Annotated in this window: 50 protein-coding genes and 1 other RNA gene (2 of these 51 only partly in view); 21 read left to right on the forward strand and 30 right to left on the reverse strand. The window is 61.5% G+C overall.

Going from position 1 to position 56,950, the window contains the following annotated elements; translation table 11 throughout:
• From xdhC to xdhA, 3 genes are all read right to left on the reverse strand, one after another.
• A protein-coding gene (gene xdhC / locus CAG02_RS25375) for a xanthine dehydrogenase accessory protein XdhC (RefSeq protein WP_085711919.1) crosses the window boundary here: on the reverse strand, nucleotides 1-661 show its 5' portion. Its footprint begins 197 nt before the window's first position; 661 of the gene's 858 nt are visible here — the first part of the coding sequence; its start codon is at nucleotides 659-661; its stop codon lies beyond the left edge, outside the window.
• Nucleotides 662-777: 116 nt separating this feature from the next.
• Nucleotides 778-3,177 (reverse strand): xanthine dehydrogenase molybdopterin binding subunit, encoded by a 2,400-nt coding sequence (xdhB, locus tag CAG02_RS25380; protein ID WP_085711920.1) that lies wholly within the window; start codon nucleotides 3,175-3,177, stop codon nucleotides 778-780.
• Nucleotides 3,170-4,624, reverse strand: a complete 1,455-nt coding sequence (gene xdhA / locus CAG02_RS25385) for a xanthine dehydrogenase small subunit (protein ID WP_085711921.1) — start codon at nucleotides 4,622-4,624, stop codon at nucleotides 3,170-3,172. The genes xdhB and xdhA overlap by 8 nt, the downstream gene beginning before the upstream one ends.
• Nucleotides 4,625-4,890: 266 nt before the next feature.
• Here xdhA and CAG02_RS25390 point away from each other — a divergent pair, with 266 nt between their 5' ends.
• The 7 genes from CAG02_RS25390 (at nucleotide 4,891) to CAG02_RS25420 (ending at nucleotide 16,241) form a co-directional block, all read left to right on the forward strand.
• Complete coding sequence (locus CAG02_RS25390; protein WP_065259722.1) at nucleotides 4,891-5,550, forward strand: GntR family transcriptional regulator; 660 nt, start codon at nucleotides 4,891-4,893, stop codon at nucleotides 5,548-5,550.
• A 2-nt stretch (nucleotides 5,551-5,552) separates the two neighbouring features.
• On the forward strand, nucleotides 5,553-9,041 hold the full coding sequence (gene smc, locus CAG02_RS25395) for a chromosome segregation protein SMC (RefSeq protein ID WP_085711922.1): 3,489 nt from the start codon (nucleotides 5,553-5,555) through the stop codon (nucleotides 9,039-9,041).
• A gap of 258 nt (nucleotides 9,042-9,299) precedes the next feature.
• Nucleotides 9,300-10,166, forward strand: a complete 867-nt coding sequence (zipA, locus tag CAG02_RS25400; protein WP_085711923.1) for a cell division protein ZipA — start codon at nucleotides 9,300-9,302, stop codon at nucleotides 10,164-10,166.
• 87 nt (nucleotides 10,167-10,253) lie between these two features.
• The gene (gene ligA / locus CAG02_RS25405; protein WP_085711924.1) at nucleotides 10,254-12,611 is read left to right on the forward strand and encodes an NAD-dependent DNA ligase LigA; all 2,358 of its coding nucleotides are present in this window, start codon (nucleotides 10,254-10,256) and stop codon (nucleotides 12,609-12,611) included.
• A 68-nt stretch (nucleotides 12,612-12,679) separates the two neighbouring features.
• Nucleotides 12,680-13,846, forward strand: coding sequence for a putative zinc-binding metallopeptidase (locus CAG02_RS25410; RefSeq protein ID WP_085711925.1), 1,167 nt, complete (start codon nucleotides 12,680-12,682; stop codon nucleotides 13,844-13,846).
• A 111-nt stretch (nucleotides 13,847-13,957) separates the two neighbouring features.
• Nucleotides 13,958-14,054: signal recognition particle sRNA small type (gene ffs, locus CAG02_RS25415), an RNA gene on the forward strand.
• 231 nt (nucleotides 14,055-14,285) lie between these two features.
• A complete protein-coding gene (locus CAG02_RS25420; protein WP_085711926.1) occupies nucleotides 14,286-16,241 on the forward strand; it encodes a hypothetical protein in 1,956 nt (651 codons plus the stop codon).
• A 17-nt stretch (nucleotides 16,242-16,258) separates the two neighbouring features.
• Here CAG02_RS25420 and CAG02_RS25425 read toward each other — a convergent pair whose 3' ends face one another.
• Nucleotides 16,259-17,008 (reverse strand): ABC transporter substrate-binding protein, encoded by a 750-nt coding sequence (locus CAG02_RS25425; RefSeq protein WP_085711927.1) that lies wholly within the window; start codon nucleotides 17,006-17,008, stop codon nucleotides 16,259-16,261.
• A gap of 145 nt (nucleotides 17,009-17,153) precedes the next feature.
• Here CAG02_RS25425 and dnaX point away from each other — a divergent pair, with 145 nt between their 5' ends.
• The 5 genes from dnaX to CAG02_RS25450 all read left to right on the forward strand — a co-directional run bounded on the left by dnaX (nucleotide 17,154) and on the right by CAG02_RS25450 (nucleotide 22,710).
• The gene (gene dnaX / locus CAG02_RS25430; RefSeq protein WP_085711928.1) at nucleotides 17,154-19,232 is read left to right on the forward strand and encodes a DNA polymerase III subunit gamma/tau; all 2,079 of its coding nucleotides are present in this window, start codon (nucleotides 17,154-17,156) and stop codon (nucleotides 19,230-19,232) included.
• 67 nt (nucleotides 19,233-19,299) lie between these two features.
• Complete coding sequence (locus tag CAG02_RS25435) at nucleotides 19,300-19,638, forward strand: YbaB/EbfC family nucleoid-associated protein (protein ID WP_085711929.1); 339 nt, start codon at nucleotides 19,300-19,302, stop codon at nucleotides 19,636-19,638.
• Between the two features lie 148 nt (nucleotides 19,639-19,786).
• A complete protein-coding gene (locus CAG02_RS25440; protein WP_085711930.1) occupies nucleotides 19,787-20,821 on the forward strand; it encodes an NADP-dependent oxidoreductase in 1,035 nt (344 codons plus the stop codon).
• A gap of 66 nt (nucleotides 20,822-20,887) precedes the next feature.
• Entirely contained in the window at nucleotides 20,888-21,490 is a 603-nt protein-coding gene (recR, locus tag CAG02_RS25445) for a recombination mediator RecR (protein WP_085711931.1), read from the forward strand.
• Between the two features lie 71 nt (nucleotides 21,491-21,561).
• Nucleotides 21,562-22,710 (forward strand): acyl-CoA dehydrogenase family protein, encoded by a 1,149-nt coding sequence (locus CAG02_RS25450; RefSeq protein ID WP_085711932.1) that lies wholly within the window; start codon nucleotides 21,562-21,564, stop codon nucleotides 22,708-22,710.
• A 110-nt stretch (nucleotides 22,711-22,820) separates the two neighbouring features.
• Here the strand turns inward: CAG02_RS25450 and CAG02_RS25455 are convergent, their stop codons facing one another.
• Together CAG02_RS25455 and fnr are read right to left on the reverse strand one after the other, a co-directional pair.
• The gene (locus CAG02_RS25455; RefSeq protein WP_003223345.1) at nucleotides 22,821-23,369 is read right to left on the reverse strand and encodes an adenine phosphoribosyltransferase; all 549 of its coding nucleotides are present in this window, start codon (nucleotides 23,367-23,369) and stop codon (nucleotides 22,821-22,823) included.
• 78 nt (nucleotides 23,370-23,447) lie between these two features.
• Entirely contained in the window at nucleotides 23,448-24,182 is a 735-nt protein-coding gene (gene fnr, locus CAG02_RS25460; protein WP_085711933.1) for a fumarate/nitrate reduction transcriptional regulator Fnr, read from the reverse strand.
• 155 nt (nucleotides 24,183-24,337) lie between these two features.
• On the opposite strand from fnr, the gene CAG02_RS25465 reads away from it, so the two are divergent.
• A complete protein-coding gene (locus tag CAG02_RS25465; RefSeq protein ID WP_085711934.1) occupies nucleotides 24,338-24,820 on the forward strand; it encodes a hypothetical protein in 483 nt (160 codons plus the stop codon).
• On the opposite strand, the gene hemN is transcribed toward CAG02_RS25465, so the two are convergent.
• From hemN to ccoN (CAG02_RS25535), 15 genes are all read right to left on the reverse strand, one after another.
• Nucleotides 24,817-26,199, reverse strand: coding sequence for an oxygen-independent coproporphyrinogen III oxidase (hemN, locus tag CAG02_RS25470; protein WP_085711935.1), 1,383 nt, complete (start codon nucleotides 26,197-26,199; stop codon nucleotides 24,817-24,819). The genes CAG02_RS25465 and hemN overlap by 4 nt on opposite strands.
• A 196-nt stretch (nucleotides 26,200-26,395) precedes the next feature.
• Nucleotides 26,396-27,079 (reverse strand): sulfite exporter TauE/SafE family protein, encoded by a 684-nt coding sequence (locus CAG02_RS25475; RefSeq protein ID WP_085711936.1) that lies wholly within the window; start codon nucleotides 27,077-27,079, stop codon nucleotides 26,396-26,398.
• The gene (gene ccoS, locus CAG02_RS25480; protein ID WP_085711937.1) at nucleotides 27,072-27,284 is read right to left on the reverse strand and encodes a cbb3-type cytochrome oxidase assembly protein CcoS; all 213 of its coding nucleotides are present in this window, start codon (nucleotides 27,282-27,284) and stop codon (nucleotides 27,072-27,074) included. Before ccoS ends, CAG02_RS25475 begins: the two co-directional genes overlap by 8 nt.
• Before the next feature lie 22 nt (nucleotides 27,285-27,306).
• The gene (locus tag CAG02_RS25485) at nucleotides 27,307-29,757 is read right to left on the reverse strand and encodes a heavy metal translocating P-type ATPase (RefSeq protein WP_085711938.1); all 2,451 of its coding nucleotides are present in this window, start codon (nucleotides 29,755-29,757) and stop codon (nucleotides 27,307-27,309) included.
• Nucleotides 29,758-29,769: 12 nt separating this feature from the next.
• Nucleotides 29,770-30,309: a FixH family protein gene (locus CAG02_RS25490; RefSeq protein WP_085711939.1), complete on the reverse strand. Its 540-nt coding sequence runs from the start codon at nucleotides 30,307-30,309 to the stop codon at nucleotides 29,770-29,772.
• Between the two features lie 11 nt (nucleotides 30,310-30,320).
• Nucleotides 30,321-31,736 carry a cytochrome c oxidase accessory protein CcoG gene (gene ccoG, locus CAG02_RS25495; RefSeq protein ID WP_085711940.1) on the reverse strand — a complete coding sequence of 472 codons (1,416 nt, stop codon included), beginning with the start codon at nucleotides 31,734-31,736 and terminating at the stop codon, nucleotides 30,321-30,323.
• A gap of 239 nt (nucleotides 31,737-31,975) precedes the next feature.
• Complete coding sequence (locus CAG02_RS29875) at nucleotides 31,976-32,152, reverse strand: hypothetical protein (RefSeq protein ID WP_170931645.1); 177 nt, start codon at nucleotides 32,150-32,152, stop codon at nucleotides 31,976-31,978.
• A 188-nt stretch (nucleotides 32,153-32,340) separates the two neighbouring features.
• Nucleotides 32,341-33,324, reverse strand: coding sequence for a cytochrome-c oxidase, cbb3-type subunit III (gene ccoP / locus CAG02_RS25500; RefSeq protein ID WP_085711941.1), 984 nt, complete (start codon nucleotides 33,322-33,324; stop codon nucleotides 32,341-32,343).
• On the reverse strand, nucleotides 33,321-33,506 hold the full coding sequence (locus CAG02_RS25505) for a CcoQ/FixQ family Cbb3-type cytochrome c oxidase assembly chaperone (RefSeq protein ID WP_003175465.1): 186 nt from the start codon (nucleotides 33,504-33,506) through the stop codon (nucleotides 33,321-33,323). The genes ccoP (CAG02_RS25500) and CAG02_RS25505 overlap by 4 nt, the downstream gene beginning before the upstream one ends.
• 6 nt (nucleotides 33,507-33,512) lie before the next feature.
• Complete coding sequence (gene ccoO, locus CAG02_RS25510) at nucleotides 33,513-34,121, reverse strand: cytochrome-c oxidase, cbb3-type subunit II (protein WP_007905434.1); 609 nt, start codon at nucleotides 34,119-34,121, stop codon at nucleotides 33,513-33,515.
• Nucleotides 34,121-35,563: a cytochrome-c oxidase, cbb3-type subunit I gene (gene ccoN, locus CAG02_RS25515; RefSeq protein ID WP_085711942.1), complete on the reverse strand. Its 1,443-nt coding sequence runs from the start codon at nucleotides 35,561-35,563 to the stop codon at nucleotides 34,121-34,123. The genes ccoO (CAG02_RS25510) and ccoN (CAG02_RS25515) overlap by 1 nt, the downstream gene beginning before the upstream one ends.
• A 481-nt stretch (nucleotides 35,564-36,044) precedes the next feature.
• Entirely contained in the window at nucleotides 36,045-36,998 is a 954-nt protein-coding gene (gene ccoP, locus CAG02_RS25520; protein WP_085711943.1) for a cytochrome-c oxidase, cbb3-type subunit III, read from the reverse strand.
• Nucleotides 36,995-37,192 (reverse strand): cbb3-type cytochrome c oxidase subunit 3, encoded by a 198-nt coding sequence (locus tag CAG02_RS25525; RefSeq protein ID WP_085690240.1) that lies wholly within the window; start codon nucleotides 37,190-37,192, stop codon nucleotides 36,995-36,997. The genes ccoP (CAG02_RS25520) and CAG02_RS25525 overlap by 4 nt, the downstream gene beginning before the upstream one ends.
• 5 nt (nucleotides 37,193-37,197) lie before the next feature.
• Complete coding sequence (gene ccoO, locus CAG02_RS25530) at nucleotides 37,198-37,806, reverse strand: cytochrome-c oxidase, cbb3-type subunit II (protein WP_085700207.1); 609 nt, start codon at nucleotides 37,804-37,806, stop codon at nucleotides 37,198-37,200.
• Nucleotides 37,807-37,816: 10 nt separating this feature from the next.
• Complete coding sequence (gene ccoN, locus CAG02_RS25535; RefSeq protein ID WP_011333291.1) at nucleotides 37,817-39,241, reverse strand: cytochrome-c oxidase, cbb3-type subunit I; 1,425 nt, start codon at nucleotides 39,239-39,241, stop codon at nucleotides 37,817-37,819.
• Nucleotides 39,242-39,336: 95 nt separating this feature from the next.
• Here ccoN (CAG02_RS25535) and CAG02_RS25540 point away from each other — a divergent pair, with 95 nt between their 5' ends.
• From CAG02_RS25540 to CAG02_RS25550, 3 genes are all read left to right on the forward strand, one after another.
• A complete protein-coding gene (locus CAG02_RS25540) occupies nucleotides 39,337-40,017 on the forward strand; it encodes an alpha/beta family hydrolase (RefSeq protein ID WP_085711944.1) in 681 nt (226 codons plus the stop codon).
• A 1,063-nt stretch (nucleotides 40,018-41,080) separates the two neighbouring features.
• Entirely contained in the window at nucleotides 41,081-41,446 is a 366-nt protein-coding gene (locus tag CAG02_RS25545; RefSeq protein ID WP_085711945.1) for a DUF6124 family protein, read from the forward strand.
• A gap of 88 nt (nucleotides 41,447-41,534) precedes the next feature.
• Nucleotides 41,535-41,894: a DUF6124 family protein gene (locus tag CAG02_RS25550; RefSeq protein ID WP_085711946.1), complete on the forward strand. Its 360-nt coding sequence runs from the start codon at nucleotides 41,535-41,537 to the stop codon at nucleotides 41,892-41,894.
• Nucleotides 41,895-41,987: 93 nt separating this feature from the next.
• On the opposite strand, the gene CAG02_RS25555 is transcribed toward CAG02_RS25550, so the two are convergent.
• From CAG02_RS25555 to inhA, 5 genes are all read right to left on the reverse strand, one after another.
• On the reverse strand, nucleotides 41,988-42,407 hold the full coding sequence (locus CAG02_RS25555) for a type II toxin-antitoxin system YafO family toxin (protein WP_085711947.1): 420 nt from the start codon (nucleotides 42,405-42,407) through the stop codon (nucleotides 41,988-41,990).
• Between the two features lie 6 nt (nucleotides 42,408-42,413).
• Nucleotides 42,414-42,560, reverse strand: a complete 147-nt coding sequence (locus CAG02_RS29880; protein WP_165369536.1) for a hypothetical protein — start codon at nucleotides 42,558-42,560, stop codon at nucleotides 42,414-42,416.
• 208 nt (nucleotides 42,561-42,768) lie between these two features.
• Complete coding sequence (locus tag CAG02_RS25560) at nucleotides 42,769-44,334, reverse strand: PAS domain-containing methyl-accepting chemotaxis protein (protein WP_085711948.1); 1,566 nt, start codon at nucleotides 44,332-44,334, stop codon at nucleotides 42,769-42,771.
• Between the two features lie 102 nt (nucleotides 44,335-44,436).
• Nucleotides 44,437-45,228: a CPBP family intramembrane glutamic endopeptidase gene (locus CAG02_RS25565; RefSeq protein ID WP_085711949.1), complete on the reverse strand. Its 792-nt coding sequence runs from the start codon at nucleotides 45,226-45,228 to the stop codon at nucleotides 44,437-44,439.
• Between the two features lie 267 nt (nucleotides 45,229-45,495).
• Nucleotides 45,496-46,182, reverse strand: a complete 687-nt coding sequence (inhA, locus tag CAG02_RS25570) for an isonitrile hydratase (protein WP_085711950.1) — start codon at nucleotides 46,180-46,182, stop codon at nucleotides 45,496-45,498.
• Between the two features lie 90 nt (nucleotides 46,183-46,272).
• Between inhA and CAG02_RS25575 the strand changes: the two genes are divergently transcribed.
• Nucleotides 46,273-47,256 carry a GlxA family transcriptional regulator gene (locus CAG02_RS25575; protein ID WP_085711951.1) on the forward strand — a complete coding sequence of 328 codons (984 nt, stop codon included), beginning with the start codon at nucleotides 46,273-46,275 and terminating at the stop codon, nucleotides 47,254-47,256.
• Here CAG02_RS25575 and CAG02_RS25580 read toward each other — a convergent pair.
• The 4 genes from CAG02_RS25580 to CAG02_RS25595 form a co-directional block, all read right to left on the reverse strand.
• Nucleotides 47,225-48,124: an alpha/beta fold hydrolase gene (locus CAG02_RS25580; RefSeq protein WP_085711952.1), complete on the reverse strand. Its 900-nt coding sequence runs from the start codon at nucleotides 48,122-48,124 to the stop codon at nucleotides 47,225-47,227. The two genes, CAG02_RS25575 and CAG02_RS25580, sit on opposite strands and share 32 nt — an antisense overlap.
• A gap of 11 nt (nucleotides 48,125-48,135) precedes the next feature.
• On the reverse strand, nucleotides 48,136-48,525 hold the full coding sequence (locus tag CAG02_RS25585) for a hypothetical protein (protein WP_085711953.1): 390 nt from the start codon (nucleotides 48,523-48,525) through the stop codon (nucleotides 48,136-48,138).
• Between the two features lie 308 nt (nucleotides 48,526-48,833).
• Nucleotides 48,834-50,660: a glycoside hydrolase family 15 protein gene (locus tag CAG02_RS25590; RefSeq protein WP_085711954.1), complete on the reverse strand. Its 1,827-nt coding sequence runs from the start codon at nucleotides 50,658-50,660 to the stop codon at nucleotides 48,834-48,836.
• Nucleotides 50,653-51,453, reverse strand: a complete 801-nt coding sequence (locus CAG02_RS25595; RefSeq protein ID WP_085711955.1) for a glucose 1-dehydrogenase — start codon at nucleotides 51,451-51,453, stop codon at nucleotides 50,653-50,655. The genes CAG02_RS25590 and CAG02_RS25595 overlap by 8 nt, the downstream gene beginning before the upstream one ends.
• 208 nt (nucleotides 51,454-51,661) lie before the next feature.
• On the opposite strand from CAG02_RS25595, the gene CAG02_RS25600 reads away from it, so the two are divergent.
• From CAG02_RS25600 to CAG02_RS25615, 4 genes are all read left to right on the forward strand, one after another.
• A complete protein-coding gene (locus CAG02_RS25600; protein WP_085711956.1) occupies nucleotides 51,662-52,834 on the forward strand; it encodes an MFS transporter in 1,173 nt (390 codons plus the stop codon).
• Between the two features lie 72 nt (nucleotides 52,835-52,906).
• Nucleotides 52,907-53,647, forward strand: coding sequence for a thioesterase II family protein (locus CAG02_RS25605; protein ID WP_085711957.1), 741 nt, complete (start codon nucleotides 52,907-52,909; stop codon nucleotides 53,645-53,647).
• Nucleotides 53,648-53,686: 39 nt separating this feature from the next.
• Nucleotides 53,687-54,670, forward strand: a complete 984-nt coding sequence (locus CAG02_RS25610) for a TauD/TfdA family dioxygenase (RefSeq protein WP_085711958.1) — start codon at nucleotides 53,687-53,689, stop codon at nucleotides 54,668-54,670.
• Between the two features lie 187 nt (nucleotides 54,671-54,857).
• Nucleotides 54,858-56,950, forward strand: partial view of a non-ribosomal peptide synthetase gene (locus tag CAG02_RS25615; RefSeq protein WP_085711959.1) — the 5' portion only. Its footprint extends 1,309 nt past the window's final position; the window shows 2,093 of its 3,402 coding nt (coding positions 1-2,093); it begins with the start codon at nucleotides 54,858-54,860; its stop codon lies off the right edge, out of view.

The raw sequence follows: 56,950 nt of genomic DNA on the forward strand, positions 1-56,950 counted from the left end.
GCACGACACTGGCGTCGAAACCACGGTCACGCAGGCGATGTTCGAACTTGGCGCGTTTGGTCTTCGAACCGATCAGGCCGAACCAGGTGAAGTCGTTGCGCTTGAGGATCGCGGCGGTGAGTTCCAGATCCAGCTGATGGTTGTGGGTCATGACGATGCAGTAGCTGCCGGCGGGCAAGTCGTCGATTTCATCCACAGGCTCTTCGGCGACGATTTTACGCACGCCGTGAGGAATCTGTTCGGGAAATTCCTCTTCCCGGGAATCGATCCAGCGCACCCGGCAGGGCAGGCTGGCGAGCAGCGGCACCAAGGCGCGGCCCACATGACCGGCGCCGAACACGGCGATCTGCGCCTGCACCTGGCCCATCGGCTCGAACAGCAATACCGTGGCGCCGCCGCAGCACTGGCCGAGGCTGGCGCCGAGGCTGAAGCGCTCCAGATGAGTATCCTGCCTGCCGCTGGCGAGCATTTCGCGGGCGATCTGCATGGCTTTGTATTCCAGGTGCCCGCCACCGATGGTGTCGAACATCTGGCGGGCGCTGACGACCATCTTCGAGCCCGCATTGCGCGGCGTCGAGCCGAGCTCTTCGATGATCGTCACCAGAACGCAGGGCTCGCCCTGGTTCTGCAGGTCGGCGAGGGCGTCGATCCAGTTGTACATGTTCACCTCGACATCTTCGTTGTCTGTTCGGGCCTCTTCGCGAGCAAGCCCGCTCCCACAAGGGAATGCATTTCAAATGTGGGAGCGAGCCTGCTCGCGAAGGCCGCGCCTCGGTCCTAGAGCGGAGCCAACTCGGTTTCAGCCTCGACGGCCTTCACCGCTTTGAGCTGACGCATCTGCTCGCAACCCCACAACACCCGCTCCGGGGTCGCCGGCGCATCGATCTTCGGTTGATGCCTGTAGTCGCCAAGGCTGGCCACCGCATCCTTGATCGCGCACCACGCGGCGATGCCGAGCATGAACGGCGGCTCACCCACAGCCTTGGAGTGGAACACCGTGTCTTCCGGGTTTTTGCGGTTTTCCACCAGCTTCACCCGCAGGTCCAGCGGCATGTCCGCCACGGCCGGGATCTTGTAGCTGGCCGGGCCGTTGGTCATCAGCTTGCCCTTGTTGTTCCAGACCAGCTCTTCCATGGTCAGCCAGCCCATGCCCTGAACGAAACCACCCTCGACCTGACCGATGTCGATTGCCGGATTCAGCGAGGCGCCGACGTCGTGGAGGATGTCGGTACGCAGCATCTTGTACTCGCCGGTCAGGGTGTCGACGATCACTTCGCAGCACGCCGCGCCGAAGGCGAAGTAGTAGAACGGCCGGCCACGGGCCTGGCTGCGGTCGTAGTAGATTTTCGGGGTCTTGTAGAACCCGGTGCTCGACAGCGACACCTGATTGAAATACGCCAGCTGGATCAGCGCTTCGAAGGTCATGATGTGGTCGCGCACACGGACGTGGCCGTTGTGGAATTCCACGTCTTCTTCGCTGACCTTGTAATGCCGCGCAGCGAACTCGACGAGGCGCTGCTTGATGATCTCGGCGGCGTTCTGTGCAGCTTTGCCGTTGAGGTCGGCACCGCTGGACGCCGCCGTCGGCGAGGTGTTCGGCACCTTGTCGGTGTTGGTCGCGGTGATCTGCACGCGGTCCATTTCCACCTGGAACACTTCGGCCACGACCTGCGCGACTTTGGTGTTCAGACCCTGGCCCATCTCTGTGCCGCCGTGGTTCAGATGGATGCTGCCGTCGGTGTAGACGTGCACCAGCGCGCCGGCCTGGTTGAGGAAGCTGGCGGTAAAGGAAATGCCGAATTTCACCGGGGTCAGCGCCAGGCCTTTTTTCAGGATCGGGCTGTTGGCGTTGTAGCGACGGATCGCTTCGCGGCGCTCGGCATACTGGCTGCTTTCTTCCAGTTCGGCGGTCATTTCCTCGAGCATGTTGTGCTCGACGGTCTGGTAGTAATGGGTGACGTTGCGCTCGGTCTTGCCGTAGTAGTTGGCCTTGCGCACGGCCAGCGGATCGAGGTTCAGGTGACGGGCGATGGCGTCCATCACTTCCTCGATCGCGACCATCCCTTGGGGGCCGCCGAAGCCACGGTACGCGGTGTTCGACGCGGTGTTGGTCTTGCAGCGGTGACCATTGATGGTCGCATCGCCGAGGTAGTACGAGTTGTCCGAGTGGAACATTGCCCGGTCGACAATCGAGGCCGACAGGTCAGGCGAGCAGCCGCAGTTACCGGCCAGATCCATGGCGATCCCGTGCAGGCGGCCGGTGCTGTCGAAGCCGACGTCGTACTCGACGTAGAACGGGTGACGCTTGCCGGTCATCAGCATGTCTTCGACCCGTGGCAGGCGCATCTTGGTCGGCTGGCCGGTGAGGTGCGCGACTACGGCACACAGGCACGCCGGGCTGGCCGCCTGGGTTTCCTTGCCGCCGAAACCACCGCCCATGCGGCGCATGTCGACCACGATTTTGTTCATCGAAACGTCGAGGACTTCGGCCACCAGCTTCTGCACTTCGGTGGGGTTCTGGGTCGAGCAGTAGACGATCATGCCGCCGTCTTCGGTCGGCATCACCGAAGAGATCTGCGTCTCCAGATAGAAGTGTTCCTGACCGCCGATGTGCAGCGTGCCCTGAATACGGTGTTCAGCCGTGGCCAACGCATTGGCTGAATCGCCGCGCTGGTGGGTGTGGCTGTCGAGCACGAAGTGGCGTTTGCGCAGGGCTTCGACCACGTCGAGCACCGGTTCCAGATCTTCGTATTCGATGATCGCGGCCATGGCGGCCTTGCGTGCGGTTTCCAGATCCTTGGCGGCCACGGCCAGTACCGGTTGACCGACGAACTGCACGTCATCGATGGCCAGCAGCGGATCGCCCGGCAGCAGCGGGCCGATGTCTTTCAGGCCCGGCACGTCTTCGTGGGTAATGGCTATGCGCACGCCTTCGAAGGCATAGCAGGGCTTGGTGTCGATGCTGATGATTTTCGCGTGGGCGCGATCCGACAACCGTGCGTAAACGTGCAACTGATTGGGGAATTCCAGCCGGTCATCGATGTACTGCGCTTCACCGGACACATGCTTGGCGGCGCTGTCATGCTTGACGCTGCGGCCGACACCGGTGGTCAGGTCCCTGGCGAACAATTCAGCCAGTTCAGCTTGTGTTTTCTCTACGCCGTGATGGTTAGACATAAGCGGTCACCCGAGTCTCGATGTGCGGTGTTTGCAGTTCGATGAAGTATTTGCGCAGCAGGTTCTGCGCGCTGAGCAGGCGGTATTCCTTGCTGGCGCGGAAGTCCGAGAGCGGGGTGAAATCCTCGCCCAGCGCGGTGCAGGCACGTTCGACGACAGCATTGTTGAACGGCTGGCCGAGCAGCACGGCTTCGCAATGGGCGGCGCGTTTCGGGATCGCGGCCATGCCGCCGAAGGCGACGCGGGCGTCGGTGATCACACCGTTCTCGACGCGCAGGTTGAAGGCGGCGCAGACGGCGGAGATGTCATCGTCCAGACGCTTGGAGACTTTGTAGGCGCGGAAACGCTGCTCGGCGGTGGCGCGAGGGACGATGATTTTCTCGATGAACTCGCTTTCCTGGCGCGCGGTGACCCGGTAATCGATGAAGTAATCTTCCAGGTTCAGCGTGCGCCGGGTCTCGCCCTTGCACAGCACGATTTGCGCGCCGAGGGCAATCAGCAGGGGTGGCGAGTCACCGATCGGCGAGGCGTTGCCGATGTTGCCGCCGAGGGTGCCCTGATTGCGGATCTGCAGCGAGGCGAAGCGGTGCAGCAGTTCGCCGAAGTCCGGGTACTCGGCGTTCAACGCTTCGTAGCAGTCGGAGAGGGCGGTGGCGGCGCCGATTTCGATGCGGTCTTCGAAGTGCTCGATGCGCTTCATTTCGGCGACGTTGCCGACGTATATCATCACCGGCAGGGTGCGGTGGAACTGCGTGACTTCCAGCGCCAGATCGGTGCCGCCGGCCAGCAATCGGGCCTGTGGATACGCGTCATAGAGGTCGGCCAGATCGGCCACGGTCAGCGGCACCAGGCAGCGTTTGTCGCCGCTGTTGAGTTCGCCGATCGATGTCGGGGCAATGGCTTTGAGGCGGGCGATGGTTTCCGCTTCCCGGGCGTCGAACTGGTCCGGCTGCTTGCCGCAGCAGGATTGTTCGGCGGCCGCCAGGATCGGCCGGTAGCCGGTGCAGCGGCAAAGGTTGCCGGCCAGCGCTTCGTGGGCCTTGGCATGGTCCGGTGCATCGCTGTTCTTTTGCAGTGCGAACAACGACATCACGAAGCCGGGGGTGCAGAAGCCACACTGCGAACCGTGGCACTCGACCATGGCTTTCTGCACGCTGTGCAGTTCGCCCTGGTGCTTGAGGTCTTCGACGCTGATGAGTTGTTTGCCGTGCAGCGACGAAACGAACGTCAGGCACGAGTTGAGGCTGCGATAGCGAATGTGCTCGCGGCCATCGTCATCCGTCTGCAACTCGCCGACCACCACCGTGCACGCGCCGCAGTCACCGCTGGCGCAGCCTTCTTTGGTGCCGGATTTGCCCACGTGTTCACGCAGGTAGTTGAGCACAGTCAGGTTCGGGTCCAGGGCGTGCTCGCTACGGAGTTCCTGGTTGAGTAAAAACTGGATCACGGAAGGCCTCGCAGACTCATTATTGTTGTTAAGCGACTTGAGCCGAATTTAGCAGGTCTGACTTTTCGGTCAATGGTTTTCTGACTTAAAGGTCAGGAAAAACCGTTTTGTCGCTTTGCAACGTGTCTCTTCAGTATTGACCCTCATTGGATCAAGCGCTTTTTTGCGGGATTCGTGCCAAAAACCGCTGTGCGGGCACTCCGCCATGAACGCGCATTGCGCTACACTGCGCCGCTTGTGCAGATCGAAGAGTTTGAAGGACAACCATGACGTTCAAGGCGCCGGACAGCCTCGCCGAGCAAATCGCTCACCACCTCGCCGAACGGATCATTCGCGGCGAAATGAAGCCGGGAGAGCGTATCCAGGAACAGAAGGTCACGCTGGCGCTGAACGTCAGCCGCGGCTCGGTCCGCGAAGCCTTGCTGATTCTCGAACGCCGTCATCTGATCGCGATCCTGCCGCGTCGCGGCGCCCACGTCACCGAGCTGACGGCGCACAAGGTGCAGAGCCTGTGCACGCTGATGAGCGAGCTGTACATCCTGCTCGGCAACGCAGTGGCCAATGGCTGGCAAGTCCAGGCCGACATGGCGCCGTTCGTGCAGATCCAGCAGCGCCTGACCGCCAGCTACGAGCGTCAGGACATCCGCACCTTCGTCGACGACAGCTTCAACGTGATGCGCGCCGCGTACCCGTTCGCCAACAATCCGTACCTGCAGGAAACCGTCGAAAACCTGCAACCGGCCATGAGCCGTGCGTACTTCCTCGCGCTGGAACAGCGCAAGGCCGAAATGAGCGAGTTCCTCGAACTGTTCGAGCGCTTGCTGGCCGCCGTCCTCGCCCGTGACCTGCCGCAGATCCGCATTGTGCTGACGGCTTACGCCCAGCGCAGCTGCGATCTGGTGGTGTCCGCCCTGACGGTTGCCTGACCTTGCGCCTCAAGTGCATCAAACTGGCGGGGTTCAAATCCTTCGTCGACCCGACCACGGTGAACTTCCCCAGCAACATGGCGGCGGTCGTCGGGCCGAACGGTTGCGGCAAATCGAACATCATCGACGCCGTGCGCTGGGTGATGGGCGAAAGCTCGGCGAAGAACCTGCGCGGCGAGTCGATGACCGACGTCATCTTCAACGGCTCGACCAGCCGCAAACCGGTGAGCCAGGCCAGCATCGAACTGGTGTTCGACAACTCCGACGGCACGCTGCTGGGCGAGTGGGCGGCGTACGCGGAAATTTCGATCCGCCGCAAAGTGACCCGCGACAGCCAGACCACTTATTACCTCAATGGCGCCAAATGCCGTCGTCGTGACATCACCGACATTTTCCTCGGCACCGGCCTCGGCCCGCGCAGTTACTCGATCATCGAGCAGGGGATGATCTCCAAGCTGATCGAGTCCAAGCCGGAAGACCTGCGCAACTTCATCGAAGAAGCCGCGGGTATTTCCAAGTACAAGGAGCGCCGGCGCGAGACCGAAAACCGCATCCGCCGCACCCACGAAAACCTCGCTCGCCTGACCGACCTGCGCGAAGAGCTCGAACGCCAGCTCGAACGCCTGCACCGCCAGGCCGAGGCCGCCAGGAAATATCAGGAATTCAAGGCCGAGGAGCGCCAGCTCAAGGCGCAACTGTCGGCCCTGCGCTGGCAGGATCTGAACGATCAGGTCGGTCAGCGCGAATCGATCATCGGCAACCAGGAAATCAGCTTCGAAGCGCTGGTCGCCGAGCAACGTAACGCCGATGCCGCCATTGAGCGCCTGCGCGACGGTCACCATGACCTGTCCGAGCGCTTCAATCTGGTGCAGGGGCGCTTCTATTCGGTCGGCGGCGACATCGCCCGGGTCGAGCAGAGCATCCAGCACGGTCAGCAACGCTTGCGCCAGTTGCAGGACGACTTGAAGGAAGCCGAGCGCGCGCGCCTCGAAACCGAATCGCACCTGGGCCACGACCGTACCTTGCTGCTGACCCTCGGCGAAGAACTCGATCAACTGACCCCCGAGCAGGAAATCACCAACGCCGCCGCCGAAGAAGCCGCCGCAGCGCTGGAAGATTCCGAAACCGTCATGCACGGCTGGCAGGAGCAGTGGGACGCCTTCAACCTGACCGCCGCCGAGCCGCGCCGTCAGGCCGAGGTGCAGCAGTCGCGCATCCAGCAGCTGGAAACCAGCATGGAGCGTCTGGCGGATCGGCAAAAACGTCTGGGCGAAGAGCGCGCGCTGCTCTCGGCCGATCCGGAAGACGCGGCGATCATGGAACTCAGCGAGCAGCTCGCCGAGTCCGAAGCCACCCTTGAAGATCTGCAGACCAGTGAAGAAGCCCAGGTCGAAAAACTCGAGCAACTGCGTCAGGAGTTGCAGCAAGCGTTGACTGCGCAACAACAGGCGCAGGGCGATTTGCAGCGGCTCAACGGTCGCCTCGCGTCCCTCGAAGCCTTGCAGCAGGCCGCGCTCGATCCGGGTACCGGCACCGCCGAATGGCTGAAAGAACACAACCTCGCCGAGCGCCCGCGTCTGGCCGAAGGCCTGAAGGTCGAGGCCGGTTGGGAGCTGGCGGTGGAAACCGTGCTCGGCGCCGACCTGCAAGCGGTGTTGGTGGATGACTTCGACGGTTTCGATCTGTCCGGTTTCGCCCAGGGCGATCTGCGTTTGCTCAGCCCCGGCAATGACGGCGTGCGCGTGGCCGGCAGCCTGCTGGACAAGGTCGAGGCGCAGGTGGATCTGTCGCCATGGCTGGGTCAGGTCAAACCGGTCGACAGCCTTGAGCAGGCACTGGCATTGCGCGGCCAACTGGCTGCGGGTCAAAGCCTGATCAGTCGCGACGGCTACTGGGTTGGTCGGCACTTCCTGCGGGTACGCCGTGCCAGCGAGGCCGAAAGCGGCATGCTTGCGCGGGGGCAGGAAATCGAATCGTTGCATGCGGAACGCGAAGAGCGCGAAGCCACGGTCGAAGCCATGGAAACCCGTTTGCAGACCCTGCGCGCGCAACAGCGTCAGCAGGAAAACGGCCGCGAACATTTGCGTCGTTTGTTGCAAGACGAAGCCCGCCAGCAAGGCGAATTGAAAGCTCAACTGTCCGCCGGCAAAGCCAAGGCCGAGCAGTTGACCCTGCGTCGTACCCGTCTCGACGAGGAGCTGGTCGAGCTCGCCGAACAGCGCGAACTGGAACACGAAAATATCGGCGAAGCGCGGATCCAGTTGCAGGACGCCCTCGACGCCATGGCCCTCGACACGGAGCAGCGCGAGTTGCTGCTGGCCCAGCGCGACAGCCTTCGCGAACGCCTCGACCGGGTGCGTCAGGAGGCTCGTCAGCACAAGGATCATGCCCATCAATTGGCCGTGCGTCTTGGCTCGCTGCGCGCACAACACGATTCGACCCGCCAGGCGCTGGAACGTCTGGAGATGCAGGCCGAGCGTCTCACCGAAAAACGTGAACAGCTCAGCCTGAATCTGGAGGAGGGCGAGGCGCCGCTAGAGGAGCTGCGCCTCAAACTCGAAGAGTTGCTCGACAAGCGCATGAGTGTCGACGACGAACTCAAGACTGCTCAAATCGCCCTGGAAGACGCCGACCGCGAACTGCGCGATGCGGAAAAGCGCCGGACCCAGGCCGAGCAGCAATCGCAATTGATCCGCGGCCAGCTCGAACAGCAACGCATGGAGTGGCAGGCCCTGACCGTGCGTCGCAAAGCGCTGCAGGATCAACTGCTGGAAGACGGCTACGATTTGCACGGCGTGCTCGAAACCTTGAGCGCCGAGGCCAGTGAGAAGGAGGCCGAAGAAGAACTGGAACGTATCGCCGCACGCATTCAGCGCCTGGGCGCGATCAACCTCGCGGCGATCGACGAATACACGCAACAATCCGAGCGTAAACGTTATCTGGATGCCCAGGACGCCGACCTGGTGGAAGCCCTGGAGACGCTGGAAAACGTCATCCGCAAGATCGACAAGGAAACCCGTAACCGTTTCAAAGATACCTTTGATCAGATCAATGGCGGTTTACAGGCGCTTTTCCCGAAAGTTTTCGGTGGAGGACGCGCGTATTTGGAACTGACGGGCGAAGATCTACTCGATACAGGGGTGACGATCATGGCGCAGCCGCCCGGAAAGAAGAACAGCACCATCCATTTGCTCTCCGGCGGCGAAAAGGCCCTGACCGCACTGGCACTGGTTTTTGCGATCTTCAAGTTGAATCCGGCGCCGTTCTGCATGCTCGATGAGGTTGACGCGCCACTGGATGACGCTAACGTTGGACGCTACGCACGCTTGGTCAAAGAGATGTCGCAGACCGTGCAGTTCATCTATATCACCCACAACAAGATCGCCATGGAAATGGCCGAGCAGTTGATGGGCGTGACGATGCACGAGCCGGGATGTTCGCGACTGGTAGCCGTGGATGTCGAGGAGGCGATGGCGATGGTGGATGCCTGAGCCGGCGCTGTCGGAAAAGGTATTTGCAGTCTGTAGGACATATTTACCGGCTTCGACTTGCTGGCCAATCGACATAATCGCGCAAGCCAATGAGACAGACGGTGTAAAGTTGTCTTTGGTCGTGCTAGTTTAATGTCAATTTTTCGTATACGTGGGCAAAACGCCTGTCAGAACATAGAGTTGGCGCCACGTTTTAAAGCGGTTTGCACAGTGTAAACCCCTTATTTTTCAGCATTTTTTATAGAGGCACGGGATTACATGGAAATCGGTCTGCGCGAGTGGCTGATCGTCATCGGCATCATTGTGATAGCCGGTATTCTTTTCGATGGCTGGCGCCGTATGCGCGGCGGCAAGGGAAAACTGAAATTCCGTCTTGACCGAAGTCTGTCCAACCTGCCGGACGAGGACACCAGCGCCGAGCTGTTGGGCCCGGCCCGCGTGCTGGATACCCATAAAGAGCCACAACTGGACGAACACGACCTGCCATCGGTGAGCATGCCGGCCCGCGAACCACGCGAGCCTCGCGAATCCGGTTCCAAGCGCGGCAAGCGTGGCAGCAACGGTCCGGCCCAGGGCGACCTGAACCTCGATCTGGACCTGGACGGCGGTCCGAGCTTCAGCAGCCGTGACGATGACTTCATCGAGCCTGTCGCCAAGTCGTCGCCGGCCGTTGCCGACAAGGATCAGCCGCAAGCCGAAGAAGTACTGGTGATCAGCGTGATCTGCCGCGACCCGGCCGGCTTCAAGGGCCCGGCACTGTTGCAGAACATTCTGGAAAGCGGTCTGCGTTTCGGCGAGATGGACATTTTCCACCGTCACGAAAGCATGGCCGGCAACGGCGAAGTGCTGTTCTCCATGGCCAACGCGGTCAAGCCGGGCATCTTCGATCTGGACGACATCGACCATTTCAGCACTCCGGCGGTGAGCTTCTTCCTCGGCCTGCCAGGCCCGCGTCATCCGAAGCAGGCCTTCGACGTGATGGTGGCGGCAGCCCGCAAGCTGTCCCAGGAACTGAACGGCGAATTGAAAGATGACCAGCGCAGCGTCCTGACCGCGCAGACCATCGAGCACTACCGTCAGCGCATCGTCGAATTCGAACGTCGCGCCCTGACCCAGAAGCGTTGATTGAAAAGGTTGCCTCGCAATAAAGGGGCAATCGGCAAAATAGATTGAGCAGCCTCGGCTGCTCTTTTGCTTTATGAGAGAACACCCATGACTGCCGCCAAAGACCGCATTCTAGAGCTGCGCGCTGAACTCGATCAGCACAACTACCGTTACCACGTCCTCGATGAGCCGAGCATTCCGGATGCCGAGTACGACCGGTTGTTCCACGAGCTCAAGGCGCTGGAAGCGGCCAACCCGGAACTGATCACCAGCGACTCGCCGACCCAGCGCGTCGGCAGCGTGGCGCTGACCGCATTCACCCAGGTGCGTCACGAAGTGCCGATGCTCAGCCTCGGCAACGCCTTCGAAGAAACCGACATGCGCGAGTTCGACCGCCGGGTGACCGAAGGTCTGGACCTGCCGGCCGGTGATCTGTTCGGCGGTGGTGCGGCAGTGGAATACAGCTGCGAGCCGAAACTCGATGGCCTGGCGGTCAGCCTGCTGTATCAGGACGGCGTGCTGGTACGCGGCGCCACGCGCGGCGACGGCACTACTGGCGAAGACATCAGCGTCAACGTGCGCACGGTGCGCAACATCCCGCTGAAGCTGCACGGCACAGGCTGGCCGGCGACCCTGGAAGTGCGCGGCGAAGTGTTCATGTCCAAGGCCGGTTTCGAGCGTCTCAACGCCTCGCAACTGGAAGTCGGCGGCAAGACGTTCGCCAACCCGCGCAACGCCGCCGCTGGCAGCTTGCGTCAGCTGGATTCGAAGATCACCGCCAACCGTCCGCTGGAATTCTGCTGCTACGGCATCGGTCAGGTCTCTCACGATATTTCCGACACCCACATCGGCAACCTCAAGCAACTGCAAGCCTGGGGCATGCCGATCAGCCACGAATTGAAACTGGCCAAGGGCATCGGCGAATGCCTGGATTACTACCGCGATATCGGTGAGCGCCGTAACTCGCTGGCCTATGAAATCGACGGTGTCGTATTCAAGGTCAACAGCATTGCCGACCAACGCGAACTGGGCTTCCGCGCCCGCGAACCGCGCTGGGCTATCGCCCACAAATTCCCGGCCATGGAAGAGCTCACCGAACTGCTCGACGTGGAATTCCAGGTCGGCCGTACCGGCGCCGTCACTCCGGTGGCGCGCTTGAAACCAGTGAAGGTTGCCGGCGTCACCGTGGCCAACGCCACGCTGCACAACATGGATGAGGTCGCGAGGCTGGGCCTGATGATCGGCGATACGGTGATCATTCGCCGTGCCGGTGACGTGATTCCGCAAGTGGTGCAAGTGGTCCTCGAGCGCCGCCCGGAAGATGCGCGGCCGGTGCAGATTCCCGAGAACTGCCCGGTCTGCGGCTCCCACGTCGAACGCACGCAACTGGTCAAACGCAGCAAAGGCAAGGAAACCATCAGCGAAGGCGCGGTGTATCGCTGCGTCGGTCGTCTGGCCTGCGGTGCGCAGCTCAAGCAGGCGATCATTCACTTCGTTTCCCGTCGGGCGATGGACATCGAAGGCCTCGGTGACAAGAGCGTCGAGCAATTGGTGGACGAAGGTCTGGTCAGTTCGCCGGCCGATCTTTATGCGCTGAAGTTCGACGACATCGTAGACCTGGAAGGCTTTGCCGAAGTGTCGAGCAACAAGTTGCTGGCCGCCATCGAAGACAGCAAGAAACCGGGTCTGGCGCGCTTCATTTATGCGCTGGGTATCCCGGATGTCGGCGAGGAGACGGCCAAGGTGCTGGCGCGCTCGCTGGGGTCGCTGGAGCGCGTCCAGCAAGCCTTGCCGCAAGTGCTGACGTACCTGCCGGACATCGGTCTGGAAGTGGCGCACGAGATTCACAGCTTCTTCGAAGATGCGCACAACCAGCAGGTGATTACCGAATTGTTGGGCCATGGTTTGCAGATTCAGGATCAGGGCGAACTGGGCGCAGAGTTTGCCGCGAGCACCACGTTGGGTGGCTTCCTCGACAAGCTGCACATTCCTTCGGTGGGGCCGGGCGGGGCGCAGAAACTGGCAGACAAGTTCGAAACGCTGGAAGGGGTGATGAACGCTGACTGGCTGGACATGCGCCAGGCATTGCCGGAGAAGCAGGCTAACTCGGTGCGTGAGTTCTTCGCTTTGCCCGAGCATCGTCAACTGGCCGAAGACGCTGAAAAGCAGCTGCGCGATTTCGGCATGCACTGGCAGAGCGAAAAGAAAGTCGTCGAAGGCCTGCCGCTTTCCGGCGAAACCTGGGTACTGACCGGCAAGGTCGAGCTGATGAGCCGCGACGTCGCCAAGGAACACCTGGAAAGCCTCGGCGCCAAGGTCGCCGGTTCCGTGTCGGCCAAGACCCATTGCGTGGTCGCGGGGCCGGGCGCCGGGTCGAAACTGACCAAGGCCAACGAGCTGGGCGTGAGGGTCATGGATGAAGAGGCATTTATCGCGTTCCTGAAAGGACACGGTATTTCCGCCTGACGCAACGCGCGGGAACGATCGACTCGCGGGAATGATCTAGTCTTGGCAAGCCCAAGGGAGAGATCGCCATGTACCGCTTTTTCGAGCAGCTCAGTTCCCGCATCGTCGCGCCGTTCATGGGCGAATCCTCGCGCAACAGCAAAGTCTGGCCGTGCCGCTGCGGCCAGTCGCTGTTCTTTCGCAACAGTCAGTGCCTGGCCTGCAACGCGGCGCTGGGTTATCAACCGGAGCACAGTCGGCTGACCTCGCTGCAACCGGGGCCGTTTGAAGGCTCCTGGACGCTGGACGTCGATCCCGAGGCCGGACTGTTCCGGCGCTGCGCCAATCTCGATACCCCGGCCGCCTGCAACTGGCTGCTGCCCGCCAACGATCACGACACCCTGTGTGCTGCCTGCGATCTGAATCGCACCATTCCCGATCTGTCCGTCCCGGAAAACCCCGAGCGCTGGCGCAAGGTGGAAATCGCCAAGCGGCGACTGGTGGCGCAACTGATCAGCCTCGGCTTGCCGGTCATCCCGAAAACCGTCGACGAAGAAACCGGCTTGGCTTTCGATTTCATCGGCGTCGATCTGGAGGGCAATGCTCCCATGACCGGCCACGCCAATGGCTTGATCACCCTCGATATTGCAGAAGCCGACGACGCCCATCGCGAACAGGTCCGGGCGCAGATGCACGAACCCTATCGCACATTGCTCGGGCATTTTCGCCATGAGGTCGGGCATTACTACTGGGATCGGTTGATCGCCAACGGCCCGTGGCTGAGTTCGTTCCGCAACCTGTTCGGCGACGAACGCGCCAGTTATGCCGAGGCGCTGGAGCGGCATTATCAACAGGGCGCGCCGGCCGACTGGTCGCAGCATTGCGTCAGCGCCTACGCCACCATGCACCCGTGGGAAGACTGGGCGGAAACCTGGGCGCATTATCTGCACATGATGGATGCGGTAGACACAGCGCTGGGTTTCGGCATGAGTGCCCGGGAGATGGACCTCGACTATCAGCCGTTTCCGTCGAGCACACTGTACGACCCCGAACATCCCGGCGGCGCGGCATTCCTGTCGTTCGTCAACGCGTGGATCGAACTGGCCGGCATGCTCAATGAGCTGTCGCGCAGCATGGGCCAGCCGGATTTCTATCCCTTCGTGCTGCCGCCGGAGGCAATCGCTAAGCTGCACTTCATTCATCTGGTGATCCAGCAAGAGGGCGGCCGCGCGGACGAGGTGCTTCAGGCGCAATAGCAAGTGCTTGAAGCCCTTCATATTTTTAATCTGCAACGAGCGGTTGTAACTTCGTCTCAGATAGGTACAATGGCGCGGCTCGCCGACAGGTGAGTGTCGTTATGGTGACCCTATCGGTCCCCCCGCAACGATTACCCGTGAACCTGGTCAGAGCCGGAAGGCAGCAGCCACAGCGGGAACATTGTGTGCCGGGGTGTGGCTGGTAGGGTTACCACCTTAACGAACACCGAACGAATCAACGCCGAACTGCATGGGTTTCGCCCACTGCGGTTTTTTTATGTCTGCGATTTGGCGGTTCGTGCCCAAACCCTCTGCCAGCAACGGCGTCGACACGGGGTGATCATTTCCCCTGCAATCGCGCATACTCGCCACCACCGAAATAAATGAAGAGTCTGGCCAGGATTGACCTAGTAGGTTTCTGCCCTGGCCGCGAGGTTTTATGCTCCCGGAACATTCCGATCTATCCAGCCCCGTGTTCTTGCCTGTCACGGATGAGACCTGCGCGAACCTGTTGCAGGCGAGTGGCACCAAAGCCCTCGAAGCCCTGACCGACCCAGAGTTGGCGGCAGTGCTGGTCATCCAGAATCTGGTGCAGACGACAGAGCAGGATCTCGGCGCCGTGGCGGCAGAAAAAATTCTGGCCAAGCTCTTGTCCTGGGCTGCCGAAAAGCGGCAGTCAACGTCGGCGGGCCTGCTGTCGGAAGCACAGCGGCTGTTCGATCCGCGCAAATTGTATTTCGGCCTGAAGGTCCTCCAACCGCTGAACCTGCGTTTTCTGCTGGCCGAAGAAGTGTCCGCACGCGACTACTTGTTGCCCGATGGTCAGTGGGATTTCGAATACAAAGTCCGGCGCCATCGCAGCCATGACCCGTTCAGTCAGCAGATCGTGACGCCCCGGCAGCGCGAGCGCTGGTTGAGCCCGGCACAGGACAAACTGGTCAGGACATTCCGCGCCAACCTGGACGAAGACCTCCACGTTCAAGGTTACGCGGGGATCGGCAAAAGCCATCTATTGGTAGCGTTGCTGGAGCACCTGCGGCCGGAGAAAACCCTGTTGCTGGCGCGCACCCCGGCCAAGCTGGAAGTCCTTCGCCAGCGCATGGTGGGTCCGAGTGAGAAGAAGGCCGGCAAGACCTTCCTGGCGTTTGCCCAGTCGCTGATGCTCGGTCGCAGGCCTCAGGCGGAGGGGAAGCGAATCCCGAGCCGGCAGGCGCTGGCACAGGAACTGAACATCTTCGGCTTCCGCCACCATGACGGGCAGGCGACCCTTGAACTCTGCCTCAAAGTGATCGAGCGCTACTGCCGCTTCCGTGATCACACCTTTTCCGCGAAGCATCTGCCGCATTTCAACCAGCCGCTCTCCAGCGTGGACGCGCAAGTGTTGCTGGAGTATTCGAGCCGGCTGTGGGGCTACCTCGAGCTCAATCCGGCGTGGGGCAGCCAGACCGGTTTCGAAGCGCTGCTGATGATCAAGCGCGCCTGCATTGCCGGTTGCGTGGTGCCGGCGCGCTACACCCACGTGCTGATCGACGAAAGCCAGGACATTCCCGGCTCGCTGTTGCAGATTATCGAACGCGGCCGCCAGGTGCTGATCACCCTCGGCGACGAGTACCAGCAGGCCAGCGGCGTATCGGTCAAACGGCAGCGTGAGGTTCGCCAAAGCGATATCAGCTATTCCGTGCGCTCGGGCCGTAACGTCGAGCGGCTGGTCAACCCGCTGATCGCCCGGCACTCGCAGAAGGGCAAGATTCCGTTCGAAGGCGCCAGTGACGCCGACGTCGTCATCAAGGAATATCCGGAAGGCTTCGTGCCGTCCGAGGGTTGCGTGGTGCTGACGGCATCGCCGTGGGACACCATGATCTGGGCCATCCATCTGCACGACTCCAACTGCAAGTTCAGATTCCCGGACAAGCGCATCCAGGATGATCTGAAGCATTTCATGGCCACCGCCATCGAACTGTTCAAACCTGACTTCTACCGCTCGGAATTCAGCGAAAACGGCGTACATCCGTACTTCAGCGACCTGCCTGACTGGCAAGCGGTGTGCGACGCCAACCGGTTCGACGAATCGTTCCTGCGGGTCAGGGCCAGGCTGGAAAACGGCTTCATGATCGCCGACCTGACGCGACTGAACCGAATGATCGACAGCACTGGAAACGGCTGCATGCTGATGCTGGCGGAAGAGGCGGGAGGCATGGAGTTCGACAAGGTGCTGTTGACCCCCGGGCTGCTGACCAACGAGAAATTCAAGGATGCCTACGCGTTCGATCAACGGATCTGCGCGGTTTACATCGCCATCTCTCGCGCCAGGCTGAAACTTTACGTGCCGTACGATGTGGTCGCCTGGGTCGAGTATCACGAGTACCAGAAATTCCGCGATTCGGCGGGGCATTGATCGAGCGATTCAGAGACTCATGGGGCGTTTTCGGGGGCTCCGGTATATAACCGGATAATGTCATCAATCTCCCCCGACATTTTCATCTGCAGCAACGTCCTCAATATCCGCTGCACCGGCACTTTCGGATCGTTGCGCACGTAACAGCCGACCTGCTGCTCCTGCAATACCGTCACCCCTTGCAATTGCTGCCCCGGCAGCAGGCGCTGGTTGAACCAGTCCAACGTCCATTGATTGCTCACGGCGTAGCGGTAGCGGCCGGCCAGGAGTTTTTCCAGCACCTGTTCCTGGTTGCGCGCGTCTTCGCGCCATAAGCGGTCGGTGTCGAACAGCGGCTGAAGCGTGGGATAGCTGTAACCGAGCACGGTGCCGATAGCCTGGCGGGGCAGGTGGGCCGGATCGACGCTGGAAGGTTGATCCTGGCGGCTGATCAGCAGGTCACGCTGGAAAAAAAGCGGAATGCTCCAGATGTAATCGCCGGACTGGTTCGGCAGCCAGGATTGCGCGGCATAACAGCGCACGTCGACTTCGCCGTGTTCCATGGCGCTCTGCACCCGGGTGCGGGGCAGGACGTGAAACTCCGCCGGCACGCCGACCTGGGTCGCGAGGCTGAGCATCATGTCGTAAAGAATGCCCTGGGTCGGTCGGCCATGTTCGTATTGCACCAGTGGCATCGCCCAGCTGTCGGCCATGGCAAAACGCAGCGGCGGCTGTGCGGCCATCGCGTTCAGGCTGATTCCCAGAATTGCCCCCAAGGCCCACCGCATAAATGCTCCGGTAATTCCCGATCCCGAGCCGACAAAAGCCCTCGCCCATGCAGCTTAGCCAGAATAGAAGAGCGCACCGGATGCAATTTTGCCCTTGCTCCGCTAGCATTAGCCGCTTCTGCTTCCTTTGCCGCGACGGTTTTCGATGAGTTATCAGGTTCTTGCACGTAAATGGCGTCCGCGCTCGTTCCGCGAAATGGTCGGCCAGACCCATGTGCTCAAGGCTCTGATCAATGCCTTGGACAGCCAGCGCCTGCACCACGCCTACCTGTTCACCGGGACGCGGGGCGTCGGCAAGACGACGATTGCGCGGATCATCGCCAAATGTCTGAACTGTGAAACAGGTATCACTTCAAGCCCTTGTGGCGAGTGTTCGGTGTGCCGCGAGATCGATGAAGGCCGCTTCGTCGACCTGATCGAGATCGACGCCGCGAGCCGGACCAAGGTCGAGGACACCCGCGAACTGCTCGACAACGTGCAGTACGCCCCGAGCCGCGGGCGCTTCAAGGTCTACCTGATCGACGAAGTGCACATGCTTTCCAGCCATTCCTTCAATGCGCTGCTGAAAACCCTCGAAGAGCCGCCGCCCTACGTCAAATTCATCCTGGCGACCACCGACCCGCAGAAACTTCCGGCAACGATTTTGTCGCGATGCCTGCAGTTCTCCCTGAAGAACATGACCCCGGAGCGTGTGGTCGAGCATTTGACTCACGTCCTGACTGCCGAAAACGTACCGTTCGAAGACGACGCCCTGTGGCTGCTCGGCCGCGCGGCCGACGGTTCGATGCGCGACGCCATGAGCCTGACCGACCAGGCCATCGCCTTCGGTGAAGGCAAGGTTCTGGCCACCGACGTACGGGCGATGCTCGGCACGCTGGACCACGGTCAGGTCTATGACGTATTGCATTCCCTGATCGAAGGCGACGCCAAGGCGTTGCTCGAAGCCGTACGCCACCTGGCCGAACAAGGGCCGGACTGGAACGGCGTACTCTCGGAAATTCTCAACGTGCTGCACCGCGTCGCCATCGCCCAGGCCTTGCCGGAAGGTGTCGACAACGGTCACGGCGACCGTGACCGGGTGCTGGCACTGGCCCAGGCCCTGCCGTCCGAAGACGTGCAGTTCTATTACCAGATGGGCCTGATCGGTCGCCGCGACTTGCCGCTGGCGCCGGACCCGCGAGGCGGTTTCGAAATGGTGCTGCTGCGGATGCTGGCCTTCCGGCCGGCGGACACGGCGGACGCCCCGAGGCAACCGCTAAAGCCAGTGGGGATCAGCCAGGCCACAGTTGATTCCGCAAACTCAGTGGCTGCCGCGCCGAAACCTGCGCCGGTAGTTGCTGCGGCTGTTGCGCCCGCTCCGGTGGTTGCACCTGCACCTGTTCCAGAGCCCGCACCGGTTGCCCCGGTGATTGCACCTGAACCCGTGCCTGAGCCGGAGCCCGAACCGGTCGCTGTCGAAGAAGTCGTCGATCTGCCGTGGAATGACCCGGTAGAACCGGCGCCTGTGCAGCAGCCATCGGTAGAGCCGGTGCTGGAAACGGCCGCCGAGCAGCCAGAACTGCCACCAATGCCGCTGCCGACCCCGGACAGCGTCGTGCCGGATGCCCCTGAATGGGCCGCTGCGCCGATCCCTGAGCCGTCCGTGGCCGAAGTCGATGCCTTCACGCCGGGCATGGACATGGACGACGAGCCGCCGCTGGACGAGGACTACATCGAGCCGGACATGGATTCGGCCTACAGTTACCTCGATGATCTGGCCAGCGAACACGCCGCAGAACCGGCCCCCGAACCCGAGCCGGAACCCGCCGCCGCGCCGGCCACCGGTCTGGCCCTGCAATGGCTGGAGCTGTTCCCGAAACTGCCGATTTCCGGCATGACCGGCAGCATCGCCGCCAACTGCACGCTGATCGCGGTCGATGGCGACAACTGGCTGATGCACCTGGACCCGGCCCACAGCGCCTTGTTCAACGCCACCCAGCAGCGGCGTCTGAACGATGCCTTGAACCAGTACCATGGCCGCACGCTGAACCTGAGCATGGAGCTGATCAAGCCCGAGCAGGAAACCCCGGCCCAGGCCGCGTCCCGGCGCCGTGCCAACCGTCAGCGCGAAGCGGAGGAGTCGATCCACGGCGATCCGTTCATCCAGCAGATGGTCCAGCAGTTCGGTGCGGTCGTGCGACACGATACTATTGAACCTGTCGACGCCCTGGTCACTCAGGGCTAATAAATGAAGGTGTTCGGCGCAAGTCGCCGGGCGCTGTATTGATCCAAGTACTTTTGAGGTAATTACCATGATGAAAGGTGGCATGGGCAACCTGGTGAAGCAGGCGCAGCTGATGCAGGAAAAAATGGCCAAGATGCAGGAAGAGCTGGCCAATGCAGAAGTCACCGGCAAGGCCGGCGGCGATCTGGTCACCGTGGTGATGACCGGCCGTCATGACGTGAAAAAAGTCAGCATCGACCCGAGCGTACTGCCGGGCCTGGACGAAGATGACCGTGAAGTGGTCGAGGATCTGGTAGCTGCTGCCGTCAACGCCGCCGTGCGTCAGATCGAAGCCAACAGCCAGGCGAAAATGGGCAGTTTGACCGCTGGCATGAACCTGCCGGGCGGGATGAAACTGCCGTTCTGATTCGCCTTGGCGGGTTGGATGAGCTACAAAAAATGCCAGGCATCGCGCCTGGCATTTTTATTTCCGGCTGACGAAACATCGAACGCGCCATTGTTGCAACGGTCTGCTCCCTATACCGCCGAATTCAGCATTCACAGGAGACGCTGACATGTCCGACCCTCTGACTCTTAATCAACGCTTCGTGCTGGCCTCGCGCCCGGTGGGCGCGCCGACACCCGAGAATTTCCGTCTGGAGCGCGAGGCGCTGCCGGATCTTGAAGACGGCCAGTTGCTGCTCAAGACCCTTTACTTGTCGCTCGATCCCTACATGCGCGGACGCATGAGTGACGCGCCGTCCTACGCGGCGCCGGTACAAATCGGTGAGGTGATGACTGGTGGTGCTGTCAGCCGGGTCGAGCAATCGCGTCATCCGAAATTCCAGGTCGGCGATCTGGTGGTCGGCGCTACGGGCTGGCAAAGCCACAGCCTCAGCGACGGGCGCAACATCATCCCGATCCCTTCGGGGCTGCCGAGCCCGTCGATGGCCCTTGGTGTGCTGGGCATGCCGGGCATGACTGCGTACATGGGGCTGATGGACATTGGTCAGCCGAAAGCAGGGGAGACCCTGGTAGTCGCTGCGGCGTCGGGCGCGGTAGGCTCGGTGGTGGGCCAGGTCGCCAAGATCAAAGGCCTGCGCGCCGTCGGCGTGGCCGGAGGGGCCGAGAAGTGCAAGTACGTGGTCGAGGAGTTGGGTTTCGACGCCTGTATCGATCACAAGGCGCCGGACTTCGCCGAACAACTGGCAAAGGCCTGTCCGAAAGGCATCGACATCTATTACGAAAACGTCGGCGGCCATGTCTTCGATGCGGTCGTGCCGCTGCTCAATCCCAAGGCACGGATCCCGTTGTGCGGCCTGATCGCCGGCTACAACGCCACGGAAGCGCCGAAAGGCCCGGATCGCTTGCCTGCCTTGCAACGCACCCTGCTGACCAAGCGTGTACGCATTCAGGGCTTTATCGTGTTCGACGACTACGGCGACCGTCAGCCGGAATTCATCAGCGCCATGGTGCCGTGGGTGCGCGAGGGCAAGGTGAAATTCCGCGAAGACGTGGTCGATGGCCTGGAGCAGGCACCGCAGGCGTTTATCGGGCTGCTGGAGGGGCGCAACTTCGGCAAACTGGTGGTGCGGGTCGCCCAGGGCTGAGGATTTGACGCTGGCCGGAGGCGCGGGTATAAACCGCGTCTCGTTGTTTTGTCGGACTTTTTCCCCATGAGCTTCAGCCCTTTGATTCGCCAACTGATCGACGCCCTGCGAATTCTGCCGGGCGTGGGTCAGAAAACTGCCCAGCGTATGGCGTTGCAGTTGCTCGAACGTGACCGCAGCGGCGGCACGCGCCTGGCCCAGGCCTTGAGCCAGGCCATGGAAGGGGTCGGACACTGCCGCCAGTGCCGCACGCTGACCGAAGACGACCTGTGCCCGCAATGCGCCGACACGCGCCGTGACGACACGTTGCTGTGCGTGGTGGAGGGGCCGATGGATGTGTACGCGGTCGAGCAGACCGGATTCCGTGGTCGCTACTTCGTGCTCAAGGGGCACCTGTCGCCGCTGGACGGCCTGGGCCCGGAAGCCATCGGCATTCCGCAACTGATGGCGCGGATCGAAGAGGCGGGCACCTTCACCGAAGTGATCCTCGCCACCAACCCGACCGTGGAAGGTGAAGCGACGGCGCACTACATCGCGCAATTGCTCAACAACAAAGGCCTGATTGCCTCGCGTATCGCTCACGGCGTGCCGTTGGGTGGCGAACTGGAGCTGGTGGACGGCGGCACGCTGGCGCACTCGTTTGCCGGGCGCAAGCCGATTTCTCTCTGAGCCACACAATCCTGTTGAAAACCAAGCAAGCGCTCGGTTAAGTTCGGCGAACCCTTCCATGGAGTTCGCCGATGCCCGCCTTCCAGGAATACTTCGACCCCAGCCACCAAATGGTCCGCGACAGCGTCAGACGTTTCGTCGAGCGTGAGATCCTGTCGGACATCGATGCGTGGGAAGAAGCCGAAAACTTCCCCCGTGAGCTGTACCTCAAGGCCGGTGCGGCCGGCATCCTCGGCATCGGTTATCCCGAAGCGCTGGGCGGCAGTCACGAAGGTGACCTGTTCGCCAAGATCGCCGCCAGCGAAGAACTCATGCGTTGTGGCTCCGGCGGACTGGTCGCCGGGCTTGGTTCGCTGGATATCGGCTTGCCGCCCATCGTCAAATGGGCCCGGCCCGAAGTCCGTGACCGCGTCGTACCCCAAGTGCTCAGCGGCGAGAAGATCAGTGCGCTGGCAGTGACCGAGCCGGGCGGTGGCTCCGACGTCGCCAACCTGCAGACCCGCGCCGTACTCGATGGCGATCACTATCGGGTCAGCGGCAGCAAAACCTTCATCACCAGTGGCGTACGCGCGGATTACTACACCGTCGCGGTGCGCACCGGCGCGCCCGGTTTTGGCGGCATCAGCCTGTTGTTGATCGAGAAGGGCACACCGGGTTTCACCGTCGGCCGACAACTGAAGAAAATGGGCTGGTGGGCGTCGGACACGGCTGAATTGTTCTTCGACGATTGCCGGGTGCCTGTGGGAAACCTGATTGGCGCGGAGAACATGGGGTTTGCCTGCATCATGGGCAACTTCCAGAGCGAGCGTCTGGCCCTGGCGCTTATGGCCAACATGACCGCGCAACTGGCGCTGGAAGAGAGCCTGAAGTGGGCGAAGGAGCGTGAGGCGTTCGGCAAACCCATCGGCAAGTTTCAGGTGATCAAGCATCGCCTCGCGGAAATGGCCACGGCGCTGGAAGTCTCCCGGGAGTTCACCTACCGGCAGGCGGCGAAGATGGCGGCGGGGCAGAGTGTGATCAAGGAGATCTCCATGGCCAAGAACTTTGCCACGGACACCTCGGACCGCATCACCACCGAAGCGGTGCAGATTCTCGGCGGGCTGGGTTACATGCGCGAAAGCCTGGTGGAGCGGCTGTATCGGGATAACCGCATTCTGTCGATTGGCGGCGGGACGCGGGAAGTGATGAACGAGATCATCAGCAAGCAGATGGGACTTTAGATTTTGCAGCGAGGCTGCCGGCCCATTCGCGAGCAAGCTCGCTCCCACAGAGGAACGCATTCCAACTGTGGGAGCGAGCTTGCTCGCGAAAGCGGTGGAGCAGGCGCTATTTACTTATCGGTCAACGCAAACTGCGTCAGGCAGAACGTAGGAATCCCCATGTCTTCCAGACGCTGTGAGCCACCCAGCTCCGGCAGATCGATGATCGCTGCCGCTTCATGAACGCGGGCGCCCATGCGGCGGATCAGGTTGGCCGCTGCGATCAGCGTGCCGCCGGTGGCGATCAGGTCATCGAACATCACCACCGAATCGCCTTCGCACAGGCTGTCGGCGTGCACTTCGAGGAACGCTTCGCCGTACTCGGTCGCGTAGCCTTCAGCCAGCACGTCCGCCGGCAGTTTGCCTTGCTTGCGGAACAGCACCAGCGGCTTGTTCAGCTGATAGGCCAGCACCGAACCGATCAGGAAACCACGCGCGTCCATCGCGCCGATATGGGTGAAATCGGCTTCCACATAACGGTGGGCAAAGCTGTCCATCACCAGGCGCAGGGCCTTGGGCGACTGGAACAGCGGGGTGATGTCGCGAAAGATCACGCCCGGTTTCGGGAAATCGATCACAGGGCGGATCAGGGATTTGATGTCGAAGGAGTCGAAGACCATCGTCGAGGTGTCCTGGCAGGGCTGCAAACGGCGCAGTATACCCGCGGCTGAAACGATACGCTCGGCCGCGGGTCGAGATCAGACTTCGAGCGAGCCGCCAGCCAGGGCGCAGAGCTGGATCGGGTCGAGGATATGGATTTCCTTGCCCTCGGCGGCGATCAGTTCGTTCTGCTGGAAGCGGGTGAAGACCCGGGACACGGTTTCCACCGCGAGCCCCAGATAGTTGCCGATTTCATTGCGCGACATGCTCAGGCGGAACTGGTTGGCCGAGAAGCCGCGAGCGCGGAAACGGGCCGACAGGTTGACCAGGAACGTGGCGATGCGCTCGTCTGCGGTTTTCTTCGACAGCAGCAACATCATTTGCTGGTCGTCGCGGATTTCCCGGCTCATCACGCGCATCAACTGACGGCGCAGCTGCGGCAATTGCAGGGCCAGTTCGTCGAGACGTTCGAACGGAATCTCGCAGACCGAGGTAGTTTCCAAAGCCTGGGCGGAAACCGGGTGTTTCTCGGTGTCCATGCCGGACAGACCGACCAGTTCGCTCGGCAGGTGGAAACCGGTCAGTTGTTCTTCGCCGGCATCACTCAGGCTGAAGGTCTTCAGAGCGCCGGAGCGTACTGCATAAACGGAATCGAAGGTGTCGCCCTGGCGGAACAGGAACTCACCCTTTTTCAACGGGCGGCCACGTTTAACGATTTCGTCCAGCGCATCCATGTCTTCCAGATTCAGCGAAAGTGGCAGGCAGAGAGGGGCCAGGCTGCAATCCTTGCAATTAGCCTGGTTATGAGCGCGCAGTTTAACTGGCTCGGACATTTCTTAAATCCTTGTGGGAAAACACACATAAGGCGTAAGGGTAACCCAGGGGAGGACATTCAGGCCAGCCTGTGGCGAGATTGCCTCCACGGCATAAAGCCGCAGGGATGGCGGCCGATAAACAGGTATCTGACGGCATGCAAGGAACCGCTTCGATGACTGCTATTGGCACGCTGACCCCCGGTAACAGTGGCGTTGCGTCATTGCTGGAAAGTGCTGAAACCTCCGTTGACGATGAGTCCGGCACAGGCGCGGCATTGTTGGGAACCCCGACCTTGGTCGAGGGCGTCAAAGTGTCGCTGTCCGGTGCCGCCATTGCAAAATCCGCCGGTGTCGGCGGGAAAAACAGCGATATCGATGAGAGCGGCTTGCCGGAAAACGTCCAGCAATTGCTGAAGATGATTCGCAAGTTGCGTCAGCAGATCGCCGAAAAGAACGCCCAGATCAACGCGCTGATGGCTGACAAGACCCTCTCCAACGAAGAGCGATTCGCCAAGATCGCTGCCCTCAAAGGCGCCATTTCCGCCCTCAACAACGGTTTGATTACCGCCAACCTGTCCCTGGCCAAGGTCATCGACCAATCGGGCCTGACTGCGGACCAGAACCTGAAAACCAATACCTTGCTGATGAAGAGCTAGATCACCCGCGAGAAACGCTGGCGGTTCTGCTGTTCCAGATACGCGTCGAACACCATGCACACCGAGCGCACCAGCAGGCGCCCGGCAGGCAGCACGTTGATTCGTTCGCGATCCAGTTCGATCAACCCGTCCTTTGCCATGCCTTGCAACTGCGGCCAGAGCGCGCCGAAATAGCCCTGAAAATCGATGTTGAAACTGCGCTCGATCTCGGCGAAATCCAGGCTGAAATTGCAGATCAGTTGCTGAATCACCGCGCGACGCAAGCGGTCGTCAGCGTTGCACACCAGGCCACGGCTCGTGGCCAGTTGCGCGCCGGCGAGGGTGTTCTGGTAGTGATTGAGGTCGCTGCTGTTCTGGCAGTACAGGTCGCCGATCTGGCTGATGGCCGACACGCCCAGACCGATCAGGTCGCAATGACCGTGGGTGGTGTAGCCCTGGAAGTTGCGTTGCAGGGTCGATTCTTCCTGGGCAATCGCCAGTTCATCGTCGGGCAGGGCGAAGTGGTCCATGCCGATGTAGCGATAGCCGGCGGCGGTCAGTTGTTCGATGGTGCGTTGCAGCATTTCCAGCTTTTGCGTCGGGCTCGGCAGTTCGTTGCCGTTGATCCGCCGCTGCGGCATGAAGCGTTCCGGCAGGTGCGCGTAGTTGAACACCGAGAGCCGGTCCGGTTGCAGGCTGATGACTTCTTCGACGGTGCGGGCAAAGTTGTCCGGGGTCTGCTTGGGCAGGCCGTAGATCAGGTCGATGTTGATCGAGCGAAATTGCAGGGTCCGCGCTGCGTCGATCACCGCGCGGGTTTCTTCCAGGCTTTGCAGGCGATTGACCGCCCGTTGCACCGCCGGGTCGAGATCCTGCAGGCCGATGCTGACCCGGTTGAAGCCCAGTTCCCGCAGCAGGCCCATGGTCGACCAGTCGGCTTCGCGCGGATCGATTTCGATGCCGTAATCGCCGGAGTCGTCATCCAGCAAATTGAAATGTTTGCGCAGGTGCGCCATCAACTGCCGCAATTCGTCGTGGCTGAGAAAGGTCGGGGTGCCGCCGCCGAAGTGCAGTTGTTCGACTTTCTGCGCCGGGTCGAGGTGGCAAGCGATCAACTGGATCTCCTGCTCGAGCCGTTGCAGGTACGGCAGGGCGCGGCCGCGATCCTTGGTGATGACCTTGTTGCAGGCGCAGTAGTAGCAAATGTTCGCGCAGAACGGCACGTGCACGTACAGCGACAGCGGGCGCAGGGCCTTGCGGCTGTCGCGCAAGGCGTGGAACAGGTCGAAGGTGCCGACCTGACTGTTGAATTGCACGGCCGTCGGGTACGAGGTGTAGCGCGGCCCCGCCAGGTCGTAGCGGCGGATCAAATCGGTGTCCCAACGAATGGCGTCGAGCATGCGGGCATTCCCCCGGATAGGCTGGCAGTGTGAGCGAGTCTAGGGGAGGGCGCGGCGGGGCATCTTGATTTGTATCAACGGGGAGGATTTGTATAAGTCATGCGGCCCCATCGCGAGCAAGCTCGCTCCCACAGGAGATTTGTGGCGTACACAAAACCTGTGGGAGCGAGCTTGCTCGCGATGGCCGCGCCGCCGATCAGTGGCCCATCAGCCAGTGCTGGTGCGGCCCCGGCAGGGTCCAGATGCCGAACAGGATCACCAGCAGACCGCCGGCCATGCGCACGCTGCGTTTGCGCAACAGAGCCGTAACCCGCTCGGCTGCCAACCCGGTGGCGAGTAAAACCGGCCAGGTGCCGAGCCCGAAGGCGAGCATCAACAAGGCGCTGTCGAACGCATTGCCCTGACTGGCCGACCACAGCAACGTGCTGTAAACCAGCCCGCACGGCAGCCAGCCCCACAGCGCGCCGAGCAGCAAGGCCCGGGGCAGGCTCGACACCGGCAGCAAGCGATTGGCGACTGGCTGAATGTAGCGCCACAGTCCGCGACCGAGGCTCTCGATGCGGGTCAGGCCACTCCACCATCCGGCCAGGTACAAGCCCATGGCGATCAGCAGCAACCCCGCGAGTACGCGCATGAACAGCGCAGCAGGGCTGTTGGCCACGGCCCATCCTGCCAGCCCGATCAGTAATCCGGCCGTGGCATAACTGAGAATCCGCCCGAGGTTGTACGCCAGCAGCAATCGAAAGCGTCGGCTGCGTTGCTCCTTTGGAATCGCCAGGGTCAGCGCACCCATCAAGCCGCCGCACATGCCCAGGCAATGCCCGCCGCCGAGCAGGCCGAGAATCAGCGCAGACACCAGCAGTGGCGCCAGTTCAAGCATGGGGTGGCGCCTTGTCGTCCGGTTTGACCGGATTGGCTTCATCCACCGCGGCGGTGTGATTCGGGTCCTGATCGTCGAACAGAATGCTGTGGGCCGGGCCGTCGAGGTCGTCGTACTGGCCGCTGTCCACCGCCCAGAAGAAGATGTAGACGGCGATGGCCACGATCAGCAGCGCGGCCGGAATCATCACGTAGAGAGCTGGCATCTGTACTCCATGCCCGCGCGGCTCAGGCCGGCAGCGGGCGGGTTTCTGACGTGGCGTTGACGGCCGGCGCACTCGGCAGGCGAGTCAGGCGCAGGGCGTTGAGCACCACAGTCAGCGAACTGATCGACATGCCGACGGCGGCCCATACCGGAGTGATCCAGCCGAGGGCGGCGAACGGCAACATGAGGCCATTGTACAGCGCGGCCCACAACAGGTTCTCGATGATCACCCGGCGTGTGCGGCGGGCCAGCGAGAAGGCTTGCACCAGCGCGTCGAGCCGGTTGGACAGCAGCACCGCATCGGCACTGGTTTTCGCCAGATCGGTGGCCGAGCCCATGGCCACGCTGATGTCCGCAGCGGCCAGCACCGGCACGTCGTTGACCCCGTCGCCGAGCATCAATACCTTGCGGCCGGCCTTGTGCAGTTGTTGCAGCACTTGCAGCTTGTCGTCCGGACGCAGACCGCCCCGTGCCTCGTCGATGCCCAGTTCGGCGGCGACACTGGCAACCATCGGCGAACTGTCGCCCGACAGCAGCAGCGTGTGCCAGCCGCGGGCCTTGCACGCGGCGAGCAGGGCCGGAGCGTCGTCGCGCAGACGGTCGTCGAGGGCGAACCAGGCCAGCGGCCCATTGCTGTCGCCGAGCAACAGCCATTGGCCCGGTTCTTCGGGCATCTTCGGTACCGGCGCGCCGCTGAGATCACAGACAAAGTCCGCCTGGCCGATGCGTAAACGCTCTTCGCCGACCAGACCTTCAAGGCCCAGTCCCGGCGTGCTGTGAACCTCTTCGGCGGCCAGCGGCGCCCGGCCAAAGGCGCGGGCAATCGGGTGTTCCGAACGGTTCTCCAGCGCGGCGGCGAGGCTCAGGCACTGATCGCTGTCGAGGGCGCCGAGGGGGCGGATCGAGCGCAGCACCAGTCGGCCTTCGGTAAGGGTGCCGGTCTTGTCGAAAATCACCGTGTCGATCTGGTTCAGGCCTTCCAGCACATGACCGCGCGTGAGCAGCAGGCCGAGTTTATGCAGGGTGCCGGTGGCGGCGGTGAGGGCGGTCGGTGTCGCCAGTGACAGTGCACACGGGCAGGTCGCCACCAGCATCGCGAGAACGATCCAGAACGCCCGCGACGAATCCAGCTCCCACCACAGCAGGCCGATGGCGGCTGCCGCGATCAACGACAGCAACAGAAACCATTGCGCGGCACGGTCGGCGATTTCCGCCAGTCGTGGTTTCTCCGCCTGGGCGCGATCCAGCAGGCGAACGATGGCCGACAGCCGCGTGTCCTGACCCAGCGCCTGCACTTCGACGGTCAGCGCACCTTCCACATTCAGCGTGCCGGCGGTCACGGCATCGCCCATCGTGCGCGGTTGTGGCAGGTATTCGCCGGTCAGCAGCGACTCATCGATGCTTGACTGGCCGTCGAGGATCTTGCCGTCCGCCGGCAGCACAGAACCCGGTTGAACCAGCACCCGGTCACCAAGGCGCAGTTCGCTGAGCAGGATGCGTTCACTTTGGCCGGCTTCATCGAGGCGCAGACACGAAGCTGGCAGCAGATTGACCAGTTGTGCTGTGGCGGCGGCGGTGCGTTCCCGGGCGCGGCGTTCCAGGTAGCGTCCGGCGAGCAGGAATAGCGCGAACATCCCGACTGCGTCGAAGTACAGCTCGCCGACCCCGGTGATCGAGGTCCAGATTCCGGCGACATACGCCGCGCCGATCGCCAGCGACACCGAGACATCCATGGTCAGATGTCTAGTGCGCAGGTCACGCATGGCTCCTTTGAAAAACGGCGCGCAGCTGTAGAACACAATCGGCGTGGTCAGGAACAGCGCGACCCAGCGCAGGATAGTGTGCAACTCGGGGCTGAGGTCGATGTTGAATTCCGGCCAGGTGGCCATGGTCGCCATCATCGCCTGGAACCACAGCAGTCCGGCGACGCCGAGTTGGCGCAGGGCGAGGCGGTTTTCGCTGGCCAGTTGTTCGCTGGCGCGGTCGGCCTGATACGGGTGCGCGGCGTAGCCGATGTGGCGCAGTTCGCCGAGGATCTGGCTCAGCGGCAGTTGGGCGTCGGCCCAGCGCACATGCAGGCGATGGTTGGACAGATTCAGCCGCGCCTCGGCCACGGCGGGCAGGGTGCGCAGGTGTTTCTCGATCAGCCAGCCGCACGCGGCGCAACTGATGCCTTCCATCAACAATGTGGTTTCGGCCAGTTCACCTTCGTGGCGCACGAAAGGCTGTTGCACGTCGGCGCGGTCGTACAGCGCCAGTTCGTCCACCAGTTGCACCGGCAGCGCCTCGGGGTTGGCCGAGGCTTCGCTGCGATGCTGGTAATAGCTTTCGAGCCCGCCGGCGACGATGGCTTCGGCTACGGCCTGGCAGCCCGGGCAGCAGAACTCGCGGGACTCCCCGAGCACGACAGCAGTGAAACGGCTGCCCGTCGGAACGGGCAGGGCGCAGTGGTAGCAGGGGAGTGGGGTGGTCATCAGGAGAGTTGCTTACTTGTCCAGGTCTTCCGCGCCTTGCAGCGGTTCGTCACCGAGCAGCAGATCCTTGTCATGGCTGACCACTTCTTCCTCGAACATGCGCCACACCTGGTCACCCTGCGAACCGAGCAATTCGACAAAACGACGGCCTTCGACCTTGTCGTTCACCTGGCCAATGTAACGACCCTGCTCGGTTTCGCTGCGGGTCAGGACAATCTTGCGATCCTTGTCCGGCTGGGTCGGCGAGATCAGGTTCAGTTCCAGGGTTTTCGGCTGGCTGTCGCCGCTCAGGCGCAGGTCGACTTCCCCGGTCACGTCGTCCAGATGCACGTTGGCGCGCATCTTCAGGTTCTGCGCGAGCATTTCACGGTCCAGCGAACGGTTGATGCCCTTGCCGGCCTCGTAGTAGTTGTCGTTGACCAGGTTGTCCGGGTTGTTCACCGCGATGGTCACCATGGACAGCGTCAGGGTTACCGAGCAAGCGAGGATTCCGATGATGATCCACGGCCAGAGATGCTTGTACCAGGGGCTTGCGGCGTTTGCTGCGGGCATGTTCAGTTCTCTCAACGATTTTGTGGGCCGATGAACCGGCTCTTGGCTTCTACGTGGACGCTGTCGTCATCGGCATCCTTGAGGATGAATTTCACCTCGTTGGTGCTCGACGGCAGTTGCTCGGGGGCGCTCGACAGCTCGACCGGCATGCTGAAGATTTCCCCGGCGGGCACCTTGATCTCGCGTCTGCCTTGCAGGCGCAGATCCGGCAAACCGGCGGCCTCCAGCACGTAGGTGTGGTCGCGCTGATCCTTGTTCATGATCTTCAGGCTGTAGACGTTTTCGATCCGGCCTTCGGCGTTTTCGCGGTACAGCACCCGGTCCTTGCTGACGTCGAAGCCCACCAGCGAACGCATGAAGAAGGCCGTCACCAACAGGCTGATCATCGCCAGCAGCACCACGGCATAACCGATCAGGCGCGGACGCAGTTTATGGGTTTTCTGCCCGGACAGGTTGTGTTCGGTGGTGTAGCTGATCAGCCCGCGCGGGTAGTCCATCTTGTCCATGATGCTGTCGCAGGCATCAATGCACGCGGCGCAGCCGATGCACTCGATCTGCAGGCCGTCGCGGATGTCGATGCCGGTCGGGCAAACCTGAACGCACATGGTGCAGTCGATGCAGTCGCCCAGGCCCTGAGCCTTGTAGTCGACGCCTTTCTTGCGCGGGCCACGGCTTTCGCCGCGACGCGGATCATAGGAAACGATCAGCGTGTCCTTGTCGAACATCACGCTCTGGAAGCGCGCATACGGGCACATGTAGATGCACACCTGCTCACGCAGCCAGCCGGCGTTGCCGTAGGTGGCGAGGGTGAAGAAGCCGACCCAGAAATACGACCAGCCATCGGCCTGGCCTGTGAAGAAGTCGAATACCAGTTCGCGGATCGGCGAGAAGTAGCCGACGAAGGTCATGCCGGTGACGAAACCGATCAGCAGCCACATGGCGTGCTTGGCGAACTTGCGCAGGAACTTGTTGGCGCTCATCGGCGCCTTGTCGAGCTTGATGCGCTGGTTGCGGTCGCCTTCGGTGACCTTCTCGCACCACATGAAAATCCACGTCCACACGCTTTGCGGACAGGTGTAGCCACACCAGACCCGGCCGGCGTACACCGTGATGAAGAACAGGCCGAACGCGGCAATGATCAGCAGGCCCGAAAGCAGAATGAAATCCTGGGGCCAGAAGGTGGCGCCGAAGATGAAGAACTTGCGTTCCGGCAGGTTCCACCACACGGCCTGGTGGCCACCCCAGTTCAGCCACACCGTACCGAAATACAGCAGGAACAGCGCCGTGCCGCCCATCATCCGCAGATTGCGGAACAGGCCGGTGAAAGCACGGGTGTAGATTTTTTCTCGAGAGGCGTAAAGGTCGACGCTGTTGTTCGCGTTCTTGTTGGGGGGCGTGACGTCGTGTACCGGAATCTGATTACTCATCATTGCATCCCACGGCAGTGGAAAAATGCCTCGGTCGATACGTGCCGGCCGGGGTCAGAAAGGGTGTTGCAGTGGCGCAATGATACGCCTGTGATGCCGACGAACGGGTGCGACCTTTGGTCGCGTTGGGGAAAAAACCTGAATGGTGTAGCGAATGTAACAAAGCATGATGCAGATCAATTGACTATAGACGATCCCTGATCCTGCTTTGGCGAACGGCTTCCCCGGATCGCGCGACATCAAACCAGTTTTCCGCCTCCGAGGCTGTCCAGCCCGCTGTCTTTCTCCTTCCCGGTTCGCTCGACGGTTTTCCTGTTGTCGTTGCCGGGATCTTCTGCTGGTGAGTCTTCAATATCCGGATCGGTGTAAATGAAATCATCACGGGGTTGCACGCAGTCGTGATCGGATTCTCGCATCGGTTTTCTTCCTTGAATTGAGTGCGTCGAACGATGTTCCTGAGGTCTTCCGTCAGGCAGAACAGCAAGCTACAGGGCACATCATCAATCGTCTATCGAGCATTCGTCGCAAATCATGAAGGTGCCGGAATGCAAAAGGCCCCGCCGGTTCTCACTGGCGGGGCCTTTGTTTGCTTCAAGCGTCGGCCTTACTGGGCCTCGGCTTCCGGTGCTTTTTCACCATGGGACAGGCTGTAAACATAAGCCGCCAGCAGGTGAACCTTGTCGTTGCCTTGCAGTTGTTCCTGAGCAGGCATCTGGCCCTGACGGCCGTAACGGATGGTCTGCTGCAGTTGCGCGAAGCTCGAACCGTAGATGAACGCGGCCGGGTGGGTCAGGTTAGGGGCGCCCATTGCCGGGGTGCCTTTGCCTTCCGGACCGTGGCAGGCCACGCAGTTGGCGGCGAACAGTTTCTGGCCGTTGGCCGGGTCTGCCTTGGTGCCTTCCGGCAGCTTGCGGCCATCGAGGTTGGTCAGCACGAAGGCCGCCACGTCGGCCACACCTTGTTCACCGATCACTTCCGCCCAGGCCGGCATCACCGCGTGACGGCCGCCCATGATGGTGGTCTTGATGGTTTCCGGCTCGCCGCCCCAGCGCCAGTCGGCGTCGGTCAGGTTGGGGAAGCCATAAGCGCCCTTGGCGTCGGAGCCGTGGCAGACCGAGCAGTTGGAGGCGAAGAGACGGCCACCCATCTTCAGGGCTTGCGGATCCTTCGCGACTTCCTCGATCGGCATCGCCGCGAACTTGGCGAAGATCGGACCGAACTTGGCGTCCGAGCGAGCCATTTCCTTTTCCCACTCGTGAACGCCGGTCCAGCCGGTCTGGCCGTTGGCGAACGGGGTCTGTTTTTCGTTATCGAGGTAGTTGTAGCCCGGCAGCAGACCTTTCCAGCTGCCCAGGCCCGGGTACAGCACCAGATAACCCAGGGCGAAGACGATGGTGCCCACGAACAGCATGAACCACCATTTCGGCAGCGGGTTGTCGTACTCCTCGATCCCGTCGAAGGAGTGGCCGACCGTCTCGTCGGTCTGCTCGGTGCGCTGGCCCTTGCGGGTCGACAGCAACAGCCAGGTCAGGGAAAAGATCGTACCGAGACTGAGGACTGTGACGTACAGACTCCAGAATGTAGTCATTCTTTGTTACTCCTAGAAGCTTGCTCGACGTGCTTGATGGCTTCGGGATCATCCGCGAAGGGCAGCAAGGTCGCGTCTTCAAACTCCGACTTGCGCTTGGGGCTGAACACCCACAACGCCAGGCCGATGAAGGCAACCATCACGACAACGGTGCCCAGGCCTCGAATCATCCCGATATCCATTAAGAATCACCGTTTGCTTTTGATGATGGTGCCCAGGCCTTGCAGATAGGCCACCAGCGCGTCCATTTCGGTTTTACCCTTCACAGCGTCTTTTGCACCGGCAATGTCTTCGTCGGTGTAAGGGACGCCGAGCGTGCGCAACACTTCCATTTTCTTGGCCGTGTCTTTGCCGTCGAGCTTGTTTTCCACGAGGAACGGGTAAGCCGGCATTTTCGACTCAGGCACCACGTTGCGCGGGTTGTACAAGTGCGCACGTTGCCAGTCATCGGAGTAACGACCGCCGACACGGGCCAGGTCCGGACCGGTACGCTTGGAACCCCACAGGAACGGGTGATCCCAGACGCTTTCACCGGCGACCGAGTAGTGGCCGTAGCGTTCGGTTTCGGCACGGAACGGACGGATCATCTGCGAGTGGCAGCCGACACAGCCGTTGGCGATGTAAACGTCGCGGCCTTCCAGTTCAAGGGCGGTGCGCGGCTTCATGCCTTCGACCGGCTTGTTGGTGACGTCCTGGAAGAACAGCGGAACGATTTGGGTCAGGCCACCGACGCTGACGGCGATGACCATGAAGAAGGCCAGCAGGCCAATATTCTTCTCGACAGCTTCATGCTTCATCAGTGAGCTCCAACTACGGCGATCTTGGCGGCGGCTTCAGCTTCAGCCGGGTCCGAGGCGCGAACGGTGCGCCACACGTTGTAGGCCATCAGGAACATGCCGCTGGCGAAGAACGCACCGCCCAGGGCACGAACGATGTAGCCAGGGTGGCTGGCCTGCAGCGCTTCGACGAACGAGTAGGTGAGGGTGCCGTCGTCGTTGATTGCACGCCACATCAGGCCTTGGGTGATGCCGTTGACCCACATCGAAGCGATGTACAGCACGGTGCCGATGGTCGCGAGCCAGAAGTGCGCGTTGATCAGACCGACGCTGTGCATCTGCGCACGGCCGAACAGTTTCGGGATCATGTGGTAGATCGCGCCGATCGAGATCATCGCCACCCAGCCGAGCGCGCCGGCGTGTACGTGGCCGATGGTCCAGTCGGTGTAGTGCGAGAGCGAGTTGACGGTCTTGATCGCCATCATCGGACCTTCGAAGGTCGACATGCCGTAGAACGCCAGGGAGACCACGAGGAAGCGCAGGATCGGGTCGGTGCGCAGCTTATGCCAGGCGCCCGACAGGGTCATCATGCCGTTGATCATGCCGCCCCAGCTTGGTGCCAGCAGGATGATCGACATCGCCATGCCCAGCGATTGCGCCCAGTCCGGCAGTGCGGTGTAGTGCAGGTGGTGCGGGCCGGCCCAGATGTACAGGGTGATCAGTGCCCAGAAGTGCACGATCGACAGGCGATAGGAGTAGATCGGACGTTCGGCCTGTTTCGGCACGAAGTAGTACATCATCCCCAGGAAGCCGGTGGTCAGGAAGAAACCCACGGCGTTGTGGCCGTACCACCACTGGATCATCGCGTCGGTCGCACCGGCGTAGGCCGAGTAGGACTTGAAGAAGCTGACCGGCAGCGAGGCGTGGTTGACGATGTGCAGCATCGCGGTCACGACGATGAACGCGCCGTAGAACCAGTTACCCACGTAAATGTGTTTGGTCTTGCGCTTGGTGATGGTGCCGAAGAACACCAGACCGTAGGTGACCCAGACAATGGCCAGCAAAATGGCGAGGGGCCATTCCAGTTCCGCGTATTCCTTGGTGGTGGTGTAACCCAGCGGCAAGGTAATGATCGCGCCGACGATGACCGCTTGCCATCCCCAGAAGGTGAAGGCCGCGAGGCTGTCGGAAATCAGTCGCGTCTGGCAGGTTCGCTGCACGACATAGTAGGAAGTGGCAAACAGTGCACAACCACCGAAGGCGAAAATCACCAGGTTTGTGTGCAACGGGCGCAGGCGTCCAAAGCTCGTCCACGGCAGACCGAAGTTCAACTCCGGCCAGACCAGTTGCGAGGCAATGAAGACACCGAGCCCCATGCCAAGGATCCCCCAGACCACCGTCATGATGGCGAACTGGCGGACTACCTTATAGTTATAAGCAGTCGGACTGATTGCTGTGCTCATTCTAAGGTTCCACGGTTTGGGTGTTTTATTAGGATTAAAATCGGCCGCAAGTATGTAGAAAGCAGGGGGTCAATGCAACGCGCCATGACCTGGGTCAATGCTTTCCAACGCTGATTCTGCGGCCTTTCCATGCGCCGCGTAAGGACAAAATTGCCCTCGGGCAAAATGTCGCAGCGGACGAAAAAAGCGAGGGGTTCCGGTCGGATGTAACGGGGTGTGTTCGAACGCTCGGTTCGGGTGACGGACGGTAATCGGCACGACAGCCGGTATCTACCGGCCTTTGCGGCCATGTCAGTCAGCCGATTCGTTCAACGCCTCGCTCGGGGTCGACCTGGAACCGGCACGGGCCAGTCCGCATCGAGCAAGCGTAGACCCGAATCCGGGGAACCGAAAGGAGAGGGCAAGAAGGGGTGCGACAATGCGTCGCAAAGAGGCTGGAAACTGCCGCACCGAAAACGTGCGGCAGTGTTGTACTCAATAATTACTGTTTGTTGTCTTCAGTAATCAGTTTTTCTGTATTCAATCCATGGCTAAGGCTGTACACATAAGCGGCCAGCAATTGCACTTTATCGTTGCCCAGCAGCTCGTTCTGAGCTGGCATGTGACCCTGACGACCATGGCGAATGGTCTGCTCAAGCTGGGTCAGGCTGGTGCCATAGATAAATCCGGCCGGGTGCGTCAGATTCGGCGCACCCATGGCTTCAGTGCCCTGGCCGGTTGCCCCATGACAGGCTACGCACATGGTGCTGAACGTCTGCTGTCCGGCTTGCAGGTCGGCCTTGTTGTCCGCCGGCAGGGGCAGCCCGGCCAGTTCGTGACGCACGTAAGCGGCGACGTTTTTCACGCCCACCTCACCGAGCGACTCGCCCCAGGCCGGCATCGCCGCGATCCGGCCACCCATGATGGTGGTCTTGATCGTCTCGGCACTGCCGCCCCAGCGCCAGTCCTGGTCGGCGAGGTTAGGGAAGCCGAAGGCACCCTTGGCGTCCGAACCGTGGCACACCGAGCAGTTGGAGGCGAACAGACGGCCACCCATTTTCAGCGCCTGCGGATCCTTCGCCACTTCTTCCACCGGCATGGCGGCGAACTTGGCGAAGATCGGCCCGAACTTGGCGTCAGCCTTGCTCATTTCCTTTTCCCACTCGTGGACGCCGGTCCAGCCGTCCTCGTAGCCGGGCAGGATGCCTTTCCAGTTGCCCAGGCCCGGATACAGGATCAGATAGCCCACGGAAAACACCAGCGTGCCGGCGAACAGCATGAACCACCACTGCGGCAGCGGGTTGTCGTACTCCTCGATGCCGTCGAAGCTGTGGCCCATGGTCTGGTCGACGCTGCCCTTGGTCTCGCCCCGACGGGTGCCGACCAGCAGCCAGGTCAGGCCGATCAGGCTGCCGATGGTCAGTACGCAGATCCACGTACTCCAGAAGGTGGTCATGGCCGGGTACTCCTTGTTTCAGATGCTTGGGTTGGGTCGGGTTGCGGTTCGTCGGCAAACGGCAGCAGGCGCGCTTCGGCGAATTCCGGCGTGCGCTTGCGGTTGAACACCCACAGGGTCAGGCCGACGAAGGCCACGAACACCACGACCGTGCCGAGGCCGCGAATCAGCCCCGCGCTCATTTCTAAGGCCATCTCGATCACCTCTTGCTCTTGATCGCAGTGCCGAGCACTTGCAGGTAGGAGACGAGGGCGTCCATTTCGGTCTTGCCCTTGAGGCTGGCCACCGCGCCGCTGATGTCGTCGTCGGTGTACGGCACGCCGAGGGTGCGCATGACCTTGAGCTTGGTTTCGGTGTGGCTGCTGTCGACCGGTTGGGTGACCAGCCATGGGTAGGCCGGCATTTTCGATTCCGGTACGACGTTGCGCGGGTTGTACAAGTGCGCGCGGTGCCAGTCATCCGAGTAACGCGAACCGACCCGGGCCAGGTCCGGACCGGTACGCTTGGAGCCCCACAGGAACGGGTGATCCCACACGCTTTCGCCGGCCACCGAGTAGTGGCCGTAGCGTTCGGTTTCAGCGCGGAACGGACGGATCATCTGCGAGTGGCAACCGACGCAGCCTTCGCGGATGTAGATGTCGCGGCCTTCCAGTTGCAGCGCGGTGTAGGGCTTCATGCCTTCCACCGGTTTGTTGGTCACGTCCTGGAAGAACAGCGGGACGATCTGGGTCAGGCCGCCGATGCTCACGGCAAACACCATCAGCAGCATCAGCAGGCCGACGTTCTTTTCAATCGTTTCGTGTTTCATGGCGGACTCCTCAGGCCATCTGCGCGGCAGCAACGACGTCAGCAGGCTGCGAGGCCCGCACGGTGCGCCAGGTGTTGTAAGCCATCAGGAACATGCCGCTGAGGAAGATCGCCCCGCCAATCAGCCGCACGACGAAGCCAGGGTGGCTGGCCACCAGGGTTTCGACGAAGGAATAGGTCAGCGTGCCGTCCTCGTTCACTGCGCGCCACATCAGGCCCTGGGCGATGCCGTTGACCCACATCGAGGCGATGTACAAAACGGTGCCGATGGTCGCGAGCCAGAAGTGCGCGTTGATCAGGCCGATGCTGTGCATCTGCTCTTTGCCGAACACTTTCGGGATCATGTGGTACAGCGCGCCGATGGAAATCATCGCCACCCAGCCGAGGGCGCCGGCGTGTACGTGGCCGATGGTCCAGTCGGTGTAGTGGGAGAGGGCGTTCACTGTCTTGATCGCCATCATCGGACCTTCGAAGGTCGACATGCCGTAGAACGCCAGCGACACCACGAGGAAGCGCAGGATCGGGTCGCTGCGCAATTTATGCCAGGCGCCCGAGAGGGTCATCATGCCGTTGATCATGCCGCCCCAGCTCGGTGCCAGCAGTACCAGTGACATCACCATGCCCAGCGACTGCGCCCAGTCCGGCAGCGCGGTGTAGTGCAAATGGTGCGGGCCGGCCCAGATGTACAGGGTGATCAGCGCCCAGAAGTGCACGATCGACAGGCGATACGAATACACCGGGCGTTCGGCCTGTTTCGGCACGAAGTAGTACATCATCCCGAGGAAACCGGCGGTGAGGAAAAAGCCCACGGCGTTGTGGCCGTACCACCATTGCACCATCGCGTCGGTTGCACCGGCGTACACCGAGTACGACTTGGTGAAGCTCACCGGCAACTCAAGGTTGTTGACGATGTGCAGGATCGCCACGGTGATGATGAACGCGCCGAAGAACCAGTTGCCCACATAAATGTGCTTGGTCTTGCGCTGCATGATCGTGCCGAAGAACACGATGGCGTAGGCGACCCAGACGATGGTGATCAGGATGTCGATCGGCCATTCCAGTTCGGCGTATTCCTTGGAGCTGGTGTAACCCAGCGGCAGGCTGATGGCCGCCAGCAGGATCACCAGTTGCCAGCCCCAGAAGCAGAAGGCGGCGATTTTCGGCGCAAACAGTTGTGTCTGGCAGGTGCGCTGCACCGAGTAGAACGAACTGGCGAACAAGGCACAGCCGCCGAACGCGAAGATCACCGCGTTGGTGTGCAGCGGGCGCAGGCGTCCGAAGCTGGTCCACGGCAGGTTGAAGTTGAGTTCGGGCCAGACCAATTGAGCCGCGAGAAAAACCCCGAGCCCCATGCCGACGATGCCCCACACCACCGTCATAATGGCGAATTGGCGGACCACCTTGTAGTTGTAGGCGGTACTGATAGAAGTGTTCATGGTTCCCCATCCACGGTTCAGCCGAAGTGAGCGCGCGCAGAAAACGCCGCGAATCCTTCGCCTGGAGTTATAGGCAGACTAAAAGCGAGGCAAGCATGGACAAACAGCACAAGGCCAGTATTGACGGGGATCAATGGGCGCAGTGCCTGCGGGATCACGGGTGGCTTTGGGATGCCGCTGTTGGGGAGGCTTCGGCGACGCTCATTCTTGCCCATGGTGCGGGGGCGCCGATGGATAGCGACTGGATGAACGATATGGCTGGGCGCCTTGCTGGGCTTGGGGTGAATGTGTTGCGGTTTGAGTTTCCTTATATGGCGCAGCGGCGGGTAGATGGGGTTAAGCGGCCGCCGAATCCTGCGGGGAAATTGCAGGAGTGCTGGCGGGAGGTTTATGGCTTGGTGCGACTTCATGTCGCTGGGCCGCTCGCGATTGGCGGGAAGTCCATGGGGGGGCGGATGGCGAGTCTCTTGGCTGATGAGTTGGGGGCTGATGCGTTGGTTTGCCTTGGTTATCCGTTTTATGCGGTTGGGAAACCTGAGAAACCGCGGGTCGAACATCTGGCTTCTTTGTTGACTCGGACTTTGATTGTCCAAGGCGAGCGTGATGCTCTTGGCAATCGGGACGCTGTCGAGGCTTACGATCTATCGCCGAGTATTGAGGTGTTTTGGCTGGCGGCGGGGGATCATGATTTGAAGCCGCTCAAGGTTTCCGGGTTTACGCATGAGCAGCATTTGGCTGCCGCCGCGCAGAAAGTGGCCGCGTTTCTCAAGCACTGATCGAGATTTTGACCGGCGTGAAGATCGGCTCCCTTCCCCCTCGCCCCCATTGGGGGAGAGGGCTGGGGTAGATCTTGAACGTTGCACCCTTTTCGATCTGTGTGCATATCCATTGCTGCGGTTAAGCCCACCTAGGGTTTCGCCCTGACGGCGACTCACTTTTTTTACAAACGCCTAAAAAAAGTAAGCAAAAAAACGCTTGCTCCTACGTTCGGCCCGCTCGCTAAGGCTCGGGGTTCCTTCGCTCCGGGATTCATCCGGGGGGCATCGCCTACGGTTTGCTTCGCTGCACCTCCTCTCGATGTGTTTGGCTTCGCCAAACGGTCGCTGCGCTCCCACCCCCGGATAAATCCCTCCACTCAGCCTTCCGACGTCGCCCGTGGATCAAGATCAAAAGCGGTACTCGAGCTAACGCTCATCGTTTTGAGTGGTTAGAAGCGGAGGTGAGCTGCTTTCGTTTTCTGTGGGAGCCAGCCTGCTGGCGATGGCGGCCTACGAGCCGACCAATCTCTTGCAGACTGCATGTAATACCTGTGGGAGCGAGCTTGCTCGCGAAAGCGGCCTGACAGCCGACCAGTTTCTTGCGGACTGCATGCAATCCCTGTGGGAGCGGGCTTGGTCCGGGCGGCGATCCGACGAAAGCGGTCTGCCAGAGCACAGCGAAGGAACGGTCAAACATCCGGCTTTTTGGCGCATAAACGTAATTCTGCAAGCACGTTTAAAGTACACGAACCGTTACGCCATAAGGGCTACAACACCTTGCGTCGTTGCCTACGCGTACGCCAGAATCCGCCGGCTTACGCGGTTTGGAAAGGGCTATATCGTTTCCCTGTCACTGAAAAACAGTGATCGGGTTTGGTAGCCCGCTTCGAAACCGTCGTATGGCGTCACCATATGCAGTCCCTTATTTGGGGCTCAGTTTTTTATGGTGGGCATGCGCGGGGCTCCTTTGTGAGCGCCGGGTTTCCCGTTTCGACCGGTCTACCAACCCGCGTATGGCCACCACCCTTCGTTTGGTAGCGAGGGTGATGGCTCCTAAACATTCGAAACTGGAGTTACGTCTATGTTCAAAGCCACACCAAACCCACCAGAAACCGATTCAATCCCCTACGACGCCGCCCTCGAAGCCGAAAACATAAAAACGGCAACCGAGCGGGCGATCAATCATTACCTCGATCCTGGGGCGCAGAAGACGTCCAAGCCATCGCGCAAGCCCGGCAGGATCTATCTGGTCAATCCAACGGTGGATGACGAAACGCTGCTGGTCGAAGCGTGCGAAACGCTGTCGTCGGCCAGTGACATGGCCCGGGATATCGGCGACACCGTCGATCCGTCGCAGCGCAAGGCGATACAGATACTGCAGCAGGTCATCATGCTGAGTGAGCTGCTAGTCAATCGTGTGCTGGATAACCATCACGTCTCGCGGTAGTTGCCGCCTCGGTGAGGGGCTTGTCCCCTCACTGCCTGGCAGCCGTCTACACAAATCCTCAAGCGACTCTTGTCCGGAGTTCCAGCTGATGTCCACGACCGTCATTCCACCGTTAGAAGATCCGGTGTCCCCCTACGAGTTTCCCGATTCAAGAAAACTCCACGACGCCGCCGAACGCGCCCTCGACTATTACTTGACCCCCGCAGCCAAGATCATGGCCACCCCCTACACCCCAAACGACATGTTCAGGGTCAACCCGCAAATTGACACGGAATCCCTGCTGGCCAATGCCTGCGAATCCCTCGCGTCAGCCACGGTCATGCTCGGTGACTTCGCCGGCCTGCTGGAAGGGCCGAACCGCAAGACCCTGTTGGGCATTGCGCAAGTGGTGATGTTGGGCGAGTTGGCGGTGAATCAGGCGCTCGATAACCTCGTGCCGAAGGAGTAAGTACCAAGGCAATAAAAAACCCGGAAGCTCTCGCTATCCGGGTTTTTTTCTGCCTTGCTGTAGGCGAGCTCCGAGAGCTGGCAGGCCAGTTGATCAAAAGTCGTCGAGGTCGGGATAGACGATTTTCCCCACAACCCATGGCTCAACAATCTCGCAATGCACCGTACGCAGAAATGAACCCCACTCACTCCGGTTATGGGCATCCGGGCCTGTGATTGTCAGCAAAAGATATTCATCCCGGAAAGCGTCGTAGGCGTAGATAAGCCAGAAGTCGTTGTCAGGATCATCAACCAAGGCAGTTCGATAATACTGGCGGTCTATTTTTGCCCACCGTGACTGGGTCGCTTGGGTGCTGGCCAGGTGGATGTGATGCATATCGCTGAGGTCGAGTCGTTCGTCTCGCCCAAAAATAGCGGGCAGTTCACCGCAAACTTTGTAGTTATAAAAATGAGCGGCGAAGTTTTTCCAGTTGTTGATTTGTTCGAAAAGCGCAGAGATTTTGACTGCTGGCATCTATGGCTACTTTGTTATGGGTAGCTTGCCAGTGATCACATATTTATCGAACGCTTTCTGCCCATCACGCGCGGCTTGCCGGACATCAAGAAAAGTCAGTTCATCGCGAATGACTTTTTTAACCGGCTTGTCGATCTTTCTGGTGGTGGCCATCGGAGCCTCCAAAGGAGATGTATTCATACTGACCAGCTTAAGGGATTGGATTTCTACCGGCAAACGATAGAACTGACCCCAAAGGTGCACCAGTCAGCGGATTCTGGCGTGCTTGTAGGGCATGGCGCCCCGATGTGTAGTCACGCCGTAAGCCACAATAAAAAACCCGGAAGCTCTCGCTATCCGGGTTTTTTGTATTGCAGATCAATCAGCGGTTAAACCGCTCCACCAACGAATACTGCGTGTTGGCAGTCTTGGTCAGCTCTTCACTCAGCAACGCCGAGTTATGCGCCTGTTCCGAGGTCTGGTCCGCCAGTTCCGAGATGTTGCTGATGTTGCGGCTGATTTCTTCAGCCACGGCACTTTGCTCCTCGGTCGCGGCGGCGATCTGGGTGGTCATGTCGGTGATGTTGGCCACCGCTTCGCTGATGCCCACCAGGGCCTGATCCGCTTCCAGTACCCGCGCAACACCTTCTTCCGCCTGGCGATGGCCGGCTTCCATGGTTTGCACGGCGCTGGATGCGGTCTGTTGCAGCTTGGCGATCAGGGCGTGGATCTGGCCGGTGGATTCGCTGGTGCGTTGTGCCAGTTGGCGGACTTCGTCGGCGACCACGGCAAAACCACGGCCCATTTCGCCGGCGCGGGCTGCTTCAATCGCAGCGTTGAGTGCCAGCAGGTTGGTCTGGTCGGCGATGCCTTTGATCACGTCGACCACGCCGCCGATTTCGTCGCTGTCCTTGGCCAGTTGGGTGACGGTCAGACCGGTTTCACCCACGACTACGGACAGACGCTGGATGGCTTCGCGGGTTTCCCCGGCGATGTCGCGGCCGCGACCGGTCAGGCGGTTGGCTTCCTGGGTGGCGTCGGCGGTGCGTTGGACGTGGCTCGCCACTTCTTGCGTGGTGGCAGCCATCTGGTTGACGGCGGTGGCGACCTGTTCGGTTTCCACGCGCTGACGTTCCAGACCGCTGGAGCTGTTGTGCGCCAGGGCGTCGGACTGTTTGGCCTGATCGGTCAGGTGCTCGGCGGTGTCCTGCAGGCGGGTCAGGCAGGTTTTCAGGCGGGCTTCCTGGCTGAGGATCGACATCTCCAGACGCGCCTGGGCGCCACGGCTGTCGGTGTACATCTGCGCGATCAACGGGTCGGACGTGGTTTGCTCGGCCAGACGCAGCAGGCGCTTGAGCCCGCGTTGTTGCCATTGCAGGCCCAGCAGGCCCAGCGGCACCGACAGGCCGGCGGCGAGGGCGAAGCCCCACTGCGAGTTCAGGGTGGCGCCGATCATGAAGCTCAACTGGCTGACCAGAATGAACGGCAGCCAGTCCTGCACGATCGGCAGCCATTTGTCGCTCGAAGGAATCGCCGACTTGCCCTGGTTGATGCGTTGGTAGAGCGCTTCGGCACGGCGGATCTGTTCGGCGGACGGTTTGACCCGTACCGACTCGTAACCGACCACCTGACTGCCATCGAACACCGGCGTTACATAGGCGTTCACCCAGTAATGATCACCGGTCTTGCAGCGATTCTTGACAATGCCCATCCATGGCAAGCCTTGTTTCAGTGTGCCCCACATGTGCGAAAACACCGCCGCCGGGACGTCAGGGTGACGAACCAGGTTGTGCGGCGCACGGATCAGTTCCTCACGCGAAAACCCGCTGATTTCGACGAAAGCGTCGTTGCAGTAGGTGATCACGCCTTTGGCGTCGGTTGTGGAAATCAACCGTTGCTGAGCCGGGAAAGTCCGTTCGCGTTGTGTAATGGGCTGGTTATTACGCATGGTTTTTCAATCCGCAAGGCTTTGAAAGGTTGTCGGCGGGGTCGGCGATTTGTTGAAGTTTTTTTTCATTTATAAGTACGGCGTCGCAAAACGGGGCTTGCCTCAGCCGGCGAGCATCGGATAGGTGAACAGGCCGAAGTGCAGCAGGTTCAGACCAAAGTGCGTGGCGATCGCTGCAGCAAGCCCGCCAAACCGGTAGGCCAGACCATAGCCGACACCCGCCAGGCCCGCCAGCAACACCCATTGCCAGCCGGCGCCCACATGCACCAGGCCGAACAGCAGGGACGCCAGCAATAGCGCGAGGTTGTCGCCGTAGGGCAGGTGTTTGAATTGCCGACTCAAGCCGCCCTGTATATAGCCGCGAAACAGCGCTTCTTCGACCAGCGTCACCAGCAGCAGGTTGTTCAGCACCCACAGCCACGCCTGATCCGGCCATTTCGGTGCCCAGGTGATCATGCCCAGCAACACCGCGCCGCCGAGCGCCAGAATCACGCTTAACGTAAGTGCCAGCGCGGTGGCATAAACCGTCAGGCGCAACGAGCGCCGCGCGACAATCCACGGGCAGACCAGCAGCAGCCAGAAACCAATCAGCGGTTTGTCGAGGTTCACGAACATCGAGAATGGCACGGCGTTGTCGGTGAAACGCTGCGCGGGAATGGCCCGGCCGTTATAGAAGCCCGGCAGCCAGTGCAGGGCCAGTGCCACGGCCAGCACGATAAACAGGCCATGACCGAGAAAACGCCCGACCGGCACGGTTTGCTGGCGCACGGCGTAACCGGCGAAAACCAGCAGTGCAATGGAGATCAGCGCCAGCCAGCCGAGCTGGCCGAAACTCAGCGCCAATCCGTAACCAAGGCTGAGAAGCCCGAGATAGAGCCATGGCAGAGCTGTCATGGAAAGTCCTTGTGCACGATTTGTGGACAGGCTTTCTACACGGGTGGGGGCGAGGGGACAAGTGAAGGTGTAGCGAGAAACCGGGACAACAACAAAGCCATTGGCCAAACACAAATCCCAATGTGGGAGCGGGCTTGCTCCGGGCGGCGATTCGACGAATGCGGTGTGTCAGCTAACAGATTTGCTAAATGTTACAACGCCTTCGCGAGCAAGCCCGCTCCCACAAGGGATTTATATTCCACCAGGGATTTTGTTTTTGGCTGGTGATCAGCGCAGATTGAGCTTCGCCGCCGCGCGCTCGGTGATTTCCCGGCGCAGTTTCAGCGAAGGCGCCGCACGATTGCGCGCCTCATCGACAATCCCGCTCGGCGCAGTGTCCGGGCTGCCCGAATCAAACGGAGGCGCCGGTGCATATTCCAGCTGCAACTGCACCAGTTGCGCCGTGTCGGCACCGACCAGTTCCTGCGCCAGGGTCAGGGCAAAATCGATCCCTGCCGTGATGCCGCCCCCGGTAAACAGATTGCCGTCACGCACCACCCGATCCTTCACCGGCATCGCGCCCAGTGTTGGCAGCAGATCGTGATAAGCCCAATGCGTAGTCGCCCGTTTGCCCTGCAACAGTCCCGCCGCGCCGAGCACCAGCGAACCGGTGCACACCGACGTCACATAGCGCGCCTTTGCAGCTTGCGACTTGATAAACGCCAGCGTCTGCTCATCTTCCATCAACGGCCCGACCCCGGCGCCGCCGGGAACGCAGATCACATCCAGATCCGGGCAATCCTCGAAGGTAGTGGTCGGTTTCAGCAGCAACCCGGTGCTGGAAGTCACCGGCACCAGATCCTTCCAGACCAGATGCACCTGCACGTCCGGCAACGAGGCCAGTACGTCATACGGGCCGGTGAGGTCGAGTTGCTGCACCTGGGGAAACAACAGAAAACCGATCTGCAACGCCATGATTCATCTCCGTGAAAAGGGGGGTAGACGGCTTCACTGTAGGCGCGTAGGTTTTGGCGTATACGCCAATCAGCCCTCGAATTACGCCAAATGCCGAAAACCATCCACGTCCTCGCTTTCGCCAATGTGCAACTGCTCGACGTTACCGGGCCGTTGCAAGTCTTCGCCTCGGCTAACGACATAGCCCGTCAGCAGGGTTTGCCTGCGCCGTACGCGCCAACGGTCATCGCCAGCGGCGGCGGGGCGGTGAACTCTTCTGCCGGGTTGGCGATGCTGGCCGAACCGCTGCCGAAACAGCCCAGCGATACCCTGATCATCGCCGGCGGCTGGGGCGTGTATGCGGCCTCCGAAGATGTCGAGTTGGTGAGCTGGGTGCGCGAACACGCCAACGGATGCCGGCGTGTGGCTTCGGTCTGCACCGGCGCATTTCTGCTGGCCGCCAGCGGCTGGCTCGACGGCCGCCGGGTCGTCACCCACTGGACCCGCTGCGAGCAACTGGCACAGAAACACCCGCGCTTGCAGGTCGAACCGAATCCGATCTTCATCAACGACGGCCCGGTCTGGACCTCGGCGGGCGTCACCGCCGGCATCGACCTGGCGCTGGCCATGGTCGAAGACGACCTCGGTCGCGACATGGCCCTGGACGTCGCCCGGCAACTGGTGGTGTTCCTCAAGCGCCCGGGCGGGCAGTCGCAATTCAGCGTGACGCTGTCACTGCAAAAACAGGGCAACCGCTTCGACGATCTGCACGCGTGGATTGCCGAACACCTGACTTGCGATCTGGGCATCCCGACCCTCGCCGAACAGGCCGGCATGAGCGAACGCAGCTTCGTGCGCCACTACCGCGCCGACACCGGCCAGACCCCGGCCCGTGCCATCGAATTGATCCGCGTCGAGACTGCGCGCCGGTTGCTGAGCGATACCGGGTTGCCGGTCAAACGGGTCGCGGCCAATTGTGGATTTGGCAGTGAAGAGACGTTAAGACGCAGTTTCCTGCGGGCCATGGGCGTGACGCCGCAGGCGTATCGGGAGCGGTTTTCGGTCAGTGCCGGAGCAGATCCAGTAATGCCTTGAGCGTCTCGTTCGGAGCTTCCTCGGGAATGTTATGCCCGACACCGGCCAGCACCCGCCGCTCGTAAATCCCGGTGAAGTGGTGCGCATCTTCATCGTCCTCCGGTGCCGGGCCGACGCCATCATCGGCACCGCAAAGCGAAATCGTCGGAACGCTGATCGCCGGTTGTTTTACCAGCGCCTTCTCCATCCACTCCAGCGCCGGATCCCCCGGCGCATACATGAAGCGATGACGATAAGAGTGAATCACTACCTCGACGAAATCCGGGTTGTCGAACGCCGGTGCGCTCAGCGGAAAACGCTCGGCGTTCCGCGCCCAGGTCGGTGACCACAACTGCCAGAGCAACTCGCACAGTTCCCGACGATTCTGCGTCAGTCCTTCAACGCCACGGGGCGTGTGGAAGTAGTACTGATACCAGAAGCGATGCTCGGTCTCGGGATCCAGCGGCTGGATTGAATTCGGAATGTCCTGCAGGTTATAGCCATCGCCCGTCACCAACCCCCGCACACGCACGGGAAACAGTGCCGCCACAATGCACGCCGCCCGACCACCCCAGTCGTAACCGCAAAGCGTCGCCTGCTCGATACCCAGTGCGTCCATCAGATCCAGCAGATCCTGAGCCAGCGCCGCCTGCTGGCCGGAACGCAGCGTGTCCGGGCTGTTGAAACGGGTCGGCCCGTAACCGCGCAGATACGGCACGATCACCCGGTAGCCTTTGGCGGCGAGGGGCGGGGCGATTTCGTCGTAGGCGCGGGGAGAGTAGGGGAAACCATGGAGAAGGATGACCGGCGTGCCGTTTTCCGGGCCGTGATGCTCATAGGCGATGGTCAGGCTTGGGGTTTGGCTGAATCGGATTTCGGCACGGGTCATGGAAAGTCTCCTTACACCTCGGCTTCCGCCACCTGATTGAAATACTTGCTCCGATCCGGCGTAAACGTCACCACCATTTTCGTCCGCGAGCAGGTCATGGCCCGTTCGGCAGCCAGATCAATATCCAGATCTTCCCCCCGCAACCCCTGCCACTGGGCGAGGTATTTCAGCGATCCGTACTTTTCATTCTTCTTCAGGCTGCGACTCACGCCACCTTTCCAGCCCAGTACCGGCAGTTCATTGGCACTGCAGCGCTGGGCGAGGTCGGGGAAGCGGGCGGCGCGCTGGCGGCCGATTTCCCAGCATTTGATCAGGCCCTTGTCGGCGGCTTCCCACAGTTCGTCGCGGGTCAGGCCCGTGCGCAGAGGGGAATCGATGGGGCGGTGGATGCGTTGGCTCATTCTGGTTCCTTGAATCGGGTTTTTATTGGACAGCTCCGCTGTGCCCGTTGCGGTGGATGGTAGGGGGGGATGTAACCGCTGGCAACAAGGTATTTCGGGGTGTAAGTGCGAGTTGCGGGCCAAGCGTTACACGGGGTTGGCAGGTTTTTGTAGGCCTTGCCATCAACAAGTTGTATCGAAAGGAATCGATTGTGTGGGCGAGCCCTTCAACCGCAAGGCTCGGGGGTGTTTGCCGCTCGTAGGTGGCCATCCTACAAGCGGCGATTGGGGTTGAGATCTTTCTTACAGGCACTGGCGAATAAGGATGACTACGGCTGCCAGTAATTCTTCTCCCCACTCAACTTGCGATCCAGAAAACTCGCCGCACTGATCAACGCCAGATGGGTCAACGCCTGAGGCGTATTGCCCAGATGCCGGCCACGATTGTCGAACTCTTCGGCATACAGCCCCAGCGGATTGGCATAACGCAGCAGTTGCTCGAACTCCAGATGAGCCTTTTCCAGTTGCCCGGCGCGGGCCAGACATTCCACGTACCAGAACGAGCACGCGGCGAAGGCGCCTTCGGTGCCGGACAAACCGTCGATCCCCGAATCGTCATTGCGATAGCGGTAAACCATGCCGTCGCGCACCAGATGTTTTTCGATGGCCTCCAGTGTCGCGAGCCAGCGCGGGTCCTTGGCGCTGACGAAACGCACCAGCGGCATCAGCAGCATCGAGCCGTCCAGCGCGGTGCCGCCCTGGTACTGCACGAAATGCCCGCGCTCCGGGTTCCAGAAGTTGTCCCAGATGTCGGTGTGGATTGCCTGGCGGGTCTGGTCCCAGCGGGCGAAGGGCGCCGGCAGCGAGCGTTTCGAGGCCAGGCGGATCGCGCGGTCCAGCGCCACCCAGCACATTAGTCGTGAGTGCAGGAAGTGATGTTGCTCACCGCGCATTTCCCAGATGCCTACATCCTTGGTCTGCCAGGTCTCACACACCTGATCGACCACTTCCATCACATGTTTCCAGCCTTCGTGGGAAATCGCGTCGCCGTATTTGTTGACCAGATAAACGGCGTCCATCAGTTCGCCGAAGATATCCAGTTGAATCTGGTCGTAGGCGCCATTGCCGATGCGCACCGGTTTCGCGCCGCCATGCCCGGACAAGTGCGTGAGTTCGGTTTCCGGCAGTTCCTGGCGGCCGTCGATGGCGTAGAGGATGTTCAGCTTCATCGGCTGGCCGCTGCAATCACTGACCCGCCCGCGCAGCCAGCGCATGTAGCCGTTGGCTTCGTCGACAAAGCCCAGGCGCATGAAGGCGTAAACAGTGAACGAGGCGTCGCGGATCCAGGTGTAGCGGTAATCCCAGTTGCGTTCGCCGCCGGGTGTTTCCGGCAGGCCGAAGGTGGCGGCGGCGAGGATTGCGCCGTGCTGGCGCGAGGTCAGCAGCTTCAGGGCGAGGGCAGAACGGTTGACCATTTCCCGCCAGCGGCCGCGATAGTTGGACTGGCCGATCCAGTCACGCCAGAACTTCAGCGTGCGTTCGATGCACAGCTTGGCGGCCCCTTCGGCGAAGCGCGGATCGTCGCTGGCGCCGAGCATGAACGCTGCCGTTTCATCCTGCTTGAGGGTGAATTGCCCGATTGCCGCATCGTGATCGACGCTCAAGGCTTGATCCGAGGCCAGCCGCAGTGTCGGCTGCCCGCTGGCACTGAACAGCACATCCTTCTTGTCGATAACGGCGCGCGTTTCAGCGCGGGCGTAGTCATGTCGAACGGCGCAGCGCAGATGAAACGTTGCCTGGCCGCTGACCACCCGAACCCGGCGGATCAAAACCGGTAACGCCTCATCGTTGTCGCCAATGGGCAGCAGGTCGGTGATTTCCACCACGGCATGGTCGCTGAGCCAGCGGGTTTGCAGGACGTTGGTGTCCGGCAGGTAGATCTGCTCGCGCCGGGCATCGGGCAGGTCCGGGGCCAACTGGAAAATCCCGGCGTCGGGCGTGTCCAGCAGCGAACAGAAGATCGACGGGCTGTCGAACTCCGGCCAGCAGAAGAAATCCACGCTGCCCTTGTCATTGACCAGCGCGGCACTGCGCATGTCGCCAATGATGCCGTGGGCATCGATGGGGCTTTGTCGTTCGGAATGATGCTCAGCCATTGCCACGGAACTCCGGATAGAGGCTCATGCCGCCGTCGATGAACAGGGTGGTGCCGACGATGTAGTCGGAGGCATCGGAGGCGAGAAACACCACCGCGTTGGCCACGTCCTCGACATCGCCGATGCGCCCGTAAGGGATGAGTTTGAGCAAAGCCTGGCCGGCGTCGCCTTCGGTGGCTTCTTTATTGATCGCCGTGCGAATCGCCCCCGGCGCGATGCCGTTGATACGGATGCGCTGGTGGCTGACTTCCTGGGCCAGGGTCTGCATCAATTGATCGACCCCGCCTTTGGACGCTGCGTAGTTCACATGCCCGGCCCACGGAATGCGCTGGTGCACCGAGCTCATGTGGATGATCTTGCCGGCGGCCCGGGACACGCCTTCGCGCACGCCCTGACTAAGGAAGATCCGCAGCGCGGCGCGGGCGCAGAGGAACTGGCCGGTGAGGTTGACGCCGATCACCGTGTTCCAGTCGGCCAGCGACATATCCACAGCCGCCGCGTCTTTTTGCAGGCCGGAATTGGCCACCAGAATGTCCAGCGTGCCGAAGGCGTCGAGGGTCTGCTGGAACAGTCGCTCCACGTCCTCTTCCTTCGAAACATCGGCACCGATGGCGATGGCCTGGCCACCGTCGGCGACGATCTGCCGGGCCAGCGCTTCGGCGGGTTCAGCCTGGCGGTTGTAGTTGATGACCACCGCGGCACCGGCGGTGGCCAGGGCTTTGGCGGCGCCATGGCCGATGCCGGAACTGGCACCGGTGACGAGTGCTACCTGGCGGGCGAGGGAAATCTGCATGCAGGGTCGCGCCTTGGGTTGAGGGCTTACTTAGCTGACTGGCGGCTGGCGACGAGAGTTCATCCGCAGACATGAAAAGATCGACAGCTTCGTGCCACAGCGATTGGCCCTGCACACCACAGGGACTTCACATTCCACCAACAATTCCTCGCTTTCCCGCCCGTCAGGCTTTGTGGCAACTTGGCCGCCCCTGATGAGGCTGTATCCGATGGCAAACCCTTACCGCGAACTGTTCAACGCCCCCGGCGCCCGGGCCTTTGTGATGGCCGGGATGATCGCGCGCATGCCGATTTCCATGACCGGCATCGGCGTGATCACCATGCTTTCGCAGTTGACCGGCGGCTATGCGCTGGCCGGTGGCGTGGCGGCGACCTTTGCCCTGGCCACGGCATTCTGTGCGCCGCAGGTGTCGCGGCTGGTGGACCGTTACGGTCAGGGGCGGATCCTGCCGGTGTCGGCGCTGATCGGTGGCGGGGCGTTGCTGATGTTGCTGCTGTGCACCCGTTTGCAGGCGCCGAACTGGACGCTGTTCGTCTGCGCCGCGCTGGCCGGTTGCATGCCGAGCATGTCGGCGATGGTGCGGGCGCGCTGGACGGAAATCTATCGCGGCCAGCCGCAATTGCAGACCGCTTATGCGCTGGAGTCGGTGCTCGATGAAGTCTGCTTCATTGTCGGGCCGCCGCTGTCGGTGGGGCTATGCGTCGGCGTGTTTCCTGAAGCCGGGCCACTGGCGGCGCTGATCATGCTGGCGATTGGCGTGACGGCATTCGTCGCCCAGCGCAGCACCGAGCCGCCGGTGCATCCGCATGAATCGCATCACCAAGGTTCCATCATTCGTTCCACCGATGTGCAATGGCTGCTGCTGTTGATGGTCGCCATGGGCATGATCGTCGGCGTGGTCGATGTGGTCAGCGTCGCGTTCGCCCAGCAGCAGGGGCAGCCGGCGGCGGCGAGCATCGTGTTGTCGGTGTATGCCATCGGCTCCTGCCTGGCCGGCATCGCGTTCGGGGCGATGCGCTCGAAGCTGCCGTTGCCTCGTCTGTTTCTCTACGGTGGATTGGCGACCGCAGTGACCACGCTGCCGCTGTTGCTGGCGACCAACATTTTCGGGTTGGCCCTGGCGGTATTCATCGCCGGGCTGTTCTTCTCGCCGACCCTGATCGTGGCGATGGCGTTGATCGAACGCATCGTGCCGCCGGCCAAACTCACCGAAGGCCTGACCTGGCTGGTGACCGGCCTGAGCATCGGCGTGGCCATCGGCGCTGCCGGTTCCGGTGCGCTGGTGGATGCGTTCGGTGCCCGCAGCGGGTTCTGGCTGGCGATAGTGGCCGGGGCAGTGGTGCTGGCGTCGGCGGTGCAGAGTTTCCGTCACTTGAAGTGATCGACGCAGTGGACTAATTCCCGAAGTACCTCATCCGTTCTCTTTTACAGATAACCCATTGAGGTAAACGCGGTGACAAAGCTGACACTGCTGTGCCTGCCCTATTCGGGCGCCAGCGCCATGGTCTACAGCCGCTGGCGGCGCCAACTGCCGTCGTGGATGCAACTGCAACCGGTGGAGTTGCCCGGGCGCGGCGCGCGCTACGACGAACCCCTGCAAATCGACATGCGGGCGCTGGCCCGGCAACTGGCCCGTGAGCTCAAACCCACATTGCAAACGCCGTATGCGTTGTTCGGGCATAGCCTGGGCGCGTTGCTGGCGTGTGAACTGGCCCATGCCTTTCGCGATCTAGGCGCGCCCGAAGCGGTGGCGCTGTTCGCATCCGGCACGGCGGCCCCGAGCATGCGCAGCGATTACGACCGCGGTTTTGCCGAGGCGCGCAGTGACGAGGAACTGATCGACCAGTTGCGCACCTTTCAGGGCACCAGTGAAGAAGTGCTGGCCAACCAGGAGCTGATGAGCCTGACGCTGCCGGTGCTGCGTGCCGATTTCATGATGTGCGGCCGCTTCACGCCTGTAGAACGGCCACTGCTCAATTGCCCGGTGCATGTGCTGGGCGGCAAGGAGGACCGGGCGACCACCGAACAATTGATCGGCTGGAGCAAAGAGACCCTTGGCAGCTTCTCGGTGGACATGATGACCGGTGGGCACTTCTTCATTCATGAACATGAAGCCCGGGTCATCCGCACGCTCAAGAGTCACCTGGAAGTCCATCACCGGCGCCATGCGCTGTCGGCGGCGCCGGCGCTGTGAGGCGCGGTTCACCTATCGAGTGTTTTGAGGAGGCCAGTCATGGCTGTTGCTGAGGGATTTTCCGTCCGTCCGTTGTTGCCGCAGCGCGGTCGCCTGCCGCTGTTGGTGGAGGCGAGCGATGCCGATACGGATCTGCTGGCGGTGTTCGATGAGCTGAAAGAACTGGTGGATGAGCATTTGCTGCGCGATGGCGGTCTGCTGTTTCGCGGGTTCCGCCTGGATGGCGCAGAGCGCTTTCGCGAATTCGCCGCGAGTTTCGGCCATCCGCTGCTGAACTACGAGTTTGGCTCCACGCCGCGCACCAACGTGACTCAAGGCGTGTACACCTCCACCGAGTACCCGGCGCACCAGAGTATTCCGCTGCACAACGAACAGGCCTATTCCCGGGACTGGCCGATGAAGATCTGGTTCTACAGCATGATCGCGGCCAGATCCGGCGGCGAAACGCCGATTGCCGACAGTCGCGAAGTGTATCGGCGGATTCCGGTAGCGATCCGCGAACGTTTCGTCAGCAAGGGGCTGATGTACGTGCGCAATTTCGGCAACGGGCTGGACGTGGCCTGGGAGGATGTGTTCAACACCGACGACCAGGCTGAAGTCGAAGCCTATTGCCAGGCTCACGGCATCATTTGCGAGTGGAAGGACGATGGAGAACTGCGCACCCGTCAGACCTGTCAGGCCGTGGCGCAGCATCCGGTCACCGGGGACATGGTCTGGTTCAATCAGGCGCACCTGTTCCACATTTCCAACCTGCAACCGGAAGTGCGCGAAAGTCTGCTGGACATCGTCGATGAAGAGGACTTGCCGCGTAACGTCTATTACGGCGATGGCTCGCCCATTGAGGATGAAGTCCTGAGCCAGATCCGCGCGGTGCTCGACGAATGCGCCATCAGCTTTCCGTGGCAGGAAGGCGATGTGCTGATGCTCGACAACATGTTGTCGGCGCACGCCCGCTCGCCGTTCGAAGGCCCGCGCAAGGTCATCGTCGCCATGGCCGAGGGGCATTCACAGAACGTGCTCTGAACGGTCGCGCCGCTTGAGTGAAAGGATGTCGAAGCCGGTTTTGTGCCGGCTTCGGCATTTGTGTGTCGATCCCTTTTGTTGCCGCCCGGGGATTGCCCGGCCCCGCTAAATCATTGCGTTTGTCATTCGTTCTTGTTGATACGACCGGGCCTCCTGGTCACGCCGCCGATCAGCAAGGACCCAATGCATGAATGCCGCAGACGCACAGAAACTAGCCCGCCGCTTTATCGAATTGCCTCAGGACAAACGCCGTTTGTTCCTCGCCGGCATGGCCCGTGAAGGGATCAATTTTGCGCAGCTGCCCATGACCGCCTGCATCGGGGTTGCCGAGCGCGACGGCCTGTCCTATGCCCAGCAGCGGATGTGGTTTCTCTGGCAGATGGACCCGCAAAGTGCCGCCTACAACCTGCCGATGGCCGTGCGCCTGAGCGGTGAGTTGCAGCCCGAGGCGCTGGAGCAGGCGTTCAGTCGGTTGGTGGCGCGGCATGAGTGCCTGCGCACGACGTTCGGTCAGGAAGGCGAACAGGCCTTCCAGAAAGTCGCCGAACCGCAGCCCGTCAAATTGACCCTTACGGACCTGAGCGTGTTGCCCGAGGACCAGCGCTGGCCGCTGGCCCGGCAGCACATGATGGCCGAGGCCACGCAAGCCTTCGATCTGGAGAACGGGCCGTTGCTGAGCCTGCGCCTGCTGCGGCTGGACGCGCAGGAACACGTGCTGTTGCTGACGCTGCACCACATCATCGCCGACGGCTGGTCGATGAACATTCTCATCGATGAATTCATGCGCACCTACGCAGCGCTGGTGGCGGGAACGGAGCCGCAATTGCCGCCGATCACCGTGCACTACCGCGACTATGCGCTGTGGCAACGCAGCTGGCTGGAGGCGGGCGAGGGCGAACGTCAGCTCGACTACTGGCGTGCGCAACTGGGTGATGAGCATCCAGTGCTGGAATTACCGACCGATCGCGCTTATCCGGCCCAGGCCAGTCACCGTGGCGCGCGTCTGGAAACGGTCATCGACGCCGACCTGCGCCAGGAGCTGAAAAACCTCGCACAACGTCAGGGGGTGACCCTGTTCGTGGTCTTGCTGGCGGCGTTCAAGACCTTGTTGCATCGCTACAGTGGCCAGACCGACATCCGCGTCGGCGGCCTGATCGCCAACCGTACCCGCAGCGAAACCGAAGGCCTGATCGGCTTCTTCGTCAATACGCAGATCCTGCGCAGCGTGGTCACTGCCAATACCCGCTTTGCCGATCTGTTGCAGAGCGTGCGCCAGGCCGCCGCCGGCGCGCAGTCCCATCAGGACCTGCCGTTCGACGCTCTGATCGAAGCCTTGCAACCGGCCCGCAGCCAGAGTCACAACCCGCTGTTCCAGGTGATGTTCAACCATCAGCCGCTGGTGACCGATTTGCAGCAGGCGCAGCTGACGGCTGGCCTGCAGGTCGGTTACCTGACCGAAGAACAACTGACCGGCAGTGGCCGTGAGCATGCGGCCACCAGCGACCTGATGCTCGACACCCGGGAAGAGGGCGAGCAACTGTTCGCCGCGTTTACATACGCCACCGACATTTTCGACGCGTCCACCATTGCCGCGCTGGCCGGGCACTGGCGCAACGTGCTGGTGTCGGTCTGCCGCGATCCGCAGCAATTGATCGGCGAGGTTTCGATGCTGGCCGTTGCCGAGCGCGAAGGCCTGGTTCAGGTCGCCGAAACCAGCCCTCCACAGCCCAGCATTCAGGCCCTGTTCGAAGCCCAGGTGGCGCGTACGCCCGAGGCATTGGCGGTGGTTCTGGCGAACGAGTCGGCGCCTTCGATCAGCTATGCCGAACTGAATCAACGCAGCAATCGTCTGGCCCACCAACTGCGCGCCCGGGGTGTCGGCCCGGACGTGCTGGTCGGCGTGGCGCTGGGGCGTTCGCTGGAACTGGCGGTCGCCTTGCTCGCCGTGCTCAAGGCCGGCGGCGCCTATGTGCCGCTGGATCCGCAAACCCCGCCCGAGCGCCTGCGTCATGTACTCGACGACAGCGGGCTGAAACTGTTGTTGACCGACCGCCAGACACTGGCCGCTCTGCCAACCCTCGACGGCGTGGAAAGCCTGTGCCTGGACACGCTGCCGGACAGCGGCGCCAGCGACAATCTGCCGGTGACCGTCGCGCCGCAAAACCTGGCGTACGTGATCTACACCTCCGGTTCGACCGGCCGGCCCAAAGGCGTGGCGATCAGTCACGCCGCGCTGAGCGAGTTCATCGAACGCGCCATCGACTACAGCGACCTGCGTGA

Origin of the sequence: Pseudomonas sp. R43(2017), from assembly GCF_002112345.1 — a bacterium.
Classification (GTDB): Bacteria; Pseudomonadota; Gammaproteobacteria; order Pseudomonadales; family Pseudomonadaceae; genus Aquipseudomonas; species Aquipseudomonas kribbensis.

Excerpts from the sequence above, each read along its gene's own strand:
- xdhB (WP_085711920.1), bottom strand. The coding sequence starts at position 3,177 with ATGTCTAACCATCACGGCGTAGAGAAAACACAAGCTGAACTGGCTGAA.
- CAG02_RS25390 (WP_065259722.1), top strand. The coding sequence starts at position 4,891 with ATGACGTTCAAGGCGCCGGACAGCCTCGCCGAGCAAATCGCTCACCAC.
- zipA (WP_085711923.1), top strand. The coding sequence starts at position 9,300 with ATGGAAATCGGTCTGCGCGAGTGGCTGATCGTCATCGGCATCATTGTG.
- ligA (WP_085711924.1), top strand. The coding sequence starts at position 10,254 with ATGACTGCCGCCAAAGACCGCATTCTAGAGCTGCGCGCTGAACTCGAT.
- CAG02_RS25410 (WP_085711925.1), top strand. The coding sequence starts at position 12,680 with ATGTACCGCTTTTTCGAGCAGCTCAGTTCCCGCATCGTCGCGCCGTTC.
- CAG02_RS25420 (WP_085711926.1), top strand. The coding sequence starts at position 14,286 with ATGCTCCCGGAACATTCCGATCTATCCAGCCCCGTGTTCTTGCCTGTC.
- CAG02_RS25425 (WP_085711927.1), bottom strand. The coding sequence starts at position 17,008 with ATGCGGTGGGCCTTGGGGGCAATTCTGGGAATCAGCCTGAACGCGATG.
- dnaX (WP_085711928.1), top strand. The coding sequence starts at position 17,154 with ATGAGTTATCAGGTTCTTGCACGTAAATGGCGTCCGCGCTCGTTCCGC.
- CAG02_RS25435 (WP_085711929.1), top strand. The coding sequence starts at position 19,300 with ATGATGAAAGGTGGCATGGGCAACCTGGTGAAGCAGGCGCAGCTGATG.
- CAG02_RS25440 (WP_085711930.1), top strand. The coding sequence starts at position 19,787 with ATGTCCGACCCTCTGACTCTTAATCAACGCTTCGTGCTGGCCTCGCGC.
- recR (WP_085711931.1), top strand. The coding sequence starts at position 20,888 with ATGAGCTTCAGCCCTTTGATTCGCCAACTGATCGACGCCCTGCGAATT.
- CAG02_RS25450 (WP_085711932.1), top strand. The coding sequence starts at position 21,562 with ATGCCCGCCTTCCAGGAATACTTCGACCCCAGCCACCAAATGGTCCGC.
- CAG02_RS25455 (WP_003223345.1), bottom strand. The coding sequence starts at position 23,369 with ATGGTCTTCGACTCCTTCGACATCAAATCCCTGATCCGCCCTGTGATC.
- fnr (WP_085711933.1), bottom strand. The coding sequence starts at position 24,182 with ATGTCCGAGCCAGTTAAACTGCGCGCTCATAACCAGGCTAATTGCAAG.
- CAG02_RS25465 (WP_085711934.1), top strand. The coding sequence starts at position 24,338 with ATGACTGCTATTGGCACGCTGACCCCCGGTAACAGTGGCGTTGCGTCA.
- hemN (WP_085711935.1), bottom strand. The coding sequence starts at position 26,199 with ATGCTCGACGCCATTCGTTGGGACACCGATTTGATCCGCCGCTACGAC.
- CAG02_RS25475 (WP_085711936.1), bottom strand. The coding sequence starts at position 27,079 with ATGCTTGAACTGGCGCCACTGCTGGTGTCTGCGCTGATTCTCGGCCTG.
- ccoS (WP_085711937.1), bottom strand. The coding sequence starts at position 27,284 with ATGCCAGCTCTCTACGTGATGATTCCGGCCGCGCTGCTGATCGTGGCC.
- CAG02_RS25485 (WP_085711938.1), bottom strand. The coding sequence starts at position 29,757 with ATGACCACCCCACTCCCCTGCTACCACTGCGCCCTGCCCGTTCCGACG.
- CAG02_RS25490 (WP_085711939.1), bottom strand. The coding sequence starts at position 30,309 with ATGCCCGCAGCAAACGCCGCAAGCCCCTGGTACAAGCATCTCTGGCCG.
- ccoG (WP_085711940.1), bottom strand. The coding sequence starts at position 31,736 with ATGAGTAATCAGATTCCGGTACACGACGTCACGCCCCCCAACAAGAAC.
- CAG02_RS29875 (WP_170931645.1), bottom strand. The coding sequence starts at position 32,152 with ATGCGAGAATCCGATCACGACTGCGTGCAACCCCGTGATGATTTCATT.
- ccoP (WP_085711941.1), bottom strand. The coding sequence starts at position 33,324 with ATGACTACATTCTGGAGTCTGTACGTCACAGTCCTCAGTCTCGGTACG.
- CAG02_RS25505 (WP_003175465.1), bottom strand. The coding sequence starts at position 33,506 with ATGGATATCGGGATGATTCGAGGCCTGGGCACCGTTGTCGTGATGGTT.
- ccoO (WP_007905434.1), bottom strand. The coding sequence starts at position 34,121 with ATGAAGCATGAAGCTGTCGAGAAGAATATTGGCCTGCTGGCCTTCTTC.
- ccoN (WP_085711942.1), bottom strand. The coding sequence starts at position 35,563 with ATGAGCACAGCAATCAGTCCGACTGCTTATAACTATAAGGTAGTCCGC.
- ccoP (WP_085711943.1), bottom strand. The coding sequence starts at position 36,998 with ATGACCACCTTCTGGAGTACGTGGATCTGCGTACTGACCATCGGCAGC.
- CAG02_RS25525 (WP_085690240.1), bottom strand. The coding sequence starts at position 37,192 with ATGGCCTTAGAAATGAGCGCGGGGCTGATTCGCGGCCTCGGCACGGTC.
- ccoO (WP_085700207.1), bottom strand. The coding sequence starts at position 37,806 with ATGAAACACGAAACGATTGAAAAGAACGTCGGCCTGCTGATGCTGCTG.
- ccoN (WP_011333291.1), bottom strand. The coding sequence starts at position 39,241 with ATGAACACTTCTATCAGTACCGCCTACAACTACAAGGTGGTCCGCCAA.
- CAG02_RS25540 (WP_085711944.1), top strand. The coding sequence starts at position 39,337 with ATGGACAAACAGCACAAGGCCAGTATTGACGGGGATCAATGGGCGCAG.
- CAG02_RS25545 (WP_085711945.1), top strand. The coding sequence starts at position 41,081 with ATGTTCAAAGCCACACCAAACCCACCAGAAACCGATTCAATCCCCTAC.
- CAG02_RS25550 (WP_085711946.1), top strand. The coding sequence starts at position 41,535 with ATGTCCACGACCGTCATTCCACCGTTAGAAGATCCGGTGTCCCCCTAC.
- CAG02_RS25555 (WP_085711947.1), bottom strand. The coding sequence starts at position 42,407 with ATGCCAGCAGTCAAAATCTCTGCGCTTTTCGAACAAATCAACAACTGG.
- CAG02_RS29880 (WP_165369536.1), bottom strand. The coding sequence starts at position 42,560 with ATGGCCACCACCAGAAAGATCGACAAGCCGGTTAAAAAAGTCATTCGC.
- CAG02_RS25560 (WP_085711948.1), bottom strand. The coding sequence starts at position 44,334 with ATGCGTAATAACCAGCCCATTACACAACGCGAACGGACTTTCCCGGCT.
- CAG02_RS25565 (WP_085711949.1), bottom strand. The coding sequence starts at position 45,228 with ATGACAGCTCTGCCATGGCTCTATCTCGGGCTTCTCAGCCTTGGTTAC.
- inhA (WP_085711950.1), bottom strand. The coding sequence starts at position 46,182 with ATGGCGTTGCAGATCGGTTTTCTGTTGTTTCCCCAGGTGCAGCAACTC.
- CAG02_RS25575 (WP_085711951.1), top strand. The coding sequence starts at position 46,273 with ATGCCGAAAACCATCCACGTCCTCGCTTTCGCCAATGTGCAACTGCTC.
- CAG02_RS25580 (WP_085711952.1), bottom strand. The coding sequence starts at position 48,124 with ATGACCCGTGCCGAAATCCGATTCAGCCAAACCCCAAGCCTGACCATC.
- CAG02_RS25585 (WP_085711953.1), bottom strand. The coding sequence starts at position 48,525 with ATGAGCCAACGCATCCACCGCCCCATCGATTCCCCTCTGCGCACGGGC.
- CAG02_RS25590 (WP_085711954.1), bottom strand. The coding sequence starts at position 50,660 with ATGGCTGAGCATCATTCCGAACGACAAAGCCCCATCGATGCCCACGGC.
- CAG02_RS25595 (WP_085711955.1), bottom strand. The coding sequence starts at position 51,453 with ATGCAGATTTCCCTCGCCCGCCAGGTAGCACTCGTCACCGGTGCCAGT.
- CAG02_RS25600 (WP_085711956.1), top strand. The coding sequence starts at position 51,662 with ATGGCAAACCCTTACCGCGAACTGTTCAACGCCCCCGGCGCCCGGGCC.
- CAG02_RS25610 (WP_085711958.1), top strand. The coding sequence starts at position 53,687 with ATGGCTGTTGCTGAGGGATTTTCCGTCCGTCCGTTGTTGCCGCAGCGC.